Source organism: Mannheimia sp. E30BD, from assembly GCF_041807785.1.
Taxonomy (GTDB): domain Bacteria; phylum Pseudomonadota; class Gammaproteobacteria; order Enterobacterales; family Pasteurellaceae; genus Mannheimia.
This window is the reverse complement of record NZ_JBGTYX010000008.1, coordinates 1-57,671: the sequence shown is the minus strand read 5'-3', so window position 1 is coordinate 57,671 and position 57,671 is coordinate 1. Positions and strand designations below refer to the sequence as shown.

Here is a 57,671-nt window from a genome sequence, read left to right as displayed (position 1 = left end):
TGGTTTCCGCCAAACACTTTGATTCGTGGTGGAAAATCGCCTCGAAAAACGATCCTGAACTGCTCAATTTTGAAAAATCGTTCCTGATTAACGACAACGCCAACTTGGCGAGCGAGCTGGATTTCCCGAATTTCTGGCATCAAAATGACCTGAAACTCAAACTCAGCTATCAGTTTGAAGTGGGGAAAGATCACGATGGCGTGACGGTGCATATTCCACTGCCGTTGCTCAACCAAGTCGAACCCGAAGGCTTTGATTGGCAAATACCGGGACTTCGCCACGAGCTGATTGTGTCGCTGATTAAGAGCTTGCCGAAATCGCTCCGCCGAAATTTTGTGCCGGCTCCGAACTATGCGGACGCCTTTTTAGGGCGTGCCGAACCGTTTAAAAAGCCGTTGTTGGAGAGTTTAAGTTACGAACTTCGCCGAATGACGGGCGTGCTGGTAGATATTGAGCAGTGGGACATCAGCCAGCTGCCGCCACATTTGCGAATGACTTTCCGTGTAGTGGACGACAAAGGCAAAAAACTACAAGAGAGCGAAAATTTAGACGAACTGAAATTTGCCCTCAAAGATGAGGTGCAGAACACACTTTCCAACATTGCCGATGACGGCATTGAGCAGAGTGGCGTGCATATTTGGAATTTTGCCGAACTACCGCAATTCTACGAGCAGAAAAAAGCCCATTTCAGCGTGAAAGCCTACCCTGCGATTGTTGATGAGCAAACGGCGGTTGGCGTGAAGCTGTTTGAAACAGAGTTTGAACAAGCACGGGCAATGCGGGCAGGTTTACGCCGTCTGCTGTTGTTGAATGTGCCATCGCCGATTAAATATCTGCACGAAAAACTGCCGAATAAAGCCAAACTCGGTTTATATTTCGCCCCGTTCGGCAAAGTGATGGAGCTGATTGACGACTGTATCGCCTGCGCAGTGGATAAATTGATTGATGATTTCGGCGGTTTTGTCTGGAACGAAGAGAAATTCAACCAACTGCACGAACACATTCGGGCAAATCTGAATGAAACAACGGTGGAAATTGCCAAACAGGTGGAGAAATGTTTAACGCTGGCTTATGAGCTGAGTAAACGCTTAAAAGGCAAGCTGGATTTCACAATGGCGTTTGCGTTAAGTGATATTAAGGCTCAAATTGACGGGCTGATTTATCCGAATTTTGTGACGCAAACCGGCTACCAACGCTTAGGCGATCTGCACCGCTACCTTACCGCAATTGAACGCCGTTTAGACAAGTTGGTGGTCGATAGCAACACCGACCGAGCCAAAATGCTACGGGTCGAACAGGTGCAAGAAGCCTATAAACAGCTGTTAAACAAGTTACCGAAATCGAAAGCCGTTCCTGATGAGGTCTTGGAAATTCGCTATATGATTGAAGAATTGCGGGTCAGCCTGTTTGCTCAACAGCTTGGCACGAAATATCCGATTTCTGATAAGCGGATTTTGAATTTGATAAAAGAGCTTTAGAAATGCAACAAGCGGCTACAAAAAGCGATGCTTTTTGTAGCCGCTTGTTTTTATTAAATCACTTTGGTTACATACAAGGTAATCCCATCAACACGTTGAACTTGTACTTTATCACCTAAATGAAGTTCTGAGCCAATAACTCGCCAAGTGGTGTCGCCGAACTTGCCTCTGGCAATACCATTTTCCAAAATCTCAACAATAACACCTTGCATACCAATCATTGATTGTTCTCTTGAATTGAGCGAGGTAAATTTATCATTTTGCTTGTCTTTAGAATGTTGATACTTCCACCAAATCAGACTAAAAACAATGGCAAGTAGGGCGAAGCCGCTAATCTGAATGCCTACAGATAAAGGAGGCAATAACCAGACCAAAACTGCTAGTAAAATAGCGGAAAGCCCCCACCACATAATAAATACACCGGGAATGATTAATTCTAACGCCAGTAATACAAAGCCTAGAATTAACCAACCTTTCCAATTAAATAGCCACTCCATATTTTCTCCTTGTAAAAGCAGAATTACTTGCTACTATTTTGAGTCCCTTTTAATAATTCAGCAACACCTGCCACAGAGCCGATTAAGTTGCTGGCCTCTAATGGCATTAGCACCACTTTGCTGTTTTCTGCCGAGCCAATATCTTTCAATGCTTCTGTGTATTTTTGGGCGATGAAATAATTAATAGCGGTGGTATCTCCTTTGGCGATAGCGTCAGATACCATTTGAGTTGCTTTTGCCTCTGCTTCCGCTGCACGTTCTCGAGCTTCTGCTTGTAAAAATGCTTCTTGACGTTCACCCTCTGCTTTTAAAATACGAGATTGCTTTTCACCTTCGGCACGCAAGATTTCCGCTTGTCGAATACCTTCTGCTTCTAAAATATCTGCACGCTTATTACGTTCTGCTTTCATTTGAGCATTCATCGCCGCCACTAATTCTTTTGGTGGGCGAACATCACGAATTTCGATACGAGTTACTTTCACGCCCCAAATATTAGTGGCTTCATCAACAATCGAAAGCAAGCGACTATTAATAATATCACGCTGTGAAAGCATATCATCTAAATCCATCGAACCTAGTACAGTACGCATATTCGTCATAGTTAAATTAACAATCGCCTGCTCTAAATTATTCACTTCATAAGCTGCTCGGCGGGCGTCAATGGTTTGTACAAAGCAGACTGCATCAATCGACACGCTAGCATTATCACGAGAAATAACCTCTTGCGAAGGAATATCTAACACCTGTTCCATCATATTGATTTTTCGACCTACTCTGTCAATAAAAGGTAATACAATATTCAGTCCCGGTGTGAGGGTTTTGGTATAACGCCCGAAACGTTCGATTGTCCAATGATACCCCTGTGGCACAATTTTGATGGTTGAAGTTAATACAACCAATACCAAAATCACAAATGCCAAACCTAAAAACGGTAGTTCAAATTCCATCATTTTTCTCCTTTAAATGAATGATTAAATTTCAATCGGTAGTTGCCAATTAATTGGGGATATTTGTTTTGAAATCAAGTAATTATTTGCTTTTGAAAAATGTTTACAGCCAAAAAATCCACGATAAGCAGATAGTGGCGATGGGTGCGGAGAAGCTAATACACAGTGGCGATTGCGATCAATAAACTGTCCTTTTCGCTGAGCGTGGCTGCCCCAAAGTAAAAAAACTAAATTCTCTCGGTGTTCATTTAATTGAGTAATAACTTTATCAGTAAAGGCTTCCCAACCAATTTGTGAATGCGAGCCTGCTCTACCTTGCTCCACAGTCAGGCTAGTATTTAGCATAAACACGCCTTGTTTTGCCCAATCAATTAAATAGCCGTGATGTGGAATCTGAAATCCCTCAATATCATCGGATAATTCCTTATACATATTCAACAAAGATGGCGGTGGAACAACGGGAGGCTTAACAGAAAACGCTAATCCGTGTGCTTGATTTGGCCCATGATATGGATCTTGCCCTAAAATCACCACCTTTACCTCACTAAATTCGGTTAAAGCAAAAGCACTAAATACCTCATTTTGGGGTGGATAGATCACTTTTCCTGCCAACCGTTCATTATGAACATATTGCAAAATCTGTTGAAAATAATCTTTCTGCTTTTCTTCGCCTAAGGCTTCTGTCCAAGTTTTCATAAAAACGCCCTTGTGATTAAATTTTGTTCAAGTAGAATATTTTAAGCTAAAAATGGTTAAATTTTTATCGCTTTTTATCTAAAAAGAGGTACAATAATTTCAAATAAATTTGAACATTTAAACTTTTTTCATAATTTTTAACTTTATAGGAGAACTAAAATGATTAAAGGTGTACAAATCACTAAATCAGACAATAGCAACTTATTAAACTCTTTTTGGTTATTAGATGAAGCTAAAAACGAAGCTCGTTGCTTAGCGGCTAAAGCTGGCTACCAAGAAGATCAAATTGTTGCCATCAGCGAATTAGGCGACATCGCATACCGTGAAGTACCGGTAAATGTTGCACCAACTATCAAAGTGGAAGGTGGTCAGCACTTAAACGTGAATGTTTTACGCCGTGAAACATTAGAAGATGCTATTCAAAACCCAGAGAAATATCCACAATTAACTATTCGTGTTTCAGGCTATGCAGTGCGTTTCAACTCACTAACTCCTGAACAACAACGTGATGTGATTACTCGTACTTTCACTGAAAGCCTATAATAACAGCTTTTAATATGAAGAAGCACCCAATGGGGTGCTTTTTTGTTGCTTGGTAGAGAATAACAAGCGGTCAAAATACTGGTTAAATTTACAAAAAAATTTAAATAAAGTATTGACACTGTTTTTTTGCACAGTAAAATAACCTGTATAAAAAGACAGATAGGGGATCTTACAATGGCTTCATTAAAACAAATTTCAGCACAAACGGCATCTTATCAACCAATTCCACTTTATCGGGATTTTAACAGCAGTCGTTCTGTAAAACTTGATCTTAATTCACTCTGTATTAAACGCCCAACAGACACTTTTTTATTCACGTTAAAAATCCTAATTTAATTGCGTGGGGAATTGAACTGGATGATTTACTGATTGTAGAAAATACCGATCAATATTTAGTGAATGATTTATTGGTACTAGAAAAAAATGGCGAATATAAATTCTATCAATTCTTTAGTGAGCTTGAAAATGCACAAGGTGTGAATGAAAAAATCCTGTTTTCATTAAATGTAAGCGAACCAAATTTGAGAATTACTGACTGGAATGAGATAAGAATTTCCGGTGTAATTACCAATGTAGTACATCAAATGCGTACCCGTGGAGCATTTACACAAAGTAAACAGCGTGCAGCATAAAATAGAAAATAAAATAAGGACACTCATTTAGTGTCCTTATCAATCTTTAATTAAATTACTCGGCGAGATTGGGTATAAGTTCTTGACCAGTAACGCTCCGATAATGAACTTGTCATTACTCCACGGCTTGTGCTAGCGTGGATAAATTTCCCATTACCGATATAAACACCAACATGGTGGTTTTTACGGAAGAAAACTAAATCGCCCGGGCGTAAATCTGATTTTGAAATAGAACGTCCAATATGACGCTGTCCTGCGGTTGAACGAGGCATATTTTTATTGAATGCTTTCCCCATTACCTCACGGACAAAAGCAGAGCAATCAATGCCCGCTTTGGTTGTGCCCCCCATACGGTAACGTGTGCCAACCCAGTTACGATAAACACTATTAATACGATTACTGTTACTCGCAGTTTGTTCTGCACGAGAGGAATGTTGAGGGCGGTTTGTTGAGATAGAAGATTTAGATAATCTTTCTGCTTTACTTGCAACAATTTGATTTGGCGTTGCTGGTTTTGTACTTAAACTCGCAACAGCAATAGAAGAATAACTACCAAAAACAGCTAAAATGGAAGTGATGAATAACGGTTTTAGGGTTACTGCAAAAAGATTTTTTTTCATAATTAATATCTCGTCTCGCCAGAACAATTACAGCGGTTTATTCCTTACTTAGGATCTTCAAAAGATCAGAACAATATACAAAGCAAAAGTCTGGATTGCTCCAGACCGACATCTAAGACCAGTATAACCTATTTTAGTTCCAATGTGCGAAGAAATTTTATTTCATCTGCCCAAATTTCAGGCAAAACTGTTTCTAAAATAAGCGGAACACAGTCAAATTTTGAATTTTGCATAATAAATGCAAAAACTTCTGTGCCAATTGTGCCTTCTCTTAACGTATGATGTCTATCTACTCGGCTACCTAATGGCGTTTTCGAGCCGTTTAAGTGCATTCCTCTTAAATAATGAAAACCAACCGTTTGATTAAAATCATCAAATACCATCTCACTTTTTTCATAACTGCTAATATCGTAGCCAGCCGAAAATAAATGGCAAGTATCCAAACATACCCCTACACGGCTTTTATCTTCTACTTGCTCGATAATTTTTGCTAAATGGTCAAAATGCCATCCCAAATTAGAGCCTTGCCCTGCTGTATTTTCAATGACAGCTACTACATTTGGCACTTTCTCAACTGCGATATTAATCGATTCTGCAATTCGAGCTAAACAATCTTGTTCAGAAATTTGCTTTAAGTGCGAGCCAGGGTGAAAATTCAGCAATTTCAAACCAAGTTGATTCGCTCTACTCATTTCATCAATAAATGCGGTGCGAGATTTTGCTAACGCTTCTGCTTCTGGATTGCCTAAGTTAATTAAATAACTATCGTGTGGCAAAATTTGCTCTGCTGAAAAATGATGTACGGCACAAAATCGCTTAAATTTTTCAATGGTCTCTGCCTTTAATGGCGGAGCTTGCCACTGACGTTGATTTTTCGTAAATAAAGCAAAAGCATTAGCACCAATTTCTACTGAACGTAGAACCGCATTCTCTACCCCACCCGAAGCACTAACGTGAGCCCCAATATATTTCATTCTGTCCTCTCTGATGTTCTGTTATACTAATACGACTTTTATTTACTTATTTAATATTATGAGCGAAACAACCATCAACGATTTTTCACTACTTTGCCGCCTATTTGGCAATTTATTTTACCGTAACCCAACCGATCCAATTCTCGCTGGCACATTTAATTGGCTTACACAGGGCGGATTACGCCAACATTGGGCATTAAGCACAGATACCCAAAGCGAAAATGCCCTAACTATCTTGCAAAAGAGTGCTAACCCTACGCAATTAGAAGCAAGCTATCAAGCACTTTTTACAGAAAATGGAGCTATTGCTACAACAATTTCTGCCTATGGGTTATCAGTTGAAGATTTTGTTGCCTTCCGCCAAGAGCGAGCAATGCCCGCATTAGAGAATGTAGATCACGTCGCATTATTACTTTTAACTGCCTCGTGGATGGAAGATAACCTTGACTCCACACTTGCACAAAAAGCACTATTTGAACGCTTTTTACTCCCTTGTGCTAGTCAATTTTTAGGCAAAGTAGAAGCCTTTGATAGCGGTTTTTATAAAGCTCTCGCTCAATTAACCCGTGATGCCTTGAGTGCAATGGCTGATGAGCTTGAAGAAGACGAGCAAGAAGCAGTAGAATAAATAACCAATTCAACTAAGAGAATTTGGATATAAGGATTTGGATATGAAAATAGCAAAATTAGGTTTAACTCTTTCGCTTTCATTCATTTTAACTGCCTGTGCTTTAACACCTGAGCAGCAAGCAGAACGCAGAGCGAAACAAGTAAGATCGGAGCAAGATTTGCAAGTGCAACTGGCAAAACAGTGCGATGTTGAAACCGCAGAATTGCTACACCAGCAATTTAATCCGCCACTTAGTCAAACCGAAAAAGAAGCAGCCGCATTTAAAAAGCGTTATACTGAAAAAGTGAACGATCCAATGTTCCAAGCCTGCTATAAAATGGCGTGGCAAAACTATAAGTCTCAACAAGAACTCGAAGAAATGCGTTGGAACTACGAGAGAGAAATGTATTGGGGCAGTTGGGGTGGCTGGCGTTATTGCTACTACTGCTGGTAATGAAAATACAAGCGGTTCTTTTTCGTGAATTTTTGCAAAAACTTGAGAAAAATGACCGCTTGTAAAGATAATATTATTTTGCGTTTTGCTTAGCCCAGTTTAAGAAATGTTTTTGCGTTTCTTTATCTGCTTTTTGGAATAAAAGTTGTAATTCAGCTACTGAAACTTTATTCGTATCAACAACAATTTGCCCTTTTGCCTCAAGCGGTTTAGCTGCGAATTTTTCGACAGAAGCAATGTTTTTACCTAAATTATATTTGCTCAAATTTTCTTCTACACGAGTACCTGCTAAAAATCCCTCTCCTTTTAAGAAATCTTGTTTGTGGCTAATGACTTTTCCAGAGTCGGTTTTAATCGTTACTGTTTGGTTCTCTCTAAATTTACGCAGATCTAATTTTGAATTTAATCTCGGTGCTTCTAATTTAGCATTCTCTGCTGTGCCTTGAAAGGTTAAAATCATTTGATCCGAGGTAAAAAAATCACCCTCAACTGTACCGCCAACTTCCACAACAACTTGATGAGTTTTATTTTCACTGATTTGTACTGAAGTTGTGCCTTTTTTTACACGTTGTCCGTCAAAGGCTAGAATTTCAACCATATTGGAGGAACTTAATGTACCTGCTACGCTCATCGAGCTTACAACTAAAGCTGCTGCCGTTAATGCCATCTTAGTTAATTTCATTTCAAACTCCCAAAATAATTTAAGAAACAAAAAAGACTTTGCCTATCCTATGCTAATTTGAGTAAAAATAGCAATGTTTTATTTGATTTGTTATCGAATTTGCTTATTATAGGCGTAATTTATTTAACTGGAACAAACTATGAGTGATGAACAACAAAGTGCAAATATAGGCGTAAACACAACAGAAAAATCAGAGAAAAAATCTATTTTGCATACTTTATTCGGCAATCTTTTCCAAAATGAACCGAAAAACCGTGAAGATTTAGTCGAAGTTATTCGTGATTCCGCCGAAAATGAATTAATTGATAGTGATACAAAAGAGATGATTGAAGGCGTGATGGAAATCTCTGAACTTCGTGTTCGGGATATTATGATCCCTCGCTCTCAAATTGTCTTTATTGATGCTAACGAGCCATTAGAGAGCTTTATTGATGTCATTGTTGAATCTGCTCACTCTCGTTTCCCTGTTATTCGCGGTGAAAAAGATACCATTGAAGGCATTCTTCATTCTAAAGATTTACTCAAATATTTACGTTCTGATTCCGAACCGTTCAATCTGCAAGAAATCCTTCGCCAAGCAGTGATCGTGCCTGAAAGTAAACGATTAGACAGAATGCTAAAAGAGTTCCGCTCTGAGCGTTTTCATATGGCGATTGTGGTGGATGAATTTGGTGCAGTTTCAGGCTTAGTGACCATTGAAGATATTCTTGAACAAATTGTGGGCGATATTGATGATGAGTTTGATGAAGAAGAAGTTCAGCCAATCCGTCAGCTTTCAAGGCATACTTATGCGGTGCTACCACTGACCGACATCAAAAAATTCAATGACTTTTTTGCTACCAACTTTAACGATGAAGAAGTAGATACCATCGGCGGCTTAGTGATGAAAGCCTTTGGTTACTTCCCGAAACGAGATGAACAAATTGAGTTAGACGGCGTTGGTTTTAAAGTTACTTCTGCCAATAGCCGTCAGTTAATTCAATTGCGAGTGACACTTTCTGATGAACAGTTAGAAAAAATGGAACAACACTCGCAAAGCGAAGAAGAATAACACTATTTGATTTCAAAAGGCACGTTTAGGTGTGCCTCTCTTATTTAGTGAGAACTATGAATTTTGCAAAAAATCCTTCAATTTTGACCGCTTGTATCATTGCTCTTTTACTTGGTGCAATCGGCACTTTCGCCTACTCTCCTTTTGATATTTGGCTTCTTGCCTTTGTTTCTGGTGCAGGCTTAGTTTGGGCTGCCACGCTGAATCAAAGAAAAACGGCACTATGGGCAACATTTGCTTGGTCTATCGGTTATTTCTGCACGGGCGTGAATTGGGTGTCTGTGAGTATGACTCAATTCGGCGGTGTACCTGTGGTGGTCAGCTATATCGCTGTTTTCCTACTCGCTTGCTATTTAGCGATTTATAATGTGCTGTTCAGCTTTCTTTCATACAAATTCAAGCTGAATAATCCGTTTGCTCTCGCCGCCATTTTCAATTTTACCGAGTATTTGCGTGGCATAGTGTTTACGGGTTTCCCTTGGCTACAATTTGGCTATAGTTTAATTGACAGCCCTTTCGCTGGTATTGCACCAATTTTAGGGGTAGAAGGATTAACTTTTCTTGTAATAGTAGCAAGTGGCTATTTAGTCCAAATATTAAAACAAGAGAGTGAACCACTTAAATCACTTGCCTTACTAGCGGTCATTTTTTCAATAAGTTTTGCAACTCATTTTCTTAACTTTGTGCAAATTGATGAAGAAAAACAGTCGCTTGTCGTCAGCCTTGTGCAAGGTAATATTGAGCAGAAAATGAAGTGGGATCCGCAACATTTCAATTTTAGTGTGAAAACCTACGAGCAACTCGTTCTTCCACATTTAGGTAAAAGTGATGTGATTATTTTGCCTGAATCGGCAATTCCTGCCCTTGAAAATCAAATCGGGGGAATTTTGGGAACATTGGATAATCTCTCTCGTCAAACGGGCAGTGAGATTATTATCGGCACGCTCTATGAAAATGAAAAAGAGGAATTATTTAATAGTGCCGTACTATTGGGGCAAAATAAGCCTTATGGCTTACACGCCAGCGAGCGTTATAACAAACACCATCTCGTGCCGTTTGGCGAATATGTGCCGTTTGGCTCGGTGTTAGATTGGATGCGAGAAGTCTTTATTCTGCCTATTAATCTTTCACAGGGTGATTTTATTCAACGCTCAATGACAGCAAAAAATAACCGTTTTAATATGGCGATTTGCTATGAAATTATTTTTGGTAATCAGGTTCAACAAAACCAAAAAAGCCAAAATGCGGATTATCTCTTAACCATTACCAATGATGCCTGGTTCGGTTCAAGTATCGGCCCTTGGCAGCACTTCCAAATGGCAAGAATGCGCGCGTTAGAACTTGGTAAACCACTTGTTCGGTCTGCGAATACAGGGATTACCGCCGTAGTTGATCACAATGGGCAAGTTACCCATCAACTTCCGCAATTTACGGCTGATGTATTGACTTCAACCATTCAGCCAACCAAAGGCGATACACCTTTTAAACAATTTGGCATTTGGTTGATTTATGGATTGAGCTTAATCAGTTTAAGCGTAAGCTTCTTGATGAGAAGAAGATAAAATAACCCCCTTAGAATAATTTTCTAAGGGGGTTATTTTCATCTATTAGCCCAAATCTTTTAATAGGTTAGCCATTTCAATCGCCACCATTGCACACTCTTCGCCTTTATTACCTGCTTTAGTACCTGAACGCTCAATCGCTTGTTCTAGGTTTTCAACTGTTAAAATACCGTTGATAATCGGCACGCCGGTTTCTAACGCTGTAGTGCTAATCCCTTTTGCTGATTCATTTACTACCACATCATAGTGGCTGGTTGCCCCACGCACTACCGCACCTAAACAGATAATGGCATCATATTTTCCGCTTTGTGCCATTTTTTTCGCTGCAATAGCAATCTCTAATGCACCCGGCACCCAAACTGTGTCGATATTTTTTTCTTCAACACCGTGACGAAGTAGTTTATCCGTTGCACCGTTTAATAGCTGATCGATAAAGATTTTGTGCCAATTTGTTGCTACGATACCGAATTTTAAGCCTGTTGCAACGTAGTTGCCTTGAAATGTTGCCATTTTTGTTTCCTTCTATGAAAATAAATTATCCTGCAGGGGCGAAAAATATTTCGCCTCTTTATCTTTTGAATTGATACATTATTCAAAATTAAACATATGTCGCATTTTATGTTGTTTAACTTTGAGATATTCTAAATCGTGTTCGTTTGGTTCAACCATAATTGGCTCACGAGCCACCACATTTAAACCTTGCTCAATAAGCCCTTCGATTTTTGCAGGATTATTAGTGAGCAAGCGAATCGACTTCACGCCAAGTTTTTCGAACATTTGAGCCGCAATGTAGTATTCACGTTCATCATCTTTAAAGCCGAGAGCCAAATTGGCCTCCACCGTATCCATTCCCCTGTCTTGCAATTCATAAGCACGTAGTTTGTTGATTAAACCAATACCCCGCCCTTCTTGGCGTAAGTAAAGCACAACACCTCTGCCTTCAGCCTCTACTTGGCTCATTGCAGCGGCAAATTGTTGTCCGCAATCGCAACGTTGAGAGCCAAACGCATCGCCTGTTAAACATTCTGAATGAATACGGCATAATACATTTTCGCCATCGCCAATATCGCCTTTTACCAGTGCAACGTGTTCTTTGCCAGACAAAGTTTCAACAAAGCTATGAGCTTTAAATTCGCCGTGTTTAGTTGGCATATTCACAACCGACACCATATCAACTAAGCTATCGTGTTTTCTACGGTATTCTTGTAGCTGCTGAATGGTAATAAACGGCATATTATGTTCTTTCGCAAAGGCTTGAAGTTCAGGCATTTGCATCATTGTACCGTCTTCCGCCATAATTTCACAACAAAGCCCTGCTGGTTTTAAACCCGCAAGTCGAGCCAAATCCACCGTTGCTTCGGTATGACCGTTACGCACCAATACCCCACCATCTTTAGCAACTAATGGGAAGACGTGCCCCGGACGGCGGAAATCTTCTGCTTTTGCATTTTCATCTAAGATCTTCAAACAAGTTAAAGAACGCTCAAAAGCTGAGATGCCCGTGCCAGTTTCAATATAATCAACCGAAACCGTGAACGCTGTTTGATGATTATCTTTATTGACCACTACCATTGGATGAAAATCTAATCGCTCCGCAATCTCGGAGGATATTGGCGTACAAATTAAACCTTTGCCATATTTCGCCATAAAGTTAATATTTTCTGGTGTTGCAAATTCTGCTGCACAGATGAAATCACCCTCGTTTTCACGATCAGCATCATCACTCACTAAAATAATTTTACCTGCGGCAATCGCTTGGATAGCCTCTTCTACAGTTGAAAATTTAAACATTATTTATCCTTAAAATCCTGCGTTTTTTAGAAAATCGCTTGTCAGTTTACTTGGAGAATCTTCAGGCTCTTTTTTCAATAAAAACTGTTCGATATATTTCCCCACAATATCGTTCTCTAAATTGACAAGGCTACCAATTTTCTTTGAGCCTAAATTCGTTTCCTTAATAGTATGTGGAATAATCGATACCCTAAATGAGTCTTCATTTACATCAACTACTGTTAAGCTAATGCCATCAATGGTAATTGAACCTTTCTCAATAATGTAACGCAACAATTTTGGCGAAGCCTTGATGCGATACCAAGTAGCATTATCCGCTGGGGTAATTTCAGCAACTATGCCTGTACCATTAATATGTCCAGACACAATATGTCCACCAAAACGCCCGTTTGCTGCCATTGCTCGCTCAAGATTAACAGGGCTGTTCAGGCTTAATTCGCCAAGCGAAGTACGTTTTAGCGTTTCCGACATTACATCTGCGGTAAATTGCTCTTTCGTAAAAGAGGTTACCGTTAAACAAACCCCATTTACCGCAATGCTATCGCCTAATTGCACATCAGTAAGTACTTTTTTCGCTTTTACCGTAACAACCGCAAATTCGCCTTGCTTTTTTATTTGTGCAATTTGACCAACTTCTTCGATAATACCTGTGAACATTTAAACTATTCTCCGATTTACTCCCAATTTAGTCTGAGAGCTGTTTTATCTTATTATTCCCCTCTCCCGTAAACGGGCGAGAGTAAGGGAATTTCAATTTAATTATGAAAAAAAGCTGTTTCATAATCCAACAAAATATCTTCCCCGATCAATTCGGTAGATTTTAGATGTAATTTGACCGCTTGTGCCAACTCGCCAATTCCCTCGCCACCAATTGGCGTTTTCGCCTCTTTACCGCCAACTAATTTGGGGGCAATATAACAATTCACTCGGTTTACGCAACCTGCTTTTAAAGCACTGAAATTCAGACTTGAACCACCTTCAATTAACAAACTGTCAATGTGCATTTCGCCTAGTTTTTGCAAAAGATCGAGCAAATCTACCCGCTTGTTATCTGCTTTAGTAACCACAATTTCCACACCAAACTGTTGATATGCTTTATGCGTTTTCACATCTTCGTTCACTGTTGCGATCACTGTGTGGTATTCTTTCGCTGTTTGCACTAATTTACTCGCTAACGGTGTTCTTAACTGGCTATCACAGATAATTCTGACTGGCTGTTTCGCATTCGGCATTCGGCTGTTGAGCATTGGGTCATCAGCCAACACCGTTTCAACACCCACCATAATTGAGCTGTATTGGTGGCGAGTTTCCTGTACTTTTGCTCGAGCTTGCTCGCCCGTAATCCACTTTGATTCGCCTGTGCTGGTGGCAATTTTGCCATCTGCCGTCATTGCATATTTCAGCAAAACATACGGGCGTTTGGTTTGAATGTAGTGAAAGAAAATCGGGTTTAATTCATCACATTCTGCACGCATAAAATCTTCAACGACTTCCACCCCAGCTGCTCTAAGCTGCTCTGCTCCTTTGCCTGAAACAAGTGGATTTGGATCACGAGAGCCAATAAATACCTTTTTAATGCCTCGCTCAATTAAAAGATCAGAACAAGGTGGCGTTCTCCCGTGATGGCAACAAGGCTCAAGCGTGACATACGCCGTAGCACCGGTAAGCTCTTCGTTACTATTTAAAATCGCATTACGTTCAGCGTGCCAATCCCCTGCTTTTTTATGATAGCCTTCGGCAACGATTTTTCCATTTTTCACAATCACACAGCCCACAAGTGGATTAGGATTTGTCCAACCTTGAGCTTTTTTCGCAAGTTCAATGGCGTAAGCCATATATTGAGCATCATTCATATAAATTTTTGATAAATTGAGGGCGTGATGAAAGGATTATTTCCATACAAGCGGTCATTTTTGCTCAAAAATTTGCAAATTCCGCTGATGAAATAATGAAGCCTTGAAATCTTACGATCTCAAGGCTTGCAAAAAAGGAACGAAAAACAACCGCTTGCACGGTGCTTTTATATGATAACCTCTTCTTCCATCCAGACTATACTGTCGGTACCGGAGTTTCACCAGTTCCTGCTCAACCTTTTTCGTTTCGCTCGCGGACTTTACCGCCGATCGGGAATTTCACCCTGCCCTGAAGATTAAAATTGGTAAGAATTCTGCTCGCATTCGGCATTTATGTCAAGCAAGAAATTGAGCAAATTGCTCTGGTTTTAACAATTGATTAAATCGTCATCATCTACTGTTTAAGCCTGCCGAGTTTTTTTAATATAAATCAAATTTTCCCTTGTTTTTCCCAAATTCGTCCTCATAATGGGATAACGATATTTTAGATAGAGAGAGCAAATTTATGGCACCAAGAAAAAAGAAAGCGATTGAATTACCCCTACTTCCATTGCGTGATGTAGTGGTATTCCCTTATATGGTTATGCCGTTATTTGTAGGTCGTGAAAAATCAATTCAAGCCCTACGTTCGGCGATGGATTCGAATAAGCAACTGTTTTTAGTTACTCAGCAAGACCCGAATAAAGAAGATCCAAGCAAAGAAGATATGTATTCTGTTGGCGTAACCGCTAACATCATTCAAATGTTGAATTTGCCAGACGGTACAGTAAAAGTGCTGGTTGAAGGGCAAACTCGTGCCAAAATTGAGCAAATTTACGATGATGAAAATGGCTTCTGGGCAGCAATTCAGCCTATTTATTCTGAATATGATGAAGACAATGAAGAATTAAAAACCATTGCTAAAACAACCTTAACCGAATTTGAAAATTACGTTAAAAATAATAAGAAAATTCCGGCAGAAATTATTCCTAAACTGCAAAAAATTACGCTGGAAGATCGCTTAGCCGATACGATTGCCTCTAACTTAATTGCCCCTGTGAAGAAAAAACAGGAATTATTAGAGCAACCAAATCTCATCGCTCGTTTTGAAGCCTTATTAATTGCGATGGCAACGGAAATGGATACCCTTGAAACAGAAACTCGTATCCGTAACCGTGTGAAGCAACAAATGGAGAAAAACCAGCGTGATTACTATCTCAATGAGCAAATCAAAGCCATTCAGAAAGAATTAGGCAATGGTGATGATGTTGAGCAAAGCGAATTAGATAAGCTCAAAGAAAAAATTGATGCGGCTAAATTACCAACAAACGTAAAAGAGAAATTGGATAATGAATTTAAAAAGCTAAAAGCAATGCCACAAAGTTCGTCAGAAGCAACAGTTGTGCGTACTTATATCGACTGGATTTTACAAATGCCTTGGCATAAAAAATCAGCGGTGAAGAAAGATTTAGCTAAAGCACAGGAAGTTCTGGATAAAGACCACTACGGTTTAGAACGAGTGAAAGATCGTATTGTGGAATACCTTGCGGTACAAAGTCGTTTAAATAAATTAAAAGGTCCAATTCTCTGTTTAGTTGGTCCTCCAGGTGTGGGTAAAACCTCACTTGGACAATCTATTGCGAATGCCACAGGGCGTAAATACGTGCGTATGGCGTTAGGTGGTGTGCGTGATGAGGCGGAAATTCGTGGTCATCGTCGTACTTACATTGGATCAATGCCAGGTTCTCTAATGATGAAAATGGCGAAAGTTGGCGTTCGTAACCCACTGTTTTTATTAGATGAAATCGACAAAATGGCTCAAGATATGCGTGGCGATCCAGCCTCAGCGTTGCTTGAAGTGCTGGACCCAGAGCAAAATAAAGCCTTTAACGACCATTATTTAGAAGTGGATTACGATTTATCTGATGTGATGTTTGTGGCAACCTCAAACTCAATGAATATTCCACCAGCGTTGTTAGACCGTATGGAAGTCATTCGTCTTTCAGGCTATACCGAAGATGAAAAAATGCACATTGCTCGTGATCATTTACTGGCTAAACAGCAAGAAAATAACGGATTGCAAGAGGGCGAACTCACTGTCGAAGATAGTGCAATTTTAAGCATTATCCGCTACTACACCCGTGAAGCCGGCGTGCGTGGGCTTGAACGTGAAATTGCAAAAATCTGCCGTAAAGCGGTAAAAGCCTTAGTGCTAGATAAAAAATTGAAATCGATTACGGTTTCTGAGAGCAATATTGAAGACTATTTAGGTGTAAAACGCTTTGACTACGGCAAAATGGATAGCCAGAACCGCATTGGGGAAGTAACAGGTTTAGCGTGGACAGAAGTAGGTGGTGATTTATTAACCATTGAAACTGCTTCTGTAGCGGGTAAAGGTAAATTCTCTTACACGGGTTCATTAGGCGATGTAATGAAAGAATCTATCCAAGCGGCAATGGTGGTGGTTCGTTCTCGTGCAGATAAATTAGGGATTGCCGAAGACTTCCACGAAAAACGTGATATCCACGTTCACGTGCCAGATGGAGCGACACCAAAAGATGGTCCAAGTGCTGGTATTGCGATGTGTACTGCATTAATTTCAAGCCTAACAGGTAACCCCGTTCGCAAAGAAGTCGCAATGACTGGTGAAATCAGCTTGAGAGGTAAAGTATTACCTATCGGCGGTTTAAAAGAGAAATTACTCGCAGCCCATCGTGGCGGTATTACTACTGTGATTATTCCGAAAGAGAATGAAAAAGACTTAGAGGAAATTCCAGAAAATGCAAAAGCAGCATTAAGTATTCACGCAGTGGAAACGATTGATGAGGTGCTGGCAATTGCCCTTGAAAATCCGTCACTGGGAATTGAAGTGATGCCAAAAGATGTGCTACCAAAAACGACGATTAAGGTGAGAAAATCACGTGCGAAAGCGGTAGTTCAATAATCTCAGGGCAGTTCACACTGCCCTATGGTAATAAGCTAACAAGCGGTCATTTTTCTTTAGGATTTTGCAAAAAATCAGGAGAAAATGACCGCTTGTTTTATTTTTGAAGTTGGGGTAACAATGCCCAAAATGCGTTGATAATCGGTTCTTGTAACCGCCTTTGCTGAACGCAAATGCCTAGCTCAAATGGGGTTATCAGCGAGGGCAAATTCACATAAGAAACTTGATTATTCATCGGGCTATGCTTAATCACAATATCCGGCAACAGTGCGACCCCAAAGCCTAGTGCAACCATCGGCACAATCGCTTCGTGTCCGGAGACGGTAGCATAAATAATCGGGTCTTTGATTTTTTGCTCTTTAAACCAACGGTCAATCCGTTTTCGCACCGGCCCGTTCACCGGCAAAATAAAGGGGATATTTTTCCAATCTATCGGCGACTGTTGCAAAAATTGAGTGGCTTGGCTCGCCACACGAGGGGCAATAATAGAAAGTTGAATATCATCAATATAGTGAAACACAATATTATTCGGCAGAAATTCCGGCTTACCCGCAACCGAAATATCCGCAGTCAATGACTGAACCTGTTCCAATGCCAAAGCAGGATCGCCGGTACTTAGTTTAATATCTACTTTCGGATATTTTTGGCGAAACCGCCCTAAAATCGGCGGCAAATGGCTGTAAGAAGCCGTTACCGAGCAAAATACTTTTAGCTCCCCCTCTAACTCCCCCTGAACAGGCGACAACTGGTTTTGCAACTGCTGCCACTCTGCCCAACCTTGTTGAGCAAATGCCAAAAACCTTTCCCCAGCTTCAGTTAAATGGACTTGCCTGTTATCACGCAAAAACAACGGCTGCCCTAGCTCCTCCTCCATACGCTGAATATGGCGGGTAAGAGTGGAAGCCGTCATATAATTCTTCTCCGCACTGCGAATAAAACTACGGCTTTGGGCTATATCTAGGAAAAGTTTAAGGCTTTGGAAGTCCATTTATAATACACTAACATAAAATGGTTTTAGCGAAAGATTACTCTGCAATGCCAATTTAATTTGCTCAGCAGTTTCTAATGCTTCTTTAATGGTTACATCCATATCTAAATAGCGATAAGTACCTAAACGCCCTACAAAAGTCACTTGTGTTTCTTTATTTGCCTTTTCGACATATTGGCTTAACAAGGCTTTGTCTTTCACTAAACGAATTGGATAGTATGGAATATCTTTTTCTTCACAAAAACGGCTGTATTCACGATAACAGATTGTTTTTTCGTGCTGTTCCCAAGGGGCAAAATGCTTATGCTCGGAAATGCGAGTATAAGGTACTTCTTCATCACCATAATTTATTACCGCATTTCCTTGATAATCTCCCTCTGCACGGAAAGCTTCAAAGTCCAAAGTACGGTAACCTAAACGACCCAATTCAAAACCGAAGTAAGCATCTAATGGACCTGACCAGAAAATATGATCAAATTCCGCTTTCATTGACTCATCAAATGGCGTATTTAAACGAACTTCGATATTTTCGTGATTTAACATATTTTCCACAATGGCTGTATAACCCTCTTTCGGCATACCTTGGAATTTGTGAGCAAAATAGTTATCATCATAATTAAACCGTACAGGGAGGCGTTTTAAAATACTTGCCGGCAGCTCTTTTGGCTCAACGCCCCACTGTTTTTTGGTATAGCCATAGAAAAAGGCTTTATACAAGTCACGGCCAACAAAACGCATTGCCTGCTCTTCAAAGGTTTGTGGATCTTGAATAGAGAGATCTGCTTGGCTTTCAATTAACACTTTTGCTTCACTTGGTGAACAGGTTTTCTCAAAGAACTGGTTAATAGTATGTAAGTTAATTGGTAATGAATAAACAGCCCCTTGGCTAATCGTTTTTACCCGATTAACAAACGGCATCCATTCACCGAATTGGTTTACATAATTCCATACCCGTTCGTTATCTGTATGAAAAATATGTGGTCCATAAATATGTACCATCACATTCGTTTCGGCATCACGCTCAGAGTGACAGTTACCTGCCACATGAGAACGTTGGTCGATAACGGTTACTTTATAGCCTTGTTCTGCTAATTCACGGGCGATAACGGCATTAGAAAAGCCAGCACCGACTAGGAGGAAGTTTTCCATATACTATTTCTCTATTTGCTTAACTTCATACTCATAAAATTTAATATTATGACTATTATGAATAATCCACACAGTAAACAATCTTTCTGCAATAAATCCAAAGACTCTCTTGTTATAATCTGAATAGTTATCTATTTTTATCTGTTTTTCTAGTTTAAATAATATATCAAATAGCCATTCACAATATTTATTAATAATTCTTTTCTTACCAACAAACATATTATAACAATATAAAAAATTTCCATTTCCTACCTTATCGAATGAGCCTAAATAGTCAGGGTAAAGTTCAAATATTGCATCTCTGGTTAATAGCCAATCTTTCTCATGATGAGCATCACAATAATTTTCCTTTACAGAAGTTTTACCCAAGAGATATTTTTTAGGGATAATGATATCATAGTCTTTAAGAATCTCTTCCACCTCATCTTTCTTAATAGGAACATAATTTCTTCTTTTGAAAGTAAAACCATCCATATTACAAAAATATTTCTTTCTGGCAAAATACCTACGATAATGTACTAACCCAACGATATCATCCCTTACATTCTTCCAAATAAAATATAAAAGAGTACATTCGCAAAAAGATATGTTTTTTTCTGCTATGTTATCAAAGTTGTGTTGATTCTCCCTAAAATATCCTAGATCCTTTGCAATTCCAACTTGAGTGGTAATATAATAATTGTATCTATCCTTTATTGGGACTACTGAATTAAACTCTTTATGAGTTGCTATAAATATTTTCATTATTAGTCCCCTACTATTTTATTCCATATATAATTTTATTTCGCATATCTTTTCTTATCCTAGATATTTTTTTAAGGCAGCTGACCTTCTCAACTTTCCCAATCCAAGATGATGGCTTATTTTTAATGCTATTGAATAAAGTTAAGAATAAGTTACTATTAGTATGTGAACATTTCTTATGCCAAGCTTTCACCTCACTACAATAGTGAATTATAGATATTGGTGTTGATAGCCTCTCTAGTTCGGATAATGCCACTTTATTTCTAATTTTATTCTTTAAAGTTGGCATAAAGTTATATTTTGGATTAATAAAAATCACATCATCTTTAAAGATAAAATTCATTATATCTTGATCTTGATATTTTATATCTTGATATTTTTCAAGATATTGTAGAGCTGAATGATAAACATTACTATTTTTGAATTTATACATATTTATAAGTAAAACACCAGCATTGAAATAATGATGATGTTCAGACAACCCTATTGTTAATTTATAACCATTAGTTTCAATAAAGGAATCATAACAAGCACCTATAGAAAAATCAGATAAATCAATATTCCATAATTCTGATAAAGAATTCGTAGTTAATGTATCCACATCAAGATATAAAATCTTATCCAAATTAGGAAGGTACTCATCTAATTTAAGCCTGGCATAAGTGGCAATAGAAATATGCTTTATTGTTTTTGGGAAAGCTAAGAAATCTTCTTCTTTTACTAAAATAAAATCTATATTAGCATTATTATCATTCACCAGGTTTATAATTCTATCTTTACTTATATTAGATATCCCCAGGTCTAATATATAAAAATGTACATTATGATTATGTTCCAACACACTTAGTATGCTAACAGCAAGATAAGGAGCATAATTTTCATCACTAGATAATACAATATTCATTATTTAACCTTTATACAAACTCAACTATTTTATAATTCTTTTCCTTTCTCATTTTATTTTCTAATTTTCTTTTTTTCTTTCTATGGTAACTATTCAATAACTTCTCTATAAAACTTGGCTTTAACTTATCTGATACTGATTTCCTTTCAACTTCTATCTGGCTATCTAAACTACTCTCTTTTTTATTCTGTTGTAATTCTTGTATACAAAGTGCAGGAGAAAGCTGATAAACTGTAATCTCTTCATTATTTAGGAATTGATTAAATATAATTTGGTCAATTGCAACTATATTAGTTTTCTCTTCTTTATAAAGTTTACCAAGACAATATTTCGCTCCAGAATTAGAAATGATATAACCGGCTGTACCATAATGTACAGATTTTAAAAGTTGAATATTTCTATTATGGCACGTTTTGAAGCTATAGTTATCTAACTCAACTGGCATTAAGAAGGTTTCTAACTTTAAGATTAATGGAAGATTTTTAGCAAAATCATCCACCCCATTTAGTCTATTCAGAAATGTGGAAATATCATTACTCAACAAAACATCATCTTCAAAAATTGCGATATAGTCTAAATTGTCGTCAATACATTTTTTCCATAACGCTAAATGGCTTAATAAACAACCTTTTTCTCCATTTGTTAAAGTTTGATTCTTTGCTAACTCAGGAATAAGCTCACTAATTGCTTTATCCATTATTTCTGAAGGGGAAAAAGCATCAAAAAATTCAAAATTCACATTCTTACTGGCAAATTCTCGGAGAATATGCTTTCTTCTTTTTTCTGCAGAAGGGAGGCTAATTACATAATTCTTACATTTTAACATCGTACTACCTACTTAAATCATAGATAAATTTATAGAGTGAATCTTTTAATTTATAGAACTCACGTTTTAATTTAACACTTGAATTGTCAAACCAAGTGCAACGATTTTCCAAAATAAACTTTATAAGGTGTTTTTCAGCCTAAACACTTCCTCGGGCGTAAGATAGCAAAACTCTATCTATCCCACCTATTACCATATATTTATGTAAGATTAATATTTTCATAATAAGCTTAAACCCAAGTTATATTATAAAGAATTACTTTCAGGTATTAGTTTATGTTTTGAATTTCATTAATAATCAGTTCAATATGATTCGGTAGCTCAGGATTATAGGATAAACAAGATAGAGGCTCGTAAATTCTGGTTCTTGATGAAATAGAGTTTTTTATTGCATCAGAAAGAGAACTCAAGTCATCTTTATTAAAAGTAAATCCAAAATTTCCTTTTAATACTTCTAAGCACCCCATATTTTCAGAAAAAATAATTGGCGTACCGGATAAAATAGATTCTATACCAACAAGACCGAAAGGCTCATAAGTTGACGCCATAATAGTAAAATCTGAAATCTTATATAAATCCGGCATATCATTTCTAAACCCAAGTGAAATGACATTCTTACTCTCTTCCACCGGAGTTCCGGCCACGACTAATTTTATTGGTAAATCAGTATTATTAAAGAATGATTTAAGTATTTCATATCCTTTGCGTTTATGTCCGGTAGAAGGGAATAAATACAGAATATCAGTAGTATTAAATCCTAGTTTCTCTCTCAGACGGTGCCTTTCTTCTTGTGTAATTATTGAAAATTTGCTGGTGTCAACAGGAGGATAAATTACTTTGATTTTATCTTCTTCTATATTATATAAATCCTGTAGCTCTTTTTTCATTAATTTTGAATGTGCAATAACCAGCTTAGATTGGTTTAAACTTCTTTGCTCATTCCAAATCTTAAATCGATCAGATAACGAGGTTGCTTTTTTTAATGCTTTTAAATAGCCTTTATGCTGCCCACCACAAAATATCACATCAGAAGAAATATAACTCGTAGACAAAAATATAGTATCAGAGTGAATTTTCTGCTTTTTCTCAAATAGATAAGAAATAATAGGTAGTCTAAACTTTCTAGGAATATATGATACGTTTATACTTTGTGGCTGAATTAATGTATATTCTGTCAATGAACGATCAAATGAACAAGCGTATATGGTTGGTCTAATTTGTCTCTGAGAAAATCCTTTGACAACATCAAGTAGATAGTTTTCCATTCCACCTGCTTTCTTAAATTTATCACAAATAATCGAAACTTTCATTTGCAACCTTATTTATTTAAATCTAATTGATAAATCATAGCACATTTTATTAAACAAATCCTTTAATTGATAGATCTCCCGTTGGCATTTTATCCATAAAGTTCTATTCGACTTTTCAGGGTTAAATTCAATATTGCTCCCCTGAGTGCTGTCAGGTGAAACACAAGCAGGAGTTATCGCCAAATAATCTATTTTATGTTCCCAATAACGATCCATTGTAATATCAACATTATAAATCCATTCTTCAGATAATTTTAATAATGTATATGCAGCTGATGGAGTTATAAAATATCCGGTGGCATTATCCCATTTTTTAAAAAATCGCTCTACATAACATTCCGTATTAGGAATTGAATGTAATTTTTTCCCTATTTGCGGCCGATTTTTAGGCGCAGGAGGACTTAACCACAAAAATTCAAAATGATTATCCTTCGAACCAAGAAATTTATAAACCTCAGAAAAATGAGAGAACAGTGAAGCATCATCTTCTAAAATAATTATAGGTTGTGCTAATTCCACACACTTTTCCCAAAGGTGATAGTGACTTGCCCAACAACCTAGCTGAGATAAGCTCATTAAATTACCTTTACGTTTAAAGCGTTCTTTCTCATTATATTTAGTAAATAAAGGATAATTTGGGTTTTCTTTTCCATTCACAGCGTTGAAGAATTGGTATTGTATGTGTGGAAACTTTGAAAACTGCTCTTGAATAAAAGCACGGCGTTCCTGTGATTTCTCTAAGTTAATAACAAAAATAGGCGTATTTTTCATTTTATATATCTACTATTATAAATTAACAAAGTCCCGCTTATATTTCCGATGACTCTGAATATTCCTTTCAGCATCTTTTTTATCCCAAATCTGTAATTCCCAAGGATAATAAAAGTTGCTTGAATTTTTAAAATAAATATGGATCCCGATATACTCTTCTTTATCACGCAGATACCAATTCTTTAATCCATATTTTTCCTTCCATTCATCCAGTTTTTCCATAACTTGACAAACAGTCTCGCTGTCAACAATGATCCTTGCACCAAAAATGTCGTTTAAGATGCTATTCACCGGAAAACCTTCGCTACGTTGATTAAATCGTTCAATTTTGTATAAAATCGATTCTGAGGTTTTAACCCGATAAAAATAGGCTATGTCATAAAGATCTGCACGATATAAATAATCGTTAATAGATTCGTGCAAATTGAGACGATAAGATAAAATATGTTTAAGTGGCACTTTTGATAAAGTATGTTTTAAATTCACCTTTTCTATTTTTCCGGTTTCAAAATAATCCTGCGAAAAAGCGAGGTGTAATTTATTAATTTCACTAATTAGCCTTTCAATTTTATTTATCATCTCTTTATTTCCTATAAATCATAAAGCCCTTTGGTAGAAAAGCTTAAATATGGAAATTTTACCGATGTAATAATCTCATCTTCCACTACTGGTGCAATTCCGATATAGCGCCCATTTTCTAATACATAAATGTGAATATTACGCTCTTCTGGGCGAACAACCCAGTATTCACTTACCCCTTGTTCTTGATAAAGTTCATATTTATCTTTCATTTCACGGCGGGAATTACCAGGAGAAAGAATTTCCACCACTAAATCCGGCGCACCGAGACAGCCTTTTTCATCTAATTTGCTCGGATCACAAATTACATAAATATCAGGCTGAACCACGGTTTTAATCGTGCCGTCCGGATGTGGGAAACGAACATCAAATGGATCTGCATACAATTGGCATTGATGGTTATCGAAAAATTTTGCAAATTCCAAACTCATCTTCATCGAGATACGTTGATGCAAACGATTTGGCGCAGGCGACATTGCAATAATTTTGCCTTTAATCAGCTCGATTTTTTCTTTGATTTTCCACATTAAATAGTCGGAATAGCTATAAGTACCGTTTAAATCAAGCTGATTTAATTCAGTAATCGGAGTCATTGGTAAACTCATCATTATCCCCTATCGTTCTCAAAATTGGTGTATTTAAGCACAATCTGCCTTCTATCTCAATGTTTTCAGCAAACAGCAGATACAAAAAACCCCACTTGCGTGGGGTCAAAAATCTTATTTTGTGCTTGGAATGCTGAAACGTTTGTTGAAACGCTCTACACGACCACCGGTGTCAACAACACGTTGTTTACCAGTGTAGAACGGGTGGCAGTTGCCACATACGTCTAAGTTTAAATCTTTACCCACTGTTGAGCGAGTTTTAACTACATTACCGCAAGAGCAAGTTGCCGTAATTTCTTTATATTCTGGGTGAATACCTTGTTTCATTGGGGAACCTCATAAGAAGCCATATCGCCGCCTATCTTGTTAGAATCTCTACCGCTGATAGGTACCATATGTAATTAATAAAAATGTTGAGCAAATGCTCAACGCCAAAAAGAGTGCGTATTTTAGAGAAATTTCCTGCCAAGATCAACTATTAATGGTTGCTATTTTATAAACTATTTAACAAAAACAATATTGAGCGTAATGCAGGCAAATCTCTATAGATTTGTGAGCTAGATCACACTTTTCATTTAGTTTTTTGAGACTTTATAAAAAAATAGTGTAAAATCGGATTCTATCCCTTTCTTTATATAACATTCTTCGACTAGGAGTAAACACAATGGCAGAACGTAAAGTGCTAGCAAATGCAATTCGTTTTTTAAGTATGGATGCTGTGCAAAAAGCAAATTCAGGTCACCCGGGAGCCCCTATGGGTATGGCTGATATTGCAGAAGTTTTATGGCGTGATTTTTTAAAGCACAACCCAAATAACCCTAAATGGGCTGATCGTGACCGCTTTGTTCTGTCAAATGGACACGGCTCAATGTTAATTTATAGCTTGTTACATTTAACAGGCTATGATCTTTCTATCGAAGATTTAAAACAATTCCGTCAATTACACTCTAAAACACCGGGACACCCAGAATATGGCTATGCACCGGGTGTTGAGACTACAACAGGTCCTTTAGGTCAAGGTATTACTAACGCTGTTGGTATGGCAATTGCAGAAAAAACCCTTGCTGCACAATTTAACCGTGAAGGTCATAACATTGTTGATCACTATACCTACGCATTCTTAGGTGATGGTTGCTTAATGGAGGGTATTTCTCACGAGGCTTGCTCGCTTGCGGGTACATTAGGTTTAGGTAAATTAATTGCATTCTATGATGACAACAATATTTCGATTGATGGCCACGTTGATGGTTGGTTTACTGATGATACGGCACAACGCTTTGAATCATACGGCTGGCAAGTAATCCGCAATGTTGATGGTCACGATGCAGAGCAAATCAAATTTGCGATTGAAAATGCACAAGCTGAAACTGAACGCCCTACCCTTATCATCTGTAAGACAATTATCGGTTATGGCTCGCCAAATAAATCAGCTTCCCACGATTCCCACGGTGCACCATTAGGCGATGTGGAAATTGCAGCTTCTCGTGAGTTCTTAGGTTGGGAACACGCTCCATTTGAAATTCCTGAGGAAATTTATTCAGATTGGGATGCAAAAGCAAAAGGTACACTAGCAGAGAAAGATTGGAATGCAAAATTTGCAGCTTATGAATCTGCATATCCAGTATTAGCTGCAGAATTTAAACGTCGCTATGCAGGCGAATTACCAGCAAACTGGGAAACAGAAAGCAAAGCATTTATTGAGAAATTACAAGCAAACCCTGCAAATATTGCAAGCCGTAAAGCATCTCAAAATGCAATTGAAGCCTATGCACCAACATTACCTGAGTTCTTAGGCGGTTCTGCAGACCTTGCAAGCTCTAACTTAACGTTATGGTCTGGATCAAAACCAATCCGTGCTGATCACAATGTAGATGGTAACTATATCAATTACGGGGTGCGTGAGTTTGGTATGTCCGCCATTATGAATGGTATTGCCCTACACGGCGGTTTCATTCCTTACGGTGCAACATTCTTAATGTTCTATGAATACGCTCACAATGCAGTGCGTATGGCAGCATTAATGAAACAACGAGTATTATTCGTTTACACGCACGATTCAATCGGTTTAGGCGAAGATGGTCCAACTCACCAGCCAGTAGAACAAACAGCTTCATTACGCCTAATTCCAAACTTAGAAACGTGGAGACCGGCAGATCAAGTAGAATCTGCAGTAGCGTGGAAAGCGGCGGTTGAGCGTAAAGATGGCCCTTCAGCGTTGATCTTCACTCGTCAAAACCTTGCACAACAAGAGCGTACAGCTGAACAATTAGCGAATGTAGCTCGTGGTGGTTATATCTTGCGTGATTGCTGTGAAAAAGGCACTTGCCCAGATTTAATCTTAATCGCAACAGGTTCTGAAGTTGATTTAGCAATGAAAGCCGCAGATGTATTAGATAGCGAAGGTGTGAAAGTGCGTGTTGTTTCAATGCCAAGCACCAATGTGTTTGATAAACAAGATGAAGCATACCGTGAATCTGTGTTACCACGTTCAGTCACAAAACGTGTTGCCATCGAAGCACAAATTGCAGACTTCTGGTATAAATACGTTGGCTTTGAAGGTCGAATTGTAGGTATGAATAGCTTTGGTGAATCAGCTCCTGCTGACCAATTATTCAAACTCTTCGGTTTCACCGTTGAAAACGTAGTTGCAAAAGCGAAAGAGATTTTATAATACTTATATAGTACAAAAGCGGGAGAAACTCCCGCTTTTTTGTGCTTGTGATATGTAGTAAACGGTCATATTTCGCTAATTTTTTACAACTTGCAAAATTTTTGTCAAATTTTACCGCTTGCGTAATATTAAGGATTAATTCTTAATAATTCTATGCGATATAACACAGGCTTTTTAGAATGACTACCCTCTTCTTGGTAGCCTAAATGCTTAGGAATATTAAACTCATAAACTGAGCCTACAGGCATCATCATCAAACTTTGTTGAAGCCCTGAGAACATATCTCTCACAGGTAAAATCACAGGTACATTATTTAATGTGCCTTCAAATAATTCGCCTTTCTCGTTATAGGACTTAAAGCGGATCTCCACTTTATCGTTGATAGTTGGCTTTTTGCCGTTACTTGCTTTAATAACTTTATATTGCAATCCTTGTTCAGTAGTTTGGTAACGTTGATTAGCCGAAACGGCAGCAGGTAAAGTTACTCCGCCAACCAATAATGCTAAGCTAAAAGTATAAAATGATTTCATCATTTTCATCAGATTCCTCTCTTGTGATAAAAGGCGTTTAGCCGCTACTGGTAGATTAGACAATCATTTTTTGTTTTTTTATCATTTAATTCAACTTTTTAATTAAATCTATTTGCTATTTCCTATTATTTTAGGCATATTACCCCTAATTAAATTTATCTTTATCATAGGAATTTTTTATGAACCAACAATATTCCAGCATACATACTAATATTCAAATGCTAGGCGATTTCTTAGGTCAAACAATTCGTGATGCACAGGGCGATTATATTCTTGATTTAATTGAGAGCATTCGTGTATTATCCAGAAATTCACGCTCTGGTGATGAAACAGCCCGTAAGCAATTATTAGATAAATTAGCCAATATTTCTAATGATGATGTATTGCCTGTTGCTCGTGCATTTAGCCATTTTTTAAACTTAACAAATATTGCCGAACAACATCAAACGGTTTCACGCCATCATACCAATACATTATTAAGTAACCGTTCATTAGATTCACTTTTTCTTCGTTTGAAATCACAAAATATTCCTGTTGAAAAAGTGATTAAAACTGTGGAAGCCTTAATGATTGATTTGGTACTAACAGCTCACCCAACAGAAGTAACTCGCCGTTCACTTGGGCATAAACACGTTGAAATCAATAAATGTTTAGACCTATTAGAACACGATGACTTAACCGAAACAGAAAGTTATAAAATCAAACGCCGTTTAATGCAGTTGATTGCGTTAGCTTGGCATACCAATGAAATTAGAACACAACGCCCAACCCCTGTTGATGAAGCTAAGGGCGGTATGGCAGTGATTGAAAATAGTTTATGGACTGCTGTGCCTGAGTTCTGCCGCCAACTGAATTTCTATTTAGAGAAACATTTTGGGGTGCAATATTCTGTTAGTCTTGCACCTGTTCGCTTCTCTTCTTGGATGGGAGGCGACCGTGATGGTAATCCATTTGTAACCGCAGAAACTACTCGCCGAGTATTAAGAATGAACCGCTGGAAAGCAGCAGGGTTATTCTTAGAAGATATTAAACAATTAACCGAAGAGTTATCTGTTACACAATGTACGCCTGCCTTTCGTGCAAAATATGGCGATCATTTAGAGCCTTATCGAGTGGTGTTAAAAGGACTACGCCAAAAATTAACGAATACTGAAATTTACTATGCTGAACTGTTAGAAGATCGCATTTCTACTATTGATGAAAAAGAGATCTTAATCTCAGATAAGCAGCTTTGGCAGCCTTTATTCGACTGCTATGAATCCTTACAAGCCTGTGGTATGCGAATCATTGCAAACGGTGCGTTGCTAGATTGTTTACGCCGTGTAAGTTGTTTTGGGTTAGGCTTATCTCGTTTAGATATTCGCCAAGAAAGTACCCGCCACGAAACAGCGATTGCAGAAATCACTCGCTATATCGGCTTAGGCGACTACTCGCATTGGACAGAAGATGATAAACAAGCCTTCTTAGTGCGTGAGCTTACCTCTCGTCGCCCACTAATTCCAAATAACTGGACACCAAGTGCAGAAACCAAAGAGGTATTAGACACTTGTAAAATCGTGGCTGAACAGCCTCAAGGAGTAATTTCTGCCTATGTAATTTCAATGGCTCGTGAAGCCTCTGACGTGTTAGCCGTTCATCTTTTATTAAAAGAAGCAGGATGCAAATTTACTATTCCTGTTGCCCCACTCTTTGAAACACTGGGCGATTTAGATCACAGTGAAAAAGTGATGACTGATTTGTTTAATATCGGCTGGTATCGTGGCATTATCAATAATTATCAGATGATTATGATCGGCTATTCCGATTCCGCCAAAGACGCAGGAATGTTAGCCGCTGGTTGGGCACAATATCGAGCGCAAGAAGCATTAGTTAATTTATGTGAAAAATATAATATTGAGCTTACCCTATTTCACGGGCGTGGAGGCACTATCGGACGTGGTGGTGCTCCGGCTCATGCAGCTCTGCTCTCTCAGCCTCCTCGCTCACTAAAAAATGGTTTACGAGTTACCGAGCAAGGCGAAATGATCCGATTCAAATTAGGCTTACCTGCCGTTGCGGTGGAAAGTTTAGAACTTTACGCCAGTGCGATTTTAGAAGCAAATATCTTCCCACCACCAGAGCCAAAACAAGAATGGCGAGATGTATTAGCTAAAGGTTCGGAAATTTCCTGCCAAATTTACCGTGATATGGTGCGTGGTGAAGCGGATTTTGTACCATATTTCCGAGCAGCAACGCCCGAGCAAGAACTGTCTCGCTTACCGCTTGGTTCACGCCCAGCAAAACGCAATCCGAAAGGTGGCGTTGAAAGTTTGCGTGCTATTCCATGGATTTTTGCTTGGATGCAAAACCGCTTAATGCTGCCTGCGTGGTTAGGTGCAGGGCAAGCATTGCAGCAGCTCATTGATGATGGCGATGAAAAACTGTTAAAAGAGATGTGTAATGAATGGCCGTTCTTCTCAACTCGTATTGGAATGCTTGAGATGGTATTCAGTAAAGCAGACGTGTGGTTAGCGGAATATTATGACCAACGTTTAGTTGAGCCAACATTACATCGTTTAGGCAAAGCATTACGCACCCAATTACAAGCTGATCTCAAAACTGTTCTTGCCCTTGCCCACGATGGTCAATTAATGGCAGATTTACCTTGGATTGCAGAATCCATCGCACTGCGTAATGTGTACACAGACCCATTGAATTTGTTACAAGTGGAGCTACTGCACCGTATTCGTAATCAAGGTGAAAATGTCGATCCTGAACTTGAACAAGCCTTGATGATAACCATCACAGGTATTGCGGCAGGTATGCGTAATACAGGTTAGGTTAGCTTATGTTATACAAGCGATTAAATTTGGTGACACATTTGCAAAATCCTGAATAAATTTAACCGCTTGTAGTCTATTAAACATAAAAAAAGCGAGAACTAAATTCTCGCTTTTTGTTTAGTTAATACCGTAAGGCTCGGTATAAGGGATAATCCCTCGTTTTAACATTCTCGATACACCATTGCTATAGCTTGTACCAAAGCGTAGCTCAAAGTTAATACCGAATTTATTATCGTAGTAGAAATCATTAATCGTATCAGGCGAGCCGACCGGCGTTGAAACTAAGCGACGTGCCACATAAACATTCGCGGCCCAACAACAAGTGTTGTAATTTAGCGAAAGCTGTCCTTCAACCGGTTTTTGCAAGGCAAGATCGTGATAATAGCTTGTCATTACTGATACTTTATCAGTTACTTCCCAGCCTAATACACCACCGACTTGCTTAATAGATTGACTATATCTATTCGTATTTAAATTTTGATTGATATAATCTTTACTTGCATAACGATAGTTAAGTTGAATCAATTTATCTGATTGTGGTTTATATTGTAATGACATATTCGCCAAAGAAGTTTGATTTAAGCGAGTGTCATATTGATAACTACCGTGCCAATTCCATTTTTTATGGAATTTCCAGTTAGATTCAGCCGCCCACGAAGAAGAACGTTTGGTCGTGCTATTATCCGAAGTATCATCAATTTTTGATGGGCTTAAATAATAGGTTTGACCTAAACTAAAGTTGAATACCTCTTCACCTGTTTCATTATTAAAGAAGCGAGTCGTTCCACCGGCTGTAATTAAATTTGCTGAAGAAATTCGGTCTAAACCACTATAGCGGCGATCATTAAATAACGAGAAATAGTCATTTTGTAATAGTGCCGAATCATAACCTAAACTGACACTTTTTTGGCGTTTAGACCCAATATCGCTTTGGTTTTTGTATGGACGATAAATATATTGCAATCTCGGCTCAATCGTCTGATTAAAGCCTGATAATAGCTGTTTATCTGATTCTAAAACGGTTTTGAAATCTAACTTAATTTGAGGCAATACTCGGCTTACACTTTTCTTAATCTCTTCTGTACTCTCACTGCCTTTGCTTTGTAAATAATGCGTTGCGTATAGCTTGGCTTCTAAATTTAAGCTACCATAGCGGTTTGCTAATGGGAAATTCAGCGTAGGTTCTGCGTGGAAACGCCACGCTTTTGGCATTAGTTTACTGTCATTTTCAAAACGAGCCGCTTGGGCAAAAAATTTGAAATCACCACCTTTAATTAAATCGTTTTTATAATAATTAAAGTCAATTTGTGGAAGTACTCGGTAAGGTCCGACATCCAGCTCATCGAAAGTTTGGAATTTTTTACCTGAAATCGACAAATTATAATTTGGCTGATAGTAGCCTAATCTAAAATTTTGCGTTGCATAACCATCTGTACTATTACCGTAGTCAGAATCAAAATCAGAGAAATAACGCCTATCGCTTACTTTTGTATAATCTATCGAGAAACGCCAATCAGTTAAAAAACTCATTGCATGACGCCAATGGAACAAATAGCGTTTACGATCATCATTTTCTGGCTGATATTCAGTCAAGCGATCTTTTGCCATATATTCGGTTGCCACTAAGCCTTGCCCAATTTTGGTTAAATAACGAAACTCCGGGCTAAGTTGCCAGCCACGACGTGAGTAATAGGTTGGCGTAATCGTAGCGTCCATATTCGGGGCGATATTCCAGTAAAATGGCTGAGAATATGTCCAACCATTTTTGCTTGAACGCTCAAAACTTGGAATAAGCAGACCTGTACGGCGACGATCACCAATCGGGAATTGTAGGTAAGGCGAATAGAACACAGGTACGCCCAACACTTTAAAACGAGCGTGCCACATTTCAGCATACTCTTCATCAACATGTTGGATCATCTCATTCGCTTCGATTTGCCACGAATTATCATCAGGTAAACAAGAAGTGAAACTTGCATTTTTAAGCGTACGTTTGCTATTACCAAACTCCCCAGACTCTGCAGTACCCCGTCCTTGTCTGCCGACTAATTGATAATTCGCATTCGTTAAGCTTGCATCTTTGGAAAGAAGATTAATCGTGGCATCCGCACCTGTAGCTTGAATTAAATTATCTTGATAGTTAAAGTTGCCTTGCAAATACGCTATTCGGGCATTTTCGCCATCTTGCTCAACTCGCACCTGATCCGCCCAGATCGAGCGATTGCCCTGTTTAACTGTTACATCACCCGTATAGGTTGCATCACGAGGCTGATTAATTACTGCACTATCCGCCTCAATCGTAATCGGCATTCTCAGTTGATCACCTTCAACCACTTCACCTTGAAAATGAGGTACACCAAGTAAGCATTGCTGCTTGAGATCAGCGGCTGCATAATTGCTATAACAAGCTGCCATCACAGCAAGAGAAAGTAAGCTATAACGCTGTTTCATTATTTTTCCTTTCTGAATTGGGAACAAGCGGTTAAGTTTAAGCAATTTTTTGCATTTATTTTTGCAGAGGCAAATTGCAATTTATCCCTACGCTCAACATTTTCACTTCAATGTTTTGCAAAAAATTCTTAAAAAACGACCGCTTGATCATTAAATAATACGGGAAAACTGCTGTCTTCTCGCTAATTGTCTTGAATAGACATCAAAACATAAGCAAATATTACGGATTAACAAACGTCCACGCGGTAGCACCACGATGCCATCATCGTTAATCGTTAATAATTCATCTTCTGCTAATGACTCTAATAAAGCCAGATCTTCAGCAAAATAGGCTTTAAAATCAATGCCGTACTGCTTTTCAATGGTTGCAAAATCAAGTTTAAAGTTACAAATCAAGGCTTTAATCACATCACGGCGAATACAATCATCTTGAGTGAGGGCAATCCCTTTATGTAACGCAATGCCGTTTGCTTCTACATCTGCGTAATATTGTTGTAACTCTTTGCGGTTTTGAGCATAAGTATCGCCCAGTAAGCTAATTGCCGAAACGCCCATACCTAACAAGTCGCACTCTTCTTGCGTTGTATAGCCTTGAAAGTTACGGTGTAAAATCCCTTTTTCTTGGGCAATAGCCAGTTCATCATCAGGTTTAGCAAAGTGATCCATACCGATAAATTTATAGCCATTCTCGCCTAAGAATTCGATCGATTTTTGTAAAATAGTGAGCTTTGTTTCGGGTGCTGGCAGTAGCTCTTCTTTAATTTTAACTTGTGCTGCAAAGCGACTGGGCAAGTGTGCATAGTTAAATACACTCATACGATCTGGGTTTAACTCTACTACACGTTGCAGTGTGTACATAAAGCTCTCGACATTTTGTTTTGGCAAGCCGTAGATTAAATCCACGTTGGTTGAAACAAAACCAAGCTCTTTTGCACGTTTCATTAATGCAAAAATAAATTCTTCATCTTGCTCACGGTTTACTAAACGTTGCACTTCTTTGTCGAAGTCTTGAATCCCCATACTAATGCGGTTAAAACCGATAGATTTTAGGTGATCTAACATATCGAGTTCAATTTCACGCGGATCCATCTCGATACTGATTTCAGCCTCTTCACTAATTTCAAAATTAGTGCGTAGCATTTGCATTAAACGAGCAGATTGATCTTCATCTAAATAGGTTGGTGTACCCCCCCCCCAGTGAATTTGCGTTACCAAGCGGTTCGTAAATAAAGGGGCACGAGTTTTAATTTCACGCTCTAAATAGTCTAAATAGATTTCAACTTTATGACGATGGCGAGTAATCACTTTGTTACAGCCGCAGAAATAGCACAGTTTATGACAAAACGGAATATGCACATAAAGCGAAAGCGGACGCTCAGGATAGCGAGCGGCAGCACGGATAAAATCATCATTGGTATAATTTTCGTTAAACTCTAACGCTGTTGGGTAAGAAGTATAACGAGGACCGGAATGGTTATATTTTTGAATCAGGGATAAGTCCCAAATAATTTCTGACATTAGATTGCCTTTCTCATTTCTTCAATATCTTTTAATAATTGCTCACACTCGGCTTTAATTTCAGCCTCAAGCTCAACTTCTTTCGATTCTCTCTCTAAATCAAGCTTCATTCGTTCATTGCGCTTTAGATTTTTACGCTCATCTAAAATCGGCATATTTTCAACCACTTCGTATAACGCCCACATCGCACTATAGTGGCTTAATTTTTTGCCTAATACATCAAGTAAGGGCTTTAAACGCAAAACACCTTCCGAAAAATCGCATTGCTCAGTGAGCATCGCTTTAGCGATCACCTCAAGGCTTTCTAAAATGCGAAGATAACGGGCTTTTTGCGCTTCTTTTGCCTGCTCAATCAGTTCTTGCTCACGCTTTTTCTGCAATTTTAACTTCAGCATTAAGTGAATCGCATAGCCTGCCATTGAAATTAGAATCAGAGCAGCAAGTACAATCAAGAATATCTTTAACATCATCTGATTTATCTATTAACGAAATTTATTAATATCCATAGTTTCAAATTGGCGTAATAACGCATCGCCATTATCGCCTTCTTCATCTTCATACTCAATGCCAAGTTCCGTCATTAATTCATCAATACGGTCTAAGCATTCATTCATAAATTTCTGATCTTCAGGTGATAATGTTTTTCCTGCTTCTAAATCATCTAATAATTGATTTAAGCATTCGTTATTTTCTAATTGCTCTAACTCTTGCTCTGGCGAAAGAATTGGTTTTACAGGCTCAACCGGCACAGGTTTAATCGTTCGACCTTTCTCTGGTTGATTTACAAATTCCACCATTAATGGCACTTTTTTACGGCTACCAATACGCGGATCTTTCACCTCTTTCACTACCGCCTTTTTCTGCTCTGCAGAATCAGCATTACGAGAACCTGTCGGCAAGCCTTTATGCTTACGCTTACGCTTTTCCTCACGGGCTTGAGCATCTAACTCATAACGGGTCAGTTTGCGATTTTTCCCCCCACCTAATTTAGACATAGGCTGTTTAGGTTTATCGGTCTTTCTTGCCGGCATAATGTCGGTAATACGACGTGTTTTTTTAGTACGACTCATAAATTTAATATCTTAAAATTGCTATAAACGGCTATTCTACAAGGAATTAGATTCCCTTAATAGCTTTGGTTTCAATTAATCATTTCAATCAATGATAAGTTTGCACAAAATGTTGGTAGGCTTTCAAAAATTTCTCAAAGTCATCTAAGCCACAAAATGCGATGCTCTCTTCATTGTAAAATTGAAAGCCTTCTTCCATTTCCTCATCATCAAAAGCAGCATCTAAATTGTTTGCCTTTGCCATCACTTCATCATAATCAAAATAGAGACTATACTCCCGCCCTTCAAACACACATTCATAATGATTCGGAAATGCGGCTCGACACTTCTCTATTTCAGCGAAAATAGGGGCTAATTGGCTAGGATTTTCCGTTATTTCGGCATTCAACCAACGAGCAAACGCCTCGTGATCCATCGAACATTTTGCCACCACCCCGTGAATACTATGGGTAAATTGATATTCCATACACCTTCTCCTCTATTACGGCTATTATAGCCTAACAAGCGGTCTTTTTTTGGAAAATTTTGCAAAACGCTAATTTTTAAATGTTATCAACTCCTCGATTACCCAGAAATCTGCTAGAATAATACAGGTTATTTTTAGTATTGATACATCAAAAAGGAACTACTATGCCAAACAGCACAGCACAGCACAGCACAGCACAGCACAGCACAGCACAGCACAGCACAGCACAGCACAGCACAGCACAGCACAGCACAGCACAGCACAGCACAGCACAGCACAGCGTGATCTCAACGCTGCCACAAGTCAAGCCTTTTTAAACGAACTCGACCAAACCCTTTGGACAGCCGCCGACAAACTGCGTAAAAACCTCGATGCCGCCAACTACAAACACATCGTTCTTGGCTTTATCTTCCTAAAATACATCTCCGACAGCTTTACCGATTTCCAAGCCAAGCTAAAAACCCAGCTCACCGCCCCCGAAAGCGAACTCTATCTGGACCCTGCACTATTTGACGAACAAGAATTTAGCCAAATTCTCGCCGAAGAGTTGGAACAGAGAGATTACTACGCTGCCGAAAACATCTTTTGGGTACCGGAACAAGCCCGCTGGGACAACATCAAATCATTAAGCAAACTCAATCTTGGCGATGAGCTGCCTTGGGGAGACAAATTTAAAGGTGTCAGCCGCTTGATTGATGATGCCTTTGAAGCCATCGAACGGGAAAACTCCAAACTAAAAGGCGTACTGCAACGCATTGCAGGCTTTGGCGTGCCTGATGAAATGCTCACAGGCTTGATTGACCTGTTCTCACGCACCAATTTCACACAGCCGATGCTGGGTGGCGAACCTGTCCATCTGCAAGCCAAAGACATTTTGGGACACGTCTATGAATACTTTCTTGGGCAATTTGCCCTTGCCGAAGGCAAAAAAGGCGGTCAATACTTCACGCCCAAATCCATCGTTACCTTAATTGTCGAAATGCTCGAACCCTATTCAGGGCGGATTTACGATCCGGCAATGGGCAGCGGCGGATTTTTTGTGCAAACCGACCGCTTTATTCAGGCTCACGCTGGCAACCGCAACGCCATTTCCGTTTACGGGCAAGAATCCAACCCCACCACCCGCAAGCTGGCGGTGATGAATATGGCAATTCGTGGCATTCCCTTTGACTTTGGCGACAAACCCGAAGACACCTTGCTCAACCCCCTGCACATCGACAGAAAAATGGACATTGTCATGGCAAATCCGCCCTTTAACCAAAAAGAGTGGTGGAGTGAAAGCCTAGCAAACGACCCACGCTGGGCATACGGCACACCGCCACAAGGCAACGCCAACTTTGCGTGGCTGCAACATATGATTTACCACCTCTCCCCCAAAGGCAAAATGGCACTCCTGCTCGCCAACGGCTCAATGAGCAGCCAAACTTCAGGCGAAGGCGACATTCGCAGAAACATCGTGCAAGCCGACCTTGTCGAAGCGATGATTGCCCTGCCCAATCAGCTATTCACCAACACCCAAATCCCTGCCTGCATTTGGATTATCAATAAAGCCAAAGCCAGAAAAGGTGAAGTGCTGTTTATCAACGCCACCCAAATCGGCTATATGAAAGACCGTGTCTTGCGTGATTTCACCGTTGATGACATTACCAAAATCAGCGACACCTACCACAACTGGCAAAAACAGGACGGCTACGAAAATATCCCTGCGTTTTGTTACTCGGCAACACTGGACGAAATCGCCAAAAACGATTTTGTGCTGACCGCAGGGCGGTATGTCGGTGCGGTACAAGAAGAAGATGACGGCGTGCCATTTAGCGACAAAATGCAGGAATTGACCGCTTTATTAAATGAACAATTTAAACAAGGGCGGGAATTGGAACAGCAAATCCGCAAGAATTTAGCGGAATTGGGGTTTGAATTAGCAACAGAATAAAAATAATGCTGACGTAGGGGCGTATGTCATACGCCCACAACGATATAAATGCCTAGATTTGACTATGAATAATGTTCCATTCGGGCGTACGACGTACGCCCCTACATTCATCATCAAATCACAAGCGGTGGAAAATTAACAGAAAATTGCAAATTTGGAGAGGAAAATGGCTGATAGAAATAAATGTACATTACAAGAATTAACAATAAGTATAAACACTGGATTGGATGCTATTCGCAGAGCCCCTATTGTTGAAAAGAAAACAGATATTAGATGTTTAAGAATACAAGATATTTCACAATGCAAGTCTTTTGAAAAATGGGGATATACCGAAGTTATAAAAAAAGATTTCGAAAAGTTTCAACTAATTACTGATGATATTATTATGGCAAGAACTTGTTCTACAGGAATTTGCTATTTAGTAAAAGAAAACATCCCTGCCGTTTTCAATAATGGATTAGCTAGAATTAGATTAGATAAAGAAAAAGCATATCCACAATTTATGTATTATGTTTTTAAATCAAAGCATTTTACAGACTATATCGATGGTATATCTCGTGGTACGTCTGTTCAGTTGAATATGAAAATTGGAGATTTAGAAAAATATGAATTCCACTTACCAAGTTTAGAAAATCAAAAGAAAATTGCCTATATTTTAGGTAAATATGACGACAAAATCCAACTCAACACCCAAACCAACCAAACCCTAGAAGCCATTGCACAGGCAATCTTCAAAAGCTGGTTTGTGGATTTTGACCCTGTGCGTGCCAAAGCAGCCGCCCTAAGCGAAGGCAAAAGCGAACACGAAGCCAATCTTGCGGCAATGTCGGTGATTTGTGGCAAAGACACCAACGAGTTAAACGACACCGAATACAAAGCGCTTTGGCAAATCGCCGAAGCGTTTCCAAGTGAGTTGGTGGAGAGCGAAGAATTTGGAGAAGTGCCGAAGGGGTGGAAATACACAACATTATCCGAAATTTGTACAATGCAAAACGGTTATGCTTTTAAGAGTTCTGATTGGCGAGATAATGGTATTCCTGTAATTAAAATTGGTTCTATTCAATCCAATATTGTTAATGTTTTTGGTAATGGTTTTGTGGATTTAGAATATACTGAAACAAAAAAAGATTTTGTTTTAAAATCTGGCGATATTATTATTGCTTTAACAGGTGCTTATGTAGGAAAAGCTGGAATAATGCCTGCAAATAGCCTAGCAATGCTAAATCAACGGGTAGCTAAATTTTTACCAAAAACCATTTCAAATAATGTCAGTTATTATTCTTATATTTATTGTCTATCACAAAGAACAGAATTAAAAGACTTTATCAGCTTTACAGCACAAGGTTCAGCACAACCAAATATTAGCACAAAAGAATTGTTAGCCTTTAAAATTTTATTAGGCAATAAAGAACTGCATTTACATTTTGAGAAAGTGTGCAAAATCTTATTAGATAAGATGATTTCAAATAGTGGTGAAAATGAAAATTTATCTAGTATTAGAGACCTACTTTTACCTAAATTATTAAGTGGGGAGTTGCTAAATGAATAATTCTTATCTAGAAAGAAAATTCATCAATGAATTGAATGAAGAGGGAGTTATTAACATCAGGGGAATTGAGTTCGAAAGAGATCGAATTCTAGCTACCCTAGACAGACCCGCATATGATGATGTTTTCAATGGATGGTTGAATGACTATAAGCTACAAAAACTAGAGCAAGGCAGAAATATCTTAAAGCTCCATAGCAACCAAAACAGGTTTAATAAATTAAAAGAGCTATTTCAGAATAATCAGATAATCCCTTTTATTGGTGCAGGATTATCTCTACCGACAGGATTGCCGTTATGGAGAGATTTTTTAGTAAAAGTACAAAACGAAAGCTCTATAAATCAAGAAGTGTTTTCTAGCTTATTGGATAAAGGAGAGTTTGAGGAGGCGGCTCAGTTACTTGATGAACATTGTGCAACACATTTACAGGAGCAATTAGATAATGAATATGGAAAATATTTGGATCCAGAAGAAATAGAAGGTGTCATTTGTCGATTACCAGAATTTTTTCCAAATTCATCTATTGTTACAACAAATTACGACTCTTTATTAAAAATAATTTATGAAAGCAATAATAAAAGCTTTGCTCATTATTTAATTGGTTTGAATGCAATAGAGTTTTCTCGCTTGCTGAGTAGTGGTCAAAGAGTTCTTTTGCAATTACACGGCACGCATACAACAAGATCCAAAAGAGTTTTAACTGTTGATGAATATAATAAACACTACGACGAAAATAATACTATTTCAAACTGTATTCATCAGCTCTTTTCTCGATCTATTTTATTTTTAGGTTGTAGCTTATCTATCGACAGAACCATTAAAACTTTACAAGAAATTATTCGTGAAAAGGGCAGTGATAATTTAGCTCGGCATTATGCTTTTTTGCCGTTGGGTAAAATGTCAAATAATGAAAGAATTAACAGGCAAGAAGAATTAGCAAAAGCCAATATATTCCCTATTTGGTATGATGATGACCACGATGAATGTATTGAAGCATTGTTAGAATTATTGGTAGAAGGTAAATAAGATATGCTAGGCATCAACGAAAACACCATTGAACAATCCGCCATTGCGACTTTGCAAAGCTTGGGCTGGGACTACACCTACGGCAAAACGATTTTGGCAGGTTTAGAACACGAATGGCGGGAGCGAGCCGCTGAGGTGGTATTAAAGCCGCTACTTTCTGAAGCCATTGCAAAATTCAACCCGAATTTGCCCGCTTGTGAGGTGGAAAATGTGGTGGCACAGGTGTGCCGTGCGGAAAGTGGCGATTTGGCGGAGCGTAATCGTCAGGCTTATGATTGGCTAAGAAATGGGGTCAAAATCACTTATCAGCAAGACGGCGAGCAGGTGTCTGATGTGGTGCAGCTTGTTGATTTTCAGTGTCCGCAAAACAACGATTTTCGTATTGTCAATCAGCTGGATATTGGCGGTAAAAAAGGCAAACGCATTCCTGATTTGATTGGCTTTGTTAATGGCTTGCCACTGGTGGTATTTGAGCTGAAAAATCCGCTCAAAGAAAATGCCAACATTGGCAAGGCGTTTGCCCAACTGCAAACTTATAAAGATGAAATCTCCGATTTGTTTGTGTTTAATCAGGCACTCGTGATTTCAGACGGCATTGTCGCTCGTATCGGTTCTCTCACTGCTGATTTCGACCGTTTTACCCCTTGGCGTGTGGTTGATGAAAAAAATCAGAGCAAACGCATTGTGTTTGAAGATGAACTCACCGCCCTACTGCAAGGAGTGATGAGTCCCAAAAATCTCTTGGATTATGTGCAGAATTTTGTGGTGTTTGAACGGGACGGCAAAAACCGCTTGATTAAGAAAATCGGGGCATATCATCAATTTTACGGTGTCAATGAAGCAGTGGATTGCACCCTGCTTGCCGCCACAGGCAATCGCAAAATCGGTGTGTTTTGGCATACGCAAGGTTCGGGCAAATCCCTTTCGATGCTGTTTTATGCCGGCAAGGTATTGAGTCAAGGCAGCCTGAAAAATCCGACTTTGGTTTTGGTCACCGACCGTAACGATTTGGACGGTCAGCTTTATGCTACCTTTTGCGGTGGTGAGGCATTGCTCAAACAAACGCCAGTCCAAGCCGATGGGCGAGACGAACTTCGCTCTGCCCTTGCCAGTCGTTCGGCTGGGGGCGTGATTTTTACCACCATTCAAAAATTCGGCTTAATGGACGGCGAACTTACCCATCCTGTATTAAACGAGCGGGAAAACATCATTGTGATTACCGATGAAGCACACCGTTCGCAATATGGTTTTAGCCAAAAAATCAACGACAAAGGACAATATCGGGAGGGTTACGCCAAGCATTTACGCAGTGCATTGCCCAATGCCTCTTTTATTGGTTTTACCGGCACACCAATCGCCCTTGATGACAAAGACACCCAAGAAGTGTTTGGTAAATATGTGTCGATTTATGATTTTGAAGATGCGGTGAAAGATGGAGCAACCGTGCCGATTATCTATGAGCCACGCCAAATCAGCTTGGGCGAAAGTGGTGAGTTTGCCAAAGTGATGGAAGAGGCACAACAACTGATTGATGACGATGAAAACAGCGATAACTTCCGCCTGCGTGAAAAACTGCACAGCGTGGACAGCCGTTTGCAAAAAATGGCGGAAGATATTATTGCCCATTACGATGAGCGTACCAAACAGCAAGACGGCAAGGCGATGATTGTGGTGATGAGCCGTGCCATTTGCGTGAAATTGTACGAAAAAATCACCGCACTTCGTCCCGAATGGCACTCAAACGATGTGCTTCAAGGCAGCATTAAAATTGTGATGACAAGTAATGCCAGCGACCCTGCCGAGTGGCAAAAACACAATCAGGATAAGAAAACCTTAGAAAAACGCTTTAAAGACCCAGACGACCCACTCAAAATCGTGATTGTGCGAGATATGTGGCTGACAGGGTTTGATGCCCCTTGTTGTAACACAATGTACATTGATAAACCAATGAGCGGACACAACCTAATGCAGGCAATCGCTCGGGTCAATCGGGTATTTCGCAATAAAAGCCGTGAAAATGGCGGCTTGATTGTGGATTATGTCGGCTTGACCGATGAGCTGGAAAAAGCGATGAAGCAATACACCAACACAGGCGGCAAAGAAAAGCCAGTGCGAGACATTTCAGCGGTGCTGGAAAAAATGGTGGAACACATCACGGTCATTCGTGGGCAATTTGCCACACCGATTGACGGACAAGCGGTTGATATTGCCAAAATTTTGCAAATCAGCGAACCTGCCAAACTGCTCAATGCGATTTTGACATCAGCCAACCATATTCTTGCCCTAGACCGCATTCAGCCAACCGATAACACTGCCAAAGACAAAACCCCACGCAAAAGCGCTTTTTTACAGTCGGTACGCTTGGCGAAAAAAGGTTATGCTTTGTGTGGGGCATTAAAAGCAGTTGAACCCTATAAACAGGAATTGGCGTTTTATGATGCGGTGCGTGCCACCATCATCAAAAACAGCACTGCCTCTCGCAATCCTTCGGGTGAAGACCGCTTGTTACAGCTAACCGTCTTGATGAACCGTGCGGTACAGTCGGACGGTGTGGTGGATTTATTTGATTTACTGAAAAAAGAACGCCCAAACATCAATCTACTTTCTGATGAATTTTTGGAAACGGTAAAAAACAGCCCAACCAAAGATTTATGGATTGGTGCGATGGAGCGTTATTTGGCGTCCGAGTTACGCACGCAAAGTGGTGCAAATCTTGCCACTAAAAAAGAGTTTGAACAGCGACTCAAAGAAGCAATGAACCAATACCACAACCACAATTTAAGCGTATTGGAAATTTTGGAAGAGCTGATCGCCCTTGCCAAAGAGTTTGACGCTCGCCAAAAACGAGGGGAAGAGCTGGGATTAAGTCCTGCTGAAATGGCGTTTTATGATGCTTTGGCACGCAACGAAAGTGCGGTGCGGGAAATGGGCGATGAAGTGTTGATGAACCTCGCCAAAGACATCACCGATAAATTACGCAAATCCGTCACCGTAGATTGGCAATACAAAGACTCGGTGCGTGCCAAAATGCGAACCTTAATCCGCATTGCCCTGCGTAGCTATAAATATCCGCCCGATTTACAGGCGGAAGCGATTGAGTTTGTGTTGCAACAAGCGGAAGAGATCGCTGGAGAGTTCGCTATCACCGAAACGGCGTAATCTATATTAGGGCGTGCAATGTACGCCCTAAATTTATGCTAATAACCTCTGCCACATTTCCCGCACAAATGCTCGCTCGGTGGTAAATTCACTTGCGTCCACCACGCTGTCTTTGCGTAATAAGTTTAGGTGGTGAATTTTGTTACGCAGTGCGGTGTAGCAATGTTGTAGCTGTTCGCTTTGTTCAAAACTTAAAATGCCGCATTCTACCGCACTGTCGAAAATACGGACATTATCCGACCATACTGCCATTTTCGGGTGTTGGTGGCTGTGGGCTAATACCAAATATTGAGCGATAAATTCAATATCAGTAATACCGCCTTGATCTTGTTTAATATGAAATTGCTCGGCTGAATGAGAACTTAAGTGTTGGTACATTTTCTGTCGCATTTCGCAAATTTCTTGGCGTAATTGACCGCTTGCACGCGGCTGAGCAAGCGTGCTTTGGCGGATTTGTTCAAAGGCTTGTTTGAGGTTTTCCGCCCCAAACACACATCTTGCTCTCACTAGCGCTTGGCGTTCCCACGTCCACGCCTCGTTTTTTTGGTAATAGTCGTATGCTTTAAAGGTGCTGACCAAAAGCCCTGCCTCACCGGAAGGGCGAAGCCGCATATCAACTTCGTATAACACACCGGCACTGGTGTTTAGGTTAAAAATCGAGTTAATTTTTTGGGCGAGCTTGAGGTAAAATTGGTGGCTGGAAATCGTTTTTCTGCCTCCCTCAGTTTCTCCATCATCCGGAGCATTGTGCAAAAATACCAGATCTAAATCTGAGTTATAACCAAGTTCGATCCCGCCTAATTTGCCATAACCAATCACCGCAAAGCCTTGCTCAGCGGCTTCTAAATGTGCTGGCACACCAAAACGCTGGGTGAGCTGTTTCCAAGCCATATTCACCACTGCATTAATAATCGCTTCTGCTAAATAAGTGAGGTGATCGCTGATTTTCATCACCGGTAGCACGCCTAAAATATCAGCGGCAGCAATGCGTAAAATATGGGTTTGTTTGAATTGGCGTAATCCATCAATTAAAGCTTCTTCATCTTCTTCCGGAATACGGATTAAATAATCTTGCAACGCCGATTGATATTGCTCAAAAGGCAACACATCAGTTAATCCTCGATTGCCAATCAGTTCATCAAGCAACATTGGGTAACGGGCAATTTGCTCCGCAATCATAACCGACTTACTACACAATGCCAAAAGGTGAGGCAGAATCTGATCTTTTTCGAGCATTAATTCCAAATAGGTAGTTCGGGTAGTGATTTTATCGACAATATTCAACACACGAGGCAATAACAATAAATGATCTTCACCTTTAAAAATGCTGTCGGCAATTCTAGGCATTAAATTGCGTAGCACCTCTCGCCCTCTTACCCCAATCGGGCGTTTTACCCAATCTTGAAAGGTAGTAGAAAAGTGACGGAAAATCTCCGTATAATCATTTTCTGCAACCTTTGGATAACCTTTTAGCACTGCGGATAAATCTTCAAGGCGAATGTTATAGTGCAAAATGTCTTTCCATTCGGCTAATTTTTCATTAACCGGATTGCAGTTGGCTTGTGTTTCCTCTTCACCGATAATTTCATTAAAAATCTGGCGTACTGCTTGTTGATATTGGCTCAATACTGCCATAAATTGTTGCCAATCGTTAAAGGAATGCTCCACCCAATGCGTTTTTTCGCTATATAAATCCTGCTGATAGTAACTTTGACAAGCAAATATAAGACGGGCTTGAGAAGCTTCATCAGTGGGTAGAGTTTGAGTTTGTTTATCGTCAATCGCTTGCAATACATTTTCAATTTGACGGTAAAAAATATAGGCATTGTGGAGCGTTTGCACCTGCGTTCGGGTTAATAAATTTAATTCTGCCAAGCGTGGTAGCACTTTTAACAGGCTACGTTCTTGTAAAATTTTATCTCGCCCGCTACGGATCATTTGGAAAGTTTGGGCGATAAACTCCACCTCCCGAATTCCACCTGCTCCAAGTTTGATATTGTCCGTTAAATTTCGGCGAACCACTTCACGGCTGATTTTTTCTTTCATTTCACGCAACGATTGGATTGCACTGAAATCCAAATAACGGCGGTAAACAAAAGGGCGGAGCATTTGCTTTAAATAGCGATGATTTAAATTTTGGTTATCCTCGCCTAAAATTTTTGCTTTAATCATCGCATAACGTTCCCAATCACGCCCTTGCTCTTGGTAATAATCTTCCATTGCAGTAAAGCTCAGCACCAAGGCTCCGCTATCACCAAAGGGGCGAAGTCGCATATCGGTACGATACACGAAACCATCAGCGGTGATCTCATCTAATACTTTAATTAACCGCTGCCCCATTCGGGTAAAAAATTTGCTGTTTTCAATCGGTTTGCGTCCACCTTCGGTTTCACCAATATCGGGGTAGGTAAAAATCAGGTCAATATCGGAAGAAAAATTAAGCTCTCGTCCGCCCAATTTGCCCATACCTAAAATCAGCAGTTCTTGTGTTTCGCCAAGAGTGTTCTTTGGCGTGCCATATTCGGCACAGCAACACTGAAACAACCAATCTCGAGCGGCTAGAATCAGGCTCTCGGCTAAATCTGACAAACGCTGAAACACAAATTCTACCGTCGCTAATTTATTTGACTGAATAAAGCTCAGACGAGCCAATTCACGGTGGCGAAATTGCCGCAAAACCTGCCCCAACATTTCTTCATTTTCCACACTTGCTAACACTTTCGCTAAACGCTCGGCATAATTATTGCAATCATCAGGTGTAGGAAACTTGGCAAGCCATTCTGCCAGTAAATCCGGCTGTTTTTGTAAGGTTTGATGCACAAAATTGGAAAGCGAAATCGCCGTCACAAGCGGTTGAATTTGCTCAGAATTTTGCAAATCGGTTGGTACATTAAGTTCGGATTGGGAGATTAGGGTGGTAAGCATAGAATAAACATCGTAGGGGCAGGTCCTGTGCCTGGCCGCAAATCATAGATGATATTCGGGCGGGCACAGGACCCGCCCCTACAAATTTACAAAAAATTTGTAAAATTCAACCGCTTGTTAAAACACTCTCTTAAACGGCTTAATAATCACATCGCCATATACGCCAGCATCAACATAAGGATCTTTGCTTGCCCATTGTTGAGCTTCTTCAAGAGAGTTAAATTCAGCAATCACAGTTGAACCTGTTACGCCAGTGCCATCTTCTGTTGGGTTTGGACCTGCAATTAATAAACGACCTTCTGCCTGTAATTTTTCTAAACGAGCTAAATGTGCAGGGCGTACTTCTAAACGCTTTTCCAACGTATTAGGATTATCTTGTGCAAAAATCACATAATACATACTATTCTCCTTTTTCGGTAGGTGAGGTAATTAATGATAAGGCTTCATCTAATTCTAGGTTATTTTCTCTCGGCACAGCACGAGGTTTGCCCTCTTTATCTACGGCAACATAGGTAAATAATGCTTCTGTAACCAGAAAGCGTTCACGAGCGCCGTTATAAACTTGTTTGATAAATACTTCTACTTTCACTTGCATTGAGGAGCGCCCAACGTGCATCAATTTACCGTAGCAGCATACTACATCACCAACAGAAATAGGACGATGGAAGATCATTTTATCAACAGTTACGGTAACCACTCTGCCTTTAGCAAGTTCTTTCGCTAAAATCGCACCACCTAAGTCCATTTGCGACATAATCCAACCACCAAAAATATCGCCATTAGCATTGGTGTCTGATGGCATAGCGAGTGTTCTTAAAATCAGTTTCCCTTCAGGGCCTTTATCATAGGGATTATTTTTCATCTTGTTTTTCCTGCTTTTCAGTCTCTTTTAGGTAAGGGTAAAGTACAAAACCTGTTATTACTGTTGCCACCAATGTTAAACCAATAATGCCGAAAGATTTAAAATCAACCCAAACATCTTCTGATAAATATTGACTAATATAAATATTAAGCAACATACAAATAATAAAGAAAATTGCCCAACCGAAGTTGATTTTATTCCACACTTGATCCGGCAAATTAATTTCCTTGCCGAGTAATTTTTTAATTAGAGGAACTTTAAACACAAACTGACTCACTAATAACACTAGGGCAAAAAGCGAGTAAACAATAGTTACTTTCCATTGTAAATATTTCACTTCATTAAAATAAGCACTGAGTAACCCAAAAAAGACTACTGCTCCGCTCATAATAAGCTGTTGCTTTTCAATTTTACCATAAAGCACTTTTAAGGCGATCATCTGTGCAATCGTTGCAATCACTAATACAATAGACGCCATTTGAATGCCGTCCATTTTATAAACAACAAAAAACAGAATTAGCGGAATAAATTCAAGTATTTGTTTCATTTCATCTCCATTAATTTGCCGGCGTTTGACGATAAACTTGGTAAAAGCGGAAGCTGAAAATTGCCATAAAGACATTAATTACCGCACTGAAAATAACAGTAATGACTGCACCAACAATATCATTACCAAAAACCGCAAGTAATCGAGATAACATACCCGGTAATAAATAAGAAATCACACAGAATAAAATTAACGGTAGCATTTTTCCTCTTGATAATTGAAAAGTAAATTTAATGCTTTCTGATAAGGTTTTCTGTGGTTTTTCTAATAAATAAGCGTAAATCACAAGCGATAATTTAACGAAAAAATAAAAACCAGCCACTAGCACAGGCAATGCAATAATTACCGTTTCAGGCGATGCTATCGCAAAAGATGCTCCCAATGAAAGGGGCAGAACCATAATAAATTGTAAAATTAGCACAGGTAAAAAGTGTTTTAATGCACCACCTGCATTTTGGAAAAAGTGCTGATAATTGCCATTGTTGATAGATTGAATGTTTAAAATCATCAATACCGTTAGAAAGAGATTAGCGATCCCTAATAATACTGTCGGCATTAAAATAGACAATAATTTTGAGCTATCAATTTGAATTTGTTGCGGCTGCTGGTCTGCTGCTATTTCTGGCGAAGCTGGCAATAATAAAATAAACACCAGTTGCACCACCACAATAGTGATTATCGCAAACAGTGTGAAAGATTGCTGATTACGCATAAAATTCCAACTTTGTTGTAATAAATCCACAAATTTAATTGGCATAAAATATCCTTCAAATACGTTGTAAACATTTTGTTGTAAAGTATAGCAAGTGTTAGCCTAAACTGCATTAACCTATTGTAGATTTTAGCAACTTAGCTACAATAAAAGAAAAGATTAAAAGAGAAAATACTATGTTTAGCCTATTTGAAGCAGGGCAACGCTATCTAAACACCTTGCCTAATCAGAAAAAATTAGCGAATTTTATGCCTGATTACCACATTATTCGCCTTGTTAAATTTTCTTCTAAAGTAATGCCTGCTTTTGCGTGCTTTGCTATAGTCTGGCAATACTTTTTTACCGACCCTACTCAATCTGTTTTAGCAAATTCTGTTATTACGGCTATTTTTGCCATTTCTATCCCTTTTCAAGGGCTTTATTGGCTGGGTAAACGGGCAAGATCGCCACTTTCTTTATCCTTGTTGGAATGGTATGAATCGCTCAGGCAAAAATTAATTTCCGCACAGGTAAAATTAGAAGAAACACAAGCGGTGCCTTCTTTCCAAGATTTTGCAAATTTACTGAAATTAGCGGAAGAAACGTGGGGAAATGAATATTTCGATGAGCTTTAAAAGCCTAAAAGAAAAAAGCTCCACTCAATAATTAAGTGGAGCAAAACTTTTGTTCTAATTCTGGAGGTTTGAATTACTGTTTTATAAAAGGAGACAAATAAAACAAGAACAAAAGAAAATTCTTTGGCTCCTCCTGCGGGACTCGAACCTGCGACATATGGATTAACAGTCCACCGTTCTACCGACTGAACTAAGGAGGAATTTACAGAGCAGAATAATAAGCTAAAACGTTTTAGCCGTCAAATAAAATAATGAACCTTCGTTCATTATTTACATTTATTTACGCTTTTCGCATTGAGAATACTTAATTAGTGTTACACACAGAGCAGTTTTTTTGCTTAGGCAATGCCATTTCTCGTACTGAAAAATGTAAACCATCAATTATCAGCAATTTTCCTGATAATATTTTGCCGATATTCAGTAAAACTTTTATCGCTTCTAATGCTTGAAAGCTACCAATTACCCCAACAATGGGAGCAATAACCCCTGCTTCGACACAGCTTAATGTGCCATTGCCAAATAAACTACTCAAACATTGGTAGCAAGGTTCATTTTCTTGATAGCTAAATACACTAATTTGCCCTTCAAAACGGATTGCTGAACCTGATACAAGCGGTCGTTTTTGCTTAAAACATTGCAAATTGAGTTGATTACGAACAATTACGTTATCAGTACAATCTAGCACTAAATCGCTTTGAGCAATAAGCTCTGCCCACTGCTCATCACTGCATTTTCGGTTAATCGCTTCAATCTGAATATTCGGATTAATGGCTTGCAAACGAGCTTTTGCCGATTCCACTTTAGGCTGCCCAATGGTTTCATCAGTATGCAAAATTTGGCGTTGTAAATTAGAAAGCGAAACTGTATCGAAATCAACTAAAGTAAGATGCCCAACCCCTGCTGAAGCGAGATATTGCGAAGCGGCACAACCTAAACCACCTAAACCGACAATCAACACACGGCTTGATTTTAATTTTTCCTGCCCGTCAAAATCGACACTTTTGAGAATGATTTGGCGGTTATAACGAAGGGTTTCGTGATCGGTGAGTTCCATTATTTATCCTAAATCCATAGATTGAAAACAAAGTAGGGGCGAAAAATTTTTCGCCCTTTCATTTAGATAATATTTGGGGCGAAAAATTTTTCGCCCCTACATTTATTTCTGGAAAATGTTATTTTAAAAGAAAATTAAACGACTGAACCGTTACTTTTTCCCCAGTTTCCACGTTGCCTCGTTCAGCTTCCAGCACAATGAAACAATTACTTTCATTGAAAGCACTGAAAATATGCGAACCTTGTGTGCCAATCGGTTTAACTTCTAATTCGCCTTTTTCATTTGCATAGTAATAACCACGCTGAAAATCTTGGCGACCAACCGCTTTTTTCAATTTTTCTGCACTACAAGCGGTGAAATTTTGCGTAAGATTTGCAATTTTATCTGCTGATAATCCTGATAATTTCGCTAACGCAGGGTGTACTAACTGGTAAAATGTAACCAATGCAGAGACTGGATTTCCCGGTAAACCAAAGAACCACGCCTTTTCCAATTTACCGAATGCAAATGGTTTGCCCGGTTTCATTGCAATTTTCCAAAAGCCAATTTCGCCTAATTTTTCTAATACCGTTTTAGTAAAATCTGCCTCGCCAACCGATACACCACCGCTAGTAATCACAACATCAGCTTTCTCTTGCGCCTCAATAAAGGTTTGTTCAAATAAGGCTTCATCATCAGGCAAAATGCCAAAATCTAAAATCTCACAGTTGAGTTTTTCCAACATTAAACGTACGGCAAAACGGTTAGTGTCGTAAATTTTTCCATCTGCCAAAGGTTCTCCAACTGAGGTTAATTCATCGCCCGTCGAAAGGATTGCCACTTTTAATTTTGCAAAAACAGGCACAGAGGCAATGCCAAGTGAAGCCAGCAAAGGCAAACTCGCGACATTCAATAACGAGCCTTTTTTCAGTACCAATGCACCTTGTTTAACATCTTCCCCAATGCGGCGAATGTTACTGCCTAATTTCGGAATATGGTTAAAGGTTACAGAGCCATCATCATTTAAGGTAGTTTCCTCTTGCATTACAACGGCCTCAACACCATTTGGCACTAACGCACCTGTCATAATACGTACACATTCGCCTACTTGGAGTTCACCATTAAACGGATTACCCGCAAAGGCTTTGCCTGCAACTTTTAAGGTTAAATTTTGCTCTAAATCGGCAATGCGTACCGCATAACCGTCCATCGCGGAATTATCAAAATTCGGTACGTTAATTGGTGAGAAAATATCTTCTGCCAGCACTCGATTTGCACATTCATTTAATGGTAACTGCTCAACCGTTGTTGGAGCAGGCAAGCGGGCAAGCATATTCTCTAAAGCATCAGAAAGAGGTAAAAGCGCCATAATATCTCCTATTCAATTAGCTCACTTGCACGAAGAAATCACGCACACCAATAAGCAAGTTATTCACCGCAATCGCTGCCAAGATTAAGCCCATTACACGGCTAATAATTGCCGCTCCTGCATTACCGATTAAATGCTGAATTTTATTTGCTGCCATTAGCAATAAATAAGTAATAAATAATACAAGCATCATAATACCGGCTGTAATGAACTGATCACCTACACTAAAGCGATGATTATCGGTTAATAACACAATCGCCATCATCGCCCCGGGTGAGGCAATAGAGGGAACAGCTAACGGGTAAACGGCTAATTCACTTAAACTACTATTCATTTTAATTTCTTGATCCGGCTTGCTTTCGCCAAAAATCATTGTCAAAGCGAATAATAAAAGCACTAAACCACCCGCAGCTTGGAAAGCAGGTAATGGAATTTGCATTGACTCTAATAAAATCTGCCCACCAATCAGGAAGAAAATTAAAATGCCTCCTGCAATGAGTACCGCATTTAACGCAATTTTGCGACGTGCTTCAATCGGTAAGCCAATGGTTTTCGCCAAATAAACAGGAACAGAACCAATCGGGTCAATAACCGCCCATAAAACCACAAATTGTACCGCTAATGAATCAAACATATTCTCTCCTGCTATATCAAATTTCTAATTCGCAAAATTTTAGCATAAATTGACCGCTTGCAGGACATATTCCACCATAATTTATCAAAATTAAGTTCTATTCAACATAGTATATTGAATAGAACTTAATTTTCACTCCAAACAATTTTAATTGTGTTGAAATTTCCTATGCTAAAATACGCAAAATTTTCAACAAAATAGACCGCTTGCAATGATCTTTTTTACAAACTTAATTTTAAAACGTGGGCATTCTGTCCTAATTGATAACAGCTCTGCGACTATCCACACTGGGCAGAAAGTAGGCTTAGTAGGCAAAAATGGCTGTGGAAAATCTTCGCTTTTTGCTCTGCTTAAAAATGAATTACAGCCTGAAGGGGGCGATGTTTCACTCCCCAAAAATTGGGCAATTTCTTGGGTAAGTCAAGAAACGCCAGCGTTGGATATTCCCGCTCTTGATTACGTGATTCAAGGCGATAGAGAATACACAAAATTAATGGCAGAATTAGATGACGCTAATACGAAAAATGACGGCAATCGAATTGCGACCATTCACGCTCATTTAGATACGATTGATGCTTGGACAATTCAAGCCCGAGCCTCTACCTTGCTGAACGGTTTAGGTTTTAGCACCGAAGAACTCCAACTGCCAGTAAAATCATTTTCGGGTGGTTGGCGTATGCGACTGAATTTAGCCCAAGCCCTAATTTGTCGCTCTGATCTATTACTACTTGACGAACCAACCAACCACTTAGATTTAGATGCGGTGATTTGGCTAGAGCGTTGGCTCACCAACTATCGTGGCACATTACTACTGATTTCTCACGACCGTGATTTTTTAGATCCAATTATTGACCATATCATTCATATTGAACATCAAAAACTCAACGAATATACAGGCAATTACACCTCGTTTGAAATTCAGCGAGCAACTAAAATCGCCCAGCAAAACGCCGCTTATCAGCAACAGCAACGCAAAGTAGCACATTTGCAGAGCTTTATTGACCGCTTCAAAGCGAAAGCCACCAAAGCAAAACAGGCTCAAAGCCGTATTAAAGCGTTGGAGAAAATGGAGCTTATCGCCCCTGCGTATGCTGATTCACCATTTGAATTTGAGTTCCGCCCACCGCTTGCCTTACCTAGCCCATTATTGATGATGGAAAAAGTCAGTGCCGGTTATGCCGATAAAACCGTATTGGAATCGGTTAAACTAAATTTAGTGCCCGGTTCTCGCATTGGCTTACTTGGGCGAAATGGTGCGGGTAAATCAACCTTAATCAAATTGTTAGCAGGCGAACTCCCGCCACAAAAAGGCTCAATGCAACTGGCAAAAGGCGTTCAGCTTGGCTATTTTGCTCAACATCAAGTAGATACTTTGCGTTTTGATGAAAGCCCTCTTTGGCATTTGCAAAAAATCGCCCCTGAAAAAACCGAGCAGGAATTGCGTAACTACTTGGGCGGCTTTGATTTCAAAGGCGATAAAGTGGTGCAAGAGGTAAAATCTTTTTCAGGTGGTGAAAAAGCTCGTTTAGTACTTGCTTTGATTGTTTGGCAACGCCCTAATCTGCTGTTATTAGACGAACCAACCAACCATTTAGATTTAGAGATGCGACAAGCCCTTGTTGATGCCCTCACTTATTATGAAGGCTCGCTCGTTGTGGTTTCACACGATCGCCATTTACTTCGTAGCACCGTGAACGAATTTTATTTGGTACACGACCGTAAAGTGGAAGAATTTAAAGGCGATTTAGACGATTATCAAAAATGGCTGAATGAACAAAATGCACTAGCTCAAGAGCCAAAATCAGCCCTTGCAAAAGATTCGCCAAATTCGACCGCTTGTGAACCTACAGCAAATGAAAACAGTACAGCAAACCGTAAAGAGCAAAAGCGTTTAGAAGCCGAACTCCGCCAGCAAACCGCCCCGCTGCGTAAAAAAATCACGCAGTTGGAAAAAGAATTGGAAAAAGCCACCGAAAAACTGAATAAGCTGGAAGCAATGCTTGGCAACAACGAACTCTACGAGGCAGAAAATAAAGCTAAACTCACCGACACCCTCGCCCAACAAGTCGAGGCTAAAAAACAGGTGGAGGAAATTGAAATGCAGTGGTTGGAGGCACAGGAAGAGTTGGAAGGGATGCTTTTAGAATAACGAAAACAGCAAGCACCTATCTTTGATAGGTGCTTATAAACAATCATATTTAGTTATTTTTTACCATTACTTCAAAATATCCATACCAAATTCTAGCTTCTTTAGCACAAGAAATATATGCTTGAGATGTTTTTTCAATACCTACGTGAGATTTCATATCAAGAAAATCAATATCGCAAATTGGATTTTCTTTATCATTTACAATTAATCTAATTTCAATAGTATTTGCAGTCGATTTACTTTCTGAACTACCACCTAATCCACCTACAATAGCCCCTACACCACCAAATAAGGCTCCGCCTAGAATAGCTCCACCTATTGAACGTGTAGAACTATTTACGGAATTACCATCTTCAAATAACTCCACTTTTAAAATATCCTTTGGTTCTATAAATCTAAAATGCTGCCTTACATTTATTTTATCTATAGAAAGCTCAGATAAGGCTTTCTTAAAATCTATAATACAAACTTTTTCTAAATTCTTATCTATGGCTACTAAAACATTATCTCCATAATGCTTTTTACTCACTTCAAATTCTGTAATTTGAGATAGAATTGTATCTGCTTTTTTCCTTTTTATAGATTTAAAGTAAGCACAAATAAAAGAAAGCCCCAATGGTATTAATATGAAACTTGCAAAGAAAGCTACAATAGCCATAGTCGTATCTGACATAATATTCTCCTAAAAGATAATTAGTAAAGTAAGTGTTAAAATAGATTATAAATCGAACCTAAAACAGGTTCAAACAATTTTTGCACCTAGAATAGGTGCAATGAGCAATTTAAGATTATCTATTCATTCAGAACAACATACTTGGCTAAGGCTATTTTTTGTTACACGTCGCCAAGAACTTAATTTATCTCAACGTGCATTATGTGAAAAAATGGACGTTGTTTCGTCATTCGTAGGAAAAGTAGAAACAGGTGATCGCAGATTAGATATTTTTGAATTTATCGCTTATTGCAAGGGGCTAGATTTAGATCCTCTAGATGTATTACAAGAAATAGAACAGAAATTCCCTAATAAATAAAGGCATTGAGCCACAAACTCAATGCCTTTATTTTCAATGCAAAATATCTATACTCTCGGCTTGGTTTCAGCCAAAATACTGTATTTATTATTCATTTCTTCTGCCCAAGCGGTTAAATTTGGGTGATTTTTTGCAAGATCGTAGCCTAAATGTTGCAGGCGGAATGCCCACCAATCAATTAATGTCACCGCAGTTAATGTGCCTAAATTCAGCTCTGTGCCAAATTCTTGCAAAGCCTCTTCCAACTGTTGGAAAGTGCGGATATTTCTTTCCATTAATTGCTCGTGTCGGCTTAGCCACCATTCATTTTCAGGGCGCGCCATTTTTTCTTGGATAATGGTGTGCATTGTGTTTTCCATAATGCCATCAGCCAAGTTATGCAATGCCAATACAGCCCAGCGTGGTTTACCCTCTTTTGGCAGTAAAGGGGAATTATTGCCTTTTTGGTCTAAATATTCGCTAATGAGTAAACTGCCGAATAGCCAGTGTCCGCAGTTGCGTTGTAAGGCTGGAATACGCCCTAATGGGTTGTCTTGGTTGTGTGGCGAGTTTCTGTCCATTGCAGCAGTTACACGCAACATTTCTACTTTGTCATCTAGTTGATGGTGTTTAATGACTACAAGAGCTTTACGAGCAAAAGGGCTTGTTGTTGAATACCAAAGTTTCATATTGTTCTCCATTTTCGTTGGTGTATAGCAACTGTATCCCCCAAAATATTTGGCAAGATACAAATTCGTTAATTAAACCGCGTGAGCATTCCACTGTGAGCCATCACGGACGATGGCATTAATCACGGTTAAAAGCTTACGCATACCGGCGTTTACCGCCACTTGGACCGGTTTGCCACGAGCAATCAGCCGTTCATAAAATGCCTTGAACTTCGGTTCGTGTTGGCGGGCGACATTCGCCGCATTATAAAGTACGTTTCGTACCGCTTGTCGCCCCCCCCCCCGAACAGCGACTATGCCATTTCTGGCTACCGCTCTCTTTCGGGTGTGGGGCAACACCAACCAGTGAAGCGATTTGCTTGTGGTTGAGCTTGCCGAGTTCAGGGAGCATTGACATCAAAGTTGCACTCGTGATTGCACCTATCCCTTTGATGTCATTGAACTTTTTTAAAGTGTCGTCAAATACAGCAGTCGCTTGATTGATTTGTGTTTCCAGCTCATCAATTAAACGGTCAAAATAGGCAATCAACTGTTGGACACTTCCCGCTGGCTGTCGTGAACTAGGTGAAGGCGGTTTTTCTCAGCCACCCGCATTTCAACCAGTTGGGTACGGCGTAAAACTAATGCTTCTAATTGCTCCATTTCAGGTGTTGGCGGAAGATAAAGTTGTTTTTCAACCTCATCGTCCAAAACCAGCATTTTGGCGTAAGATGCCAGCATTTTTGCATCTTTTGCATCGGTTTTC

54 protein-coding genes, 1 tRNA gene, 1 pseudogene and 1 riboswitch (1 of these 57 running past the window's edge) are annotated in these 57,671 nt (G+C 39.2%); of the genes and pseudogenes, 17 read left to right on the top strand and 39 right to left on the bottom strand.

The features are described from left to right. Window positions 1-1,478, top strand: partial view of an ATP-dependent RNA helicase HrpA gene (gene hrpA / locus ACERCG_RS06805; RefSeq protein ID WP_373611297.1) — the end only. It extends 2,464 nt beyond the left edge of the window; 1,478 of the gene's 3,942 nt are visible here — the last part of the coding sequence; its start codon lies beyond the left edge, outside the window; its stop codon occupies window positions 1,476-1,478. A gap of 53 nt (window positions 1,479-1,531) precedes the next feature. On the opposite strand, the gene ACERCG_RS06800 is transcribed toward hrpA, so the two are convergent. From ACERCG_RS06800 to ung, 3 genes are read right to left on the bottom strand one after another with little or no spacing between them, the layout of a single operon-like run. Further along, complete coding sequence (locus tag ACERCG_RS06800) at window positions 1,532-1,975, bottom strand: NfeD family protein (RefSeq protein ID WP_373611296.1); 444 nt, start codon at window positions 1,973-1,975, stop codon at window positions 1,532-1,534. Window positions 1,976-1,998: 23 nt separating this feature from the next. After that, window positions 1,999-2,925, bottom strand: a complete 927-nt coding sequence (locus tag ACERCG_RS06795; protein ID WP_373611295.1) for an SPFH domain-containing protein — start codon at window positions 2,923-2,925, stop codon at window positions 1,999-2,001. A 21-nt stretch (window positions 2,926-2,946) separates the two neighbouring features. After that, on the bottom strand, window positions 2,947-3,618 hold the full coding sequence (gene ung / locus ACERCG_RS06790) for a uracil-DNA glycosylase (RefSeq protein WP_373611294.1): 672 nt from the start codon (window positions 3,616-3,618) through the stop codon (window positions 2,947-2,949). A gap of 159 nt (window positions 3,619-3,777) precedes the next feature. On the opposite strand from ung, the gene grcA reads away from it, so the two are divergent. Beyond that, entirely contained in the window at window positions 3,778-4,161 is a 384-nt protein-coding gene (gene grcA, locus ACERCG_RS06785) for an autonomous glycyl radical cofactor GrcA (RefSeq protein ID WP_373611293.1), read from the top strand. A 174-nt stretch (window positions 4,162-4,335) separates the two neighbouring features. Then, window positions 4,336-4,793 (top strand): annotated as a pseudogene (locus tag ACERCG_RS06780) (LexA family protein). A gap of 50 nt (window positions 4,794-4,843) precedes the next feature. Here ACERCG_RS06780 and ACERCG_RS06775 read toward each other — a convergent pair. Together ACERCG_RS06775 and nfo are read right to left on the bottom strand one after the other, a co-directional pair. Next, window positions 4,844-5,413: a C40 family peptidase gene (locus ACERCG_RS06775; RefSeq protein ID WP_373611292.1), complete on the bottom strand. Its 570-nt coding sequence runs from the start codon at window positions 5,411-5,413 to the stop codon at window positions 4,844-4,846. A gap of 128 nt (window positions 5,414-5,541) precedes the next feature. Further along, window positions 5,542-6,387, bottom strand: coding sequence for a deoxyribonuclease IV (nfo, locus tag ACERCG_RS06770; protein WP_373611291.1), 846 nt, complete (start codon window positions 6,385-6,387; stop codon window positions 5,542-5,544). A gap of 58 nt (window positions 6,388-6,445) precedes the next feature. Between nfo and ACERCG_RS06765 the strand changes: the two genes are divergently transcribed. Beyond that, window positions 6,446-7,015 (top strand): molecular chaperone, encoded by a 570-nt coding sequence (locus tag ACERCG_RS06765; RefSeq protein WP_373611290.1) that lies wholly within the window; start codon window positions 6,446-6,448, stop codon window positions 7,013-7,015. A 43-nt stretch (window positions 7,016-7,058) separates the two neighbouring features. Beyond that, window positions 7,059-7,451: a hypothetical protein gene (locus tag ACERCG_RS06760; protein ID WP_373611289.1), complete on the top strand. Its 393-nt coding sequence runs from the start codon at window positions 7,059-7,061 to the stop codon at window positions 7,449-7,451. 73 nt (window positions 7,452-7,524) lie between these two features. On the opposite strand, the gene ACERCG_RS06755 is transcribed toward ACERCG_RS06760, so the two are convergent. Then, on the bottom strand, window positions 7,525-8,133 hold the full coding sequence (locus tag ACERCG_RS06755) for a DUF2057 family protein (RefSeq protein ID WP_373611288.1): 609 nt from the start codon (window positions 8,131-8,133) through the stop codon (window positions 7,525-7,527). Window positions 8,134-8,272: 139 nt separating this feature from the next. Between ACERCG_RS06755 and corC the strand changes: the two genes are divergently transcribed. Beyond that, window positions 8,273-9,184: a CNNM family magnesium/cobalt transport protein CorC gene (corC, locus tag ACERCG_RS06750; RefSeq protein ID WP_373611287.1), complete on the top strand. Its 912-nt coding sequence runs from the start codon at window positions 8,273-8,275 to the stop codon at window positions 9,182-9,184. Window positions 9,185-9,240: 56 nt separating this feature from the next. Further along, the gene (gene lnt / locus ACERCG_RS06745; protein WP_373611286.1) at window positions 9,241-10,746 is read left to right on the top strand and encodes an apolipoprotein N-acyltransferase; all 1,506 of its coding nucleotides are present in this window, start codon (window positions 9,241-9,243) and stop codon (window positions 10,744-10,746) included. 45 nt (window positions 10,747-10,791) lie between these two features. Here lnt and ribH read toward each other — a convergent pair whose 3' ends face one another. From ribH to ribD, 4 genes are all read right to left on the bottom strand, one after another. After that, window positions 10,792-11,256 carry a 6,7-dimethyl-8-ribityllumazine synthase gene (gene ribH, locus ACERCG_RS06740; protein WP_373611285.1) on the bottom strand — a complete coding sequence of 155 codons (465 nt, stop codon included), beginning with the start codon at window positions 11,254-11,256 and terminating at the stop codon, window positions 10,792-10,794. 78 nt (window positions 11,257-11,334) lie between these two features. Beyond that, window positions 11,335-12,537: a bifunctional 3,4-dihydroxy-2-butanone-4-phosphate synthase/GTP cyclohydrolase II gene (locus ACERCG_RS06735; RefSeq protein ID WP_373611284.1), complete on the bottom strand. Its 1,203-nt coding sequence runs from the start codon at window positions 12,535-12,537 to the stop codon at window positions 11,335-11,337. Window positions 12,538-12,546: 9 nt separating this feature from the next. Further along, a complete protein-coding gene (gene ribE / locus ACERCG_RS06730) occupies window positions 12,547-13,194 on the bottom strand; it encodes a riboflavin synthase (RefSeq protein ID WP_373611283.1) in 648 nt (215 codons plus the stop codon). Window positions 13,195-13,292: 98 nt separating this feature from the next. Beyond that, complete coding sequence (gene ribD / locus ACERCG_RS06725) at window positions 13,293-14,390, bottom strand: bifunctional diaminohydroxyphosphoribosylaminopyrimidine deaminase/5-amino-6-(5-phosphoribosylamino)uracil reductase RibD (protein WP_373611282.1); 1,098 nt, start codon at window positions 14,388-14,390, stop codon at window positions 13,293-13,295. Window positions 14,391-14,565: 175 nt separating this feature from the next. After that, a riboswitch (FMN riboswitch) is annotated at window positions 14,566-14,691 on the bottom strand. 204 nt (window positions 14,692-14,895) lie between these two features. Here ribD and lon point away from each other — a divergent pair. Further along, on the top strand, window positions 14,896-17,313 hold the full coding sequence (gene lon, locus ACERCG_RS06720) for an endopeptidase La (protein WP_373611281.1): 2,418 nt from the start codon (window positions 14,896-14,898) through the stop codon (window positions 17,311-17,313). Window positions 17,314-17,410: 97 nt separating this feature from the next. Here lon and ilvY read toward each other — a convergent pair whose 3' ends face one another. The 10 genes from ilvY to rpmE form a co-directional block, all read right to left on the bottom strand. Further along, on the bottom strand, window positions 17,411-18,301 hold the full coding sequence (ilvY, locus tag ACERCG_RS06715) for an HTH-type transcriptional activator IlvY (RefSeq protein WP_373611280.1): 891 nt from the start codon (window positions 18,299-18,301) through the stop codon (window positions 17,411-17,413). Further along, window positions 18,302-19,450 carry a UDP-galactopyranose mutase gene (gene glf / locus ACERCG_RS06710; protein ID WP_373611279.1) on the bottom strand — a complete coding sequence of 383 codons (1,149 nt, stop codon included), beginning with the start codon at window positions 19,448-19,450 and terminating at the stop codon, window positions 18,302-18,304. Window positions 19,451-19,453: 3 nt separating this feature from the next. Next, window positions 19,454-20,194, bottom strand: a complete 741-nt coding sequence (locus ACERCG_RS06705; RefSeq protein ID WP_373611278.1) for a DUF4422 domain-containing protein — start codon at window positions 20,192-20,194, stop codon at window positions 19,454-19,456. Between the two features lie 13 nt (window positions 20,195-20,207). After that, on the bottom strand, window positions 20,208-21,098 hold the full coding sequence (locus ACERCG_RS06700; protein WP_373611277.1) for a glycosyltransferase family 8 protein: 891 nt from the start codon (window positions 21,096-21,098) through the stop codon (window positions 20,208-20,210). Window positions 21,099-21,108: 10 nt separating this feature from the next. After that, a complete protein-coding gene (locus ACERCG_RS06695) occupies window positions 21,109-21,924 on the bottom strand; it encodes a glycosyltransferase family 25 protein (protein ID WP_373611276.1) in 816 nt (271 codons plus the stop codon). Window positions 21,925-22,193: 269 nt separating this feature from the next. Next, the gene (locus ACERCG_RS06690; RefSeq protein WP_373611275.1) at window positions 22,194-23,234 is read right to left on the bottom strand and encodes a glycosyltransferase family 4 protein; all 1,041 of its coding nucleotides are present in this window, start codon (window positions 23,232-23,234) and stop codon (window positions 22,194-22,196) included. 12 nt (window positions 23,235-23,246) lie between these two features. After that, window positions 23,247-24,005, bottom strand: a complete 759-nt coding sequence (locus ACERCG_RS06685; RefSeq protein WP_373611274.1) for a glycosyltransferase family 25 protein — start codon at window positions 24,003-24,005, stop codon at window positions 23,247-23,249. Between the two features lie 15 nt (window positions 24,006-24,020). Next, the gene (locus tag ACERCG_RS06680; RefSeq protein ID WP_373611273.1) at window positions 24,021-24,584 is read right to left on the bottom strand and encodes a GTP pyrophosphokinase; all 564 of its coding nucleotides are present in this window, start codon (window positions 24,582-24,584) and stop codon (window positions 24,021-24,023) included. Window positions 24,585-24,595: 11 nt separating this feature from the next. After that, entirely contained in the window at window positions 24,596-25,192 is a 597-nt protein-coding gene (locus tag ACERCG_RS06675) for a Uma2 family endonuclease (protein ID WP_373611272.1), read from the bottom strand. Between the two features lie 111 nt (window positions 25,193-25,303). Further along, on the bottom strand, window positions 25,304-25,516 hold the full coding sequence (gene rpmE, locus ACERCG_RS06670) for a 50S ribosomal protein L31 (protein ID WP_373611271.1): 213 nt from the start codon (window positions 25,514-25,516) through the stop codon (window positions 25,304-25,306). A 337-nt stretch (window positions 25,517-25,853) separates the two neighbouring features. Between rpmE and tkt the strand changes: the two genes are divergently transcribed. Further along, complete coding sequence (tkt, locus tag ACERCG_RS06665) at window positions 25,854-27,860, top strand: transketolase (protein WP_373611270.1); 2,007 nt, start codon at window positions 25,854-25,856, stop codon at window positions 27,858-27,860. Between the two features lie 128 nt (window positions 27,861-27,988). Here tkt and ACERCG_RS06660 read toward each other — a convergent pair whose 3' ends face one another. Continuing rightward, a complete protein-coding gene (locus ACERCG_RS06660; RefSeq protein WP_373611269.1) occupies window positions 27,989-28,393 on the bottom strand; it encodes an FKBP-type peptidyl-prolyl cis-trans isomerase in 405 nt (134 codons plus the stop codon). 176 nt (window positions 28,394-28,569) lie between these two features. Between ACERCG_RS06660 and ppc the strand changes: the two genes are divergently transcribed. After that, window positions 28,570-31,209: a phosphoenolpyruvate carboxylase gene (gene ppc, locus ACERCG_RS06655; RefSeq protein ID WP_373611268.1), complete on the top strand. Its 2,640-nt coding sequence runs from the start codon at window positions 28,570-28,572 to the stop codon at window positions 31,207-31,209. Between the two features lie 120 nt (window positions 31,210-31,329). Here the strand turns inward: ppc and lptD are convergent, their stop codons facing one another. The 5 genes from lptD to ACERCG_RS06630 form a co-directional block, all read right to left on the bottom strand. Beyond that, the gene (gene lptD / locus ACERCG_RS06650; protein WP_373611267.1) at window positions 31,330-33,663 is read right to left on the bottom strand and encodes an LPS assembly protein LptD; all 2,334 of its coding nucleotides are present in this window, start codon (window positions 33,661-33,663) and stop codon (window positions 31,330-31,332) included. Between the two features lie 150 nt (window positions 33,664-33,813). After that, complete coding sequence (gene hemN, locus ACERCG_RS06645) at window positions 33,814-35,181, bottom strand: oxygen-independent coproporphyrinogen III oxidase (RefSeq protein WP_373611266.1); 1,368 nt, start codon at window positions 35,179-35,181, stop codon at window positions 33,814-33,816. Further along, window positions 35,181-35,648: a DUF2489 domain-containing protein gene (locus ACERCG_RS06640; protein ID WP_373611328.1), complete on the bottom strand. Its 468-nt coding sequence runs from the start codon at window positions 35,646-35,648 to the stop codon at window positions 35,181-35,183. The genes hemN and ACERCG_RS06640 overlap by 1 nt, the downstream gene beginning before the upstream one ends. Window positions 35,649-35,663: 15 nt before the next feature. Further along, window positions 35,664-36,251, bottom strand: coding sequence for a Der GTPase-activating protein YihI (yihI, locus tag ACERCG_RS06635; RefSeq protein WP_373611265.1), 588 nt, complete (start codon window positions 36,249-36,251; stop codon window positions 35,664-35,666). Between the two features lie 88 nt (window positions 36,252-36,339). Beyond that, window positions 36,340-36,717 carry a YacL family protein gene (locus ACERCG_RS06630; RefSeq protein ID WP_006248055.1) on the bottom strand — a complete coding sequence of 126 codons (378 nt, stop codon included), beginning with the start codon at window positions 36,715-36,717 and terminating at the stop codon, window positions 36,340-36,342. A gap of 118 nt (window positions 36,718-36,835) precedes the next feature. Here ACERCG_RS06630 and ACERCG_RS06625 point away from each other — a divergent pair, with 118 nt between their 5' ends. From ACERCG_RS06625 to ACERCG_RS06610, 4 genes are all read left to right on the top strand, one after another. Further along, window positions 36,836-38,650 (top strand): type I restriction-modification system subunit M, encoded by a 1,815-nt coding sequence (locus ACERCG_RS06625; RefSeq protein WP_373611327.1) that lies wholly within the window; start codon window positions 36,836-36,838, stop codon window positions 38,648-38,650. 166 nt (window positions 38,651-38,816) lie between these two features. After that, window positions 38,817-40,199 carry a restriction endonuclease subunit S gene (locus ACERCG_RS06620; RefSeq protein ID WP_373611264.1) on the top strand — a complete coding sequence of 461 codons (1,383 nt, stop codon included), beginning with the start codon at window positions 38,817-38,819 and terminating at the stop codon, window positions 40,197-40,199. Further along, entirely contained in the window at window positions 40,192-41,223 is a 1,032-nt protein-coding gene (locus tag ACERCG_RS06615) for an SIR2 family protein (RefSeq protein WP_373611263.1), read from the top strand. The genes ACERCG_RS06620 and ACERCG_RS06615 overlap by 8 nt, the downstream gene beginning before the upstream one ends. Window positions 41,224-41,226: 3 nt before the next feature. Continuing rightward, window positions 41,227-44,382 (top strand): type I restriction endonuclease subunit R, encoded by a 3,156-nt coding sequence (locus tag ACERCG_RS06610; protein ID WP_373611262.1) that lies wholly within the window; start codon window positions 41,227-41,229, stop codon window positions 44,380-44,382. Between the two features lie 33 nt (window positions 44,383-44,415). Here ACERCG_RS06610 and glnE read toward each other — a convergent pair whose 3' ends face one another. From glnE to ACERCG_RS06585, 5 genes are all read right to left on the bottom strand, one after another. Further along, window positions 44,416-47,307 (bottom strand): bifunctional [glutamate--ammonia ligase]-adenylyl-L-tyrosine phosphorylase/[glutamate--ammonia-ligase] adenylyltransferase, encoded by a 2,892-nt coding sequence (gene glnE / locus ACERCG_RS06605; RefSeq protein WP_373611261.1) that lies wholly within the window; start codon window positions 47,305-47,307, stop codon window positions 44,416-44,418. Window positions 47,308-47,424: 117 nt separating this feature from the next. Next, window positions 47,425-47,706 carry a YciI family protein gene (locus tag ACERCG_RS06600; RefSeq protein ID WP_373611260.1) on the bottom strand — a complete coding sequence of 94 codons (282 nt, stop codon included), beginning with the start codon at window positions 47,704-47,706 and terminating at the stop codon, window positions 47,425-47,427. A gap of 1 nt (window position 47,707) precedes the next feature. Further along, window positions 47,708-48,169, bottom strand: a complete 462-nt coding sequence (gene yciA, locus ACERCG_RS06595; protein ID WP_373611259.1) for an acyl-CoA thioester hydrolase YciA — start codon at window positions 48,167-48,169, stop codon at window positions 47,708-47,710. Beyond that, a complete protein-coding gene (locus ACERCG_RS06590) occupies window positions 48,159-48,716 on the bottom strand; it encodes a septation protein A (RefSeq protein ID WP_373611258.1) in 558 nt (185 codons plus the stop codon). The genes yciA and ACERCG_RS06590 overlap by 11 nt, the downstream gene beginning before the upstream one ends. A gap of 10 nt (window positions 48,717-48,726) precedes the next feature. Further along, the gene (locus tag ACERCG_RS06585) at window positions 48,727-49,473 is read right to left on the bottom strand and encodes an ABC transporter permease (RefSeq protein ID WP_373611257.1); all 747 of its coding nucleotides are present in this window, start codon (window positions 49,471-49,473) and stop codon (window positions 48,727-48,729) included. A 131-nt stretch (window positions 49,474-49,604) separates the two neighbouring features. On the opposite strand from ACERCG_RS06585, the gene yfbV reads away from it, so the two are divergent. Then, on the top strand, window positions 49,605-50,042 hold the full coding sequence (gene yfbV, locus ACERCG_RS06580) for a terminus macrodomain insulation protein YfbV (RefSeq protein ID WP_373611256.1): 438 nt from the start codon (window positions 49,605-49,607) through the stop codon (window positions 50,040-50,042). 124 nt (window positions 50,043-50,166) lie between these two features. On the opposite strand, the gene ACERCG_RS06575 is transcribed toward yfbV, so the two are convergent. From ACERCG_RS06575 to ACERCG_RS06560, 4 genes are all read right to left on the bottom strand, one after another. After that, window positions 50,167-50,242: transfer RNA gene (locus ACERCG_RS06575), tRNA-Asn, on the bottom strand. Window positions 50,243-50,346: 104 nt separating this feature from the next. Then, the gene (moeB, locus tag ACERCG_RS06570; protein WP_373611255.1) at window positions 50,347-51,096 is read right to left on the bottom strand and encodes a molybdopterin-synthase adenylyltransferase MoeB; all 750 of its coding nucleotides are present in this window, start codon (window positions 51,094-51,096) and stop codon (window positions 50,347-50,349) included. Between the two features lie 118 nt (window positions 51,097-51,214). After that, window positions 51,215-52,444, bottom strand: a complete 1,230-nt coding sequence (gene moeA, locus ACERCG_RS06565) for a molybdopterin molybdotransferase MoeA (protein ID WP_373611254.1) — start codon at window positions 52,442-52,444, stop codon at window positions 51,215-51,217. A 16-nt stretch (window positions 52,445-52,460) separates the two neighbouring features. Then, the gene (locus ACERCG_RS06560) at window positions 52,461-53,078 is read right to left on the bottom strand and encodes a MarC family protein (RefSeq protein WP_373611253.1); all 618 of its coding nucleotides are present in this window, start codon (window positions 53,076-53,078) and stop codon (window positions 52,461-52,463) included. 211 nt (window positions 53,079-53,289) lie between these two features. On the opposite strand from ACERCG_RS06560, the gene ACERCG_RS06555 reads away from it, so the two are divergent. Beyond that, window positions 53,290-55,227 (top strand): ABC transporter ATP-binding protein, encoded by a 1,938-nt coding sequence (locus ACERCG_RS06555; protein ID WP_373611252.1) that lies wholly within the window; start codon window positions 53,290-53,292, stop codon window positions 55,225-55,227. A 49-nt stretch (window positions 55,228-55,276) separates the two neighbouring features. On the opposite strand, the gene ACERCG_RS06550 is transcribed toward ACERCG_RS06555, so the two are convergent. Continuing rightward, window positions 55,277-55,900 carry a hypothetical protein gene (locus tag ACERCG_RS06550; protein WP_373611251.1) on the bottom strand — a complete coding sequence of 208 codons (624 nt, stop codon included), beginning with the start codon at window positions 55,898-55,900 and terminating at the stop codon, window positions 55,277-55,279. Window positions 55,901-56,000: 100 nt separating this feature from the next. Here ACERCG_RS06550 and ACERCG_RS06545 point away from each other — a divergent pair, with 100 nt between their 5' ends. Next, the gene (locus tag ACERCG_RS06545; RefSeq protein ID WP_159630534.1) at window positions 56,001-56,258 is read left to right on the top strand and encodes a helix-turn-helix domain-containing protein; all 258 of its coding nucleotides are present in this window, start codon (window positions 56,001-56,003) and stop codon (window positions 56,256-56,258) included. Between the two features lie 47 nt (window positions 56,259-56,305). On the opposite strand, the gene ACERCG_RS06540 is transcribed toward ACERCG_RS06545, so the two are convergent. From ACERCG_RS06540 to ACERCG_RS06530, 3 genes are all read right to left on the bottom strand, one after another. Then, on the bottom strand, window positions 56,306-56,926 hold the full coding sequence (locus tag ACERCG_RS06540; RefSeq protein ID WP_373611250.1) for a glutathione S-transferase: 621 nt from the start codon (window positions 56,924-56,926) through the stop codon (window positions 56,306-56,308). Between the two features lie 244 nt (window positions 56,927-57,170). Further along, complete coding sequence (locus tag ACERCG_RS06535; protein WP_373611249.1) at window positions 57,171-57,455, bottom strand: transposase; 285 nt, start codon at window positions 57,453-57,455, stop codon at window positions 57,171-57,173. Further along, window positions 57,452-57,671: transposase (locus tag ACERCG_RS06530; protein ID WP_373611248.1), on the bottom strand; the 220-nt coding region annotated here is incomplete at its 5' end. The genes ACERCG_RS06535 and ACERCG_RS06530, both read right to left, overlap by 4 nt.

Excerpts from the sequence above, each read along its gene's own strand:
- yciA (WP_373611259.1), bottom strand. The coding sequence starts at position 48,169 with ATGAAAAATAATCCCTATGATAAAGGCCCTGAAGGGAAACTGATTTTA.
- rpmE (WP_373611271.1), bottom strand. The coding sequence starts at position 25,516 with ATGAAACAAGGTATTCACCCAGAATATAAAGAAATTACGGCAACTTGC.
- ACERCG_RS06555 (WP_373611252.1), top strand. The coding sequence starts at position 53,290 with ATGATCTTTTTTACAAACTTAATTTTAAAACGTGGGCATTCTGTCCTA.
- ACERCG_RS06755 (WP_373611288.1), bottom strand. The coding sequence starts at position 8,133 with ATGAAATTAACTAAGATGGCATTAACGGCAGCAGCTTTAGTTGTAAGC.
- ribE (WP_373611283.1), bottom strand. The coding sequence starts at position 13,194 with ATGTTCACAGGTATTATCGAAGAAGTTGGTCAAATTGCACAAATAAAA.
- grcA (WP_373611293.1), top strand. The coding sequence starts at position 3,778 with ATGATTAAAGGTGTACAAATCACTAAATCAGACAATAGCAACTTATTA.
- hemN (WP_373611266.1), bottom strand. The coding sequence starts at position 35,181 with ATGTCAGAAATTATTTGGGACTTATCCCTGATTCAAAAATATAACCAT.
- ACERCG_RS06685 (WP_373611274.1), bottom strand. The coding sequence starts at position 24,005 with ATGAAAAATACGCCTATTTTTGTTATTAACTTAGAGAAATCACAGGAA.
- ACERCG_RS06610 (WP_373611262.1), top strand. The coding sequence starts at position 41,227 with ATGCTAGGCATCAACGAAAACACCATTGAACAATCCGCCATTGCGACT.
- ACERCG_RS06700 (WP_373611277.1), bottom strand. The coding sequence starts at position 21,098 with ATGAATATTGTATTATCTAGTGATGAAAATTATGCTCCTTATCTTGCT.
- yfbV (WP_373611256.1), top strand. The coding sequence starts at position 49,605 with ATGTTTAGCCTATTTGAAGCAGGGCAACGCTATCTAAACACCTTGCCT.
- lnt (WP_373611286.1), top strand. The coding sequence starts at position 9,241 with ATGAATTTTGCAAAAAATCCTTCAATTTTGACCGCTTGTATCATTGCT.
- ACERCG_RS06760 (WP_373611289.1), top strand. The coding sequence starts at position 7,059 with ATGAAAATAGCAAAATTAGGTTTAACTCTTTCGCTTTCATTCATTTTA.
- yihI (WP_373611265.1), bottom strand. The coding sequence starts at position 36,251 with ATGAGTCGTACTAAAAAAACACGTCGTATTACCGACATTATGCCGGCA.
- tkt (WP_373611270.1), top strand. The coding sequence starts at position 25,854 with ATGGCAGAACGTAAAGTGCTAGCAAATGCAATTCGTTTTTTAAGTATG.
- glnE (WP_373611261.1), bottom strand. The coding sequence starts at position 47,307 with ATGCTTACCACCCTAATCTCCCAATCCGAACTTAATGTACCAACCGAT.
- ACERCG_RS06705 (WP_373611278.1), bottom strand. The coding sequence starts at position 20,194 with ATGAAAATATTTATAGCAACTCATAAAGAGTTTAATTCAGTAGTCCCA.
- ACERCG_RS06585 (WP_373611257.1), bottom strand. The coding sequence starts at position 49,473 with ATGCCAATTAAATTTGTGGATTTATTACAACAAAGTTGGAATTTTATG.
- corC (WP_373611287.1), top strand. The coding sequence starts at position 8,273 with ATGAGTGATGAACAACAAAGTGCAAATATAGGCGTAAACACAACAGAA.
- nfo (WP_373611291.1), bottom strand. The coding sequence starts at position 6,387 with ATGAAATATATTGGGGCTCACGTTAGTGCTTCGGGTGGGGTAGAGAAT.
- ACERCG_RS06795 (WP_373611295.1), bottom strand. The coding sequence starts at position 2,925 with ATGATGGAATTTGAACTACCGTTTTTAGGTTTGGCATTTGTGATTTTG.
- ACERCG_RS06640 (WP_373611328.1), bottom strand. The coding sequence starts at position 35,648 with ATGTTAAAGATATTCTTGATTGTACTTGCTGCTCTGATTCTAATTTCA.
- ACERCG_RS06590 (WP_373611258.1), bottom strand. The coding sequence starts at position 48,716 with ATGAAACAAATACTTGAATTTATTCCGCTAATTCTGTTTTTTGTTGTT.
- moeA (WP_373611254.1), bottom strand. The coding sequence starts at position 52,444 with ATGGCGCTTTTACCTCTTTCTGATGCTTTAGAGAATATGCTTGCCCGC.
- lon (WP_373611281.1), top strand. The coding sequence starts at position 14,896 with ATGGCACCAAGAAAAAAGAAAGCGATTGAATTACCCCTACTTCCATTG.
- ACERCG_RS06680 (WP_373611273.1), bottom strand. The coding sequence starts at position 24,584 with ATGATAAATAAAATTGAAAGGCTAATTAGTGAAATTAATAAATTACAC.
- ACERCG_RS06615 (WP_373611263.1), top strand. The coding sequence starts at position 40,192 with ATGAATAATTCTTATCTAGAAAGAAAATTCATCAATGAATTGAATGAA.
- ribD (WP_373611282.1), bottom strand. The coding sequence starts at position 14,390 with ATGAATGATGCTCAATATATGGCTTACGCCATTGAACTTGCGAAAAAA.
- ACERCG_RS06600 (WP_373611260.1), bottom strand. The coding sequence starts at position 47,706 with ATGTATTATGTGATTTTTGCACAAGATAATCCTAATACGTTGGAAAAG.
- ribH (WP_373611285.1), bottom strand. The coding sequence starts at position 11,256 with ATGGCAACATTTCAAGGCAACTACGTTGCAACAGGCTTAAAATTCGGT.
- moeB (WP_373611255.1), bottom strand. The coding sequence starts at position 51,096 with ATGGAACTCACCGATCACGAAACCCTTCGTTATAACCGCCAAATCATT.
- ung (WP_373611294.1), bottom strand. The coding sequence starts at position 3,618 with ATGAAAACTTGGACAGAAGCCTTAGGCGAAGAAAAGCAGAAAGATTAT.
- ACERCG_RS06630 (WP_006248055.1), bottom strand. The coding sequence starts at position 36,717 with ATGGAATATCAATTTACCCATAGTATTCACGGGGTGGTGGCAAAATGT.
- ACERCG_RS06695 (WP_373611276.1), bottom strand. The coding sequence starts at position 21,924 with ATGTTAAAATGTAAGAATTATGTAATTAGCCTCCCTTCTGCAGAAAAA.
- ilvY (WP_373611280.1), bottom strand. The coding sequence starts at position 18,301 with ATGGACTTCCAAAGCCTTAAACTTTTCCTAGATATAGCCCAAAGCCGT.
- ACERCG_RS06550 (WP_373611251.1), bottom strand. The coding sequence starts at position 55,900 with ATGTCAGATACGACTATGGCTATTGTAGCTTTCTTTGCAAGTTTCATA.
- ppc (WP_373611268.1), top strand. The coding sequence starts at position 28,570 with ATGAACCAACAATATTCCAGCATACATACTAATATTCAAATGCTAGGC.
- glf (WP_373611279.1), bottom strand. The coding sequence starts at position 19,450 with ATGGAAAACTTCCTCCTAGTCGGTGCTGGCTTTTCTAATGCCGTTATC.
- ACERCG_RS06675 (WP_373611272.1), bottom strand. The coding sequence starts at position 25,192 with ATGATGAGTTTACCAATGACTCCGATTACTGAATTAAATCAGCTTGAT.
- ACERCG_RS06735 (WP_373611284.1), bottom strand. The coding sequence starts at position 12,537 with ATGTTTAAATTTTCAACTGTAGAAGAGGCTATCCAAGCGATTGCCGCA.
- ACERCG_RS06560 (WP_373611253.1), bottom strand. The coding sequence starts at position 53,078 with ATGTTTGATTCATTAGCGGTACAATTTGTGGTTTTATGGGCGGTTATT.
- lptD (WP_373611267.1), bottom strand. The coding sequence starts at position 33,663 with ATGAAACAGCGTTATAGCTTACTTTCTCTTGCTGTGATGGCAGCTTGT.
- ACERCG_RS06660 (WP_373611269.1), bottom strand. The coding sequence starts at position 28,393 with ATGATGAAATCATTTTATACTTTTAGCTTAGCATTATTGGTTGGCGGA.
- ACERCG_RS06545 (WP_159630534.1), top strand. The coding sequence starts at position 56,001 with ATGAGCAATTTAAGATTATCTATTCATTCAGAACAACATACTTGGCTA.
- ACERCG_RS06540 (WP_373611250.1), bottom strand. The coding sequence starts at position 56,926 with ATGAAACTTTGGTATTCAACAACAAGCCCTTTTGCTCGTAAAGCTCTT.
- ACERCG_RS06765 (WP_373611290.1), top strand. The coding sequence starts at position 6,446 with ATGAGCGAAACAACCATCAACGATTTTTCACTACTTTGCCGCCTATTT.
- ACERCG_RS06690 (WP_373611275.1), bottom strand. The coding sequence starts at position 23,234 with ATGAAAGTTTCGATTATTTGTGATAAATTTAAGAAAGCAGGTGGAATG.
- ACERCG_RS06800 (WP_373611296.1), bottom strand. The coding sequence starts at position 1,975 with ATGGAGTGGCTATTTAATTGGAAAGGTTGGTTAATTCTAGGCTTTGTA.
- ACERCG_RS06620 (WP_373611264.1), top strand. The coding sequence starts at position 38,817 with ATGGCTGATAGAAATAAATGTACATTACAAGAATTAACAATAAGTATA.
- ACERCG_RS06775 (WP_373611292.1), bottom strand. The coding sequence starts at position 5,413 with ATGAAAAAAAATCTTTTTGCAGTAACCCTAAAACCGTTATTCATCACT.